At 60.7% G+C, this 57,263-nt stretch carries 52 protein-coding genes and 1 pseudogene (1 of these 53 running past the window's edge); 38 read left to right on the top strand and 15 right to left on the bottom strand.

Features of this window, described 5'->3' with window-relative positions:
- A protein-coding gene (gene aspA, locus CAF74_RS23695) for an aspartate ammonia-lyase (RefSeq protein WP_039765095.1) crosses the window boundary here: on the bottom strand, positions 1–1,330 show its 5' portion. 95 nt of this gene lie to the left of the window's left edge; only the first 1,330 of its 1,425 coding nucleotides appear in the window; its start codon is at positions 1,328–1,330; the stop codon falls past the left edge of the window.
- A gap of 180 nt (positions 1,331–1,510) precedes the next feature.
- Here aspA and CAF74_RS23690 point away from each other — a divergent pair, with 180 nt between their 5' ends.
- A complete protein-coding gene (locus CAF74_RS23690; RefSeq protein WP_085747952.1) occupies positions 1,511–2,422 on the top strand; it encodes a LysR substrate-binding domain-containing protein in 912 nt (303 codons plus the stop codon).
- Positions 2,423–2,479: 57 nt separating this feature from the next.
- On the opposite strand, the gene CAF74_RS23685 is transcribed toward CAF74_RS23690, so the two are convergent.
- The gene (locus CAF74_RS23685) at positions 2,480–3,067 is read right to left on the bottom strand and encodes a hypothetical protein (protein WP_085747951.1); all 588 of its coding nucleotides are present in this window, start codon (positions 3,065–3,067) and stop codon (positions 2,480–2,482) included.
- Between the two features lie 34 nt (positions 3,068–3,101).
- Positions 3,102–3,707, bottom strand: coding sequence for a reprolysin-like metallopeptidase (locus CAF74_RS23680; RefSeq protein ID WP_085747950.1), 606 nt, complete (start codon positions 3,705–3,707; stop codon positions 3,102–3,104).
- A gap of 493 nt (positions 3,708–4,200) precedes the next feature.
- Here CAF74_RS23680 and purE point away from each other — a divergent pair, with 493 nt between their 5' ends.
- The 4 genes from purE to CAF74_RS23660 all read left to right on the top strand — a co-directional run bounded on the left by purE (position 4,201) and on the right by CAF74_RS23660 (position 6,784).
- Positions 4,201–4,692, top strand: coding sequence for a 5-(carboxyamino)imidazole ribonucleotide mutase (gene purE, locus CAF74_RS23675; RefSeq protein ID WP_007954291.1), 492 nt, complete (start codon positions 4,201–4,203; stop codon positions 4,690–4,692).
- Positions 4,693–4,702: 10 nt separating this feature from the next.
- Positions 4,703–5,785, top strand: a complete 1,083-nt coding sequence (locus tag CAF74_RS23670) for a 5-(carboxyamino)imidazole ribonucleotide synthase (RefSeq protein WP_085747949.1) — start codon at positions 4,703–4,705, stop codon at positions 5,783–5,785.
- 113 nt (positions 5,786–5,898) lie between these two features.
- The gene (locus CAF74_RS23665) at positions 5,899–6,144 is read left to right on the top strand and encodes a GlsB/YeaQ/YmgE family stress response membrane protein (protein ID WP_003229635.1); all 246 of its coding nucleotides are present in this window, start codon (positions 5,899–5,901) and stop codon (positions 6,142–6,144) included.
- 103 nt (positions 6,145–6,247) lie between these two features.
- Positions 6,248–6,784 carry a DUF3299 domain-containing protein gene (locus CAF74_RS23660; protein WP_064379774.1) on the top strand — a complete coding sequence of 179 codons (537 nt, stop codon included), beginning with the start codon at positions 6,248–6,250 and terminating at the stop codon, positions 6,782–6,784.
- 48 nt (positions 6,785–6,832) lie between these two features.
- On the opposite strand, the gene CAF74_RS23655 is transcribed toward CAF74_RS23660, so the two are convergent.
- Positions 6,833–7,732 (bottom strand): D-hexose-6-phosphate mutarotase, encoded by a 900-nt coding sequence (locus CAF74_RS23655; protein WP_085747948.1) that lies wholly within the window; start codon positions 7,730–7,732, stop codon positions 6,833–6,835.
- A 57-nt stretch (positions 7,733–7,789) separates the two neighbouring features.
- Positions 7,790–8,194, bottom strand: coding sequence for an acyl-CoA thioesterase (locus CAF74_RS23650; protein WP_003229628.1), 405 nt, complete (start codon positions 8,192–8,194; stop codon positions 7,790–7,792).
- A 378-nt stretch (positions 8,195–8,572) separates the two neighbouring features.
- Between CAF74_RS23650 and CAF74_RS23645 the strand changes: the two genes are divergently transcribed.
- From CAF74_RS23645 to CAF74_RS23610, 8 genes are all read left to right on the top strand, one after another.
- The gene (locus CAF74_RS23645) at positions 8,573–9,871 is read left to right on the top strand and encodes an MFS transporter (protein ID WP_085747947.1); all 1,299 of its coding nucleotides are present in this window, start codon (positions 8,573–8,575) and stop codon (positions 9,869–9,871) included.
- Between the two features lie 238 nt (positions 9,872–10,109).
- Positions 10,110–11,111, top strand: a complete 1,002-nt coding sequence (locus CAF74_RS23640) for a phosphate ABC transporter substrate-binding protein PstS (protein ID WP_085747946.1) — start codon at positions 10,110–10,112, stop codon at positions 11,109–11,111.
- A 425-nt stretch (positions 11,112–11,536) separates the two neighbouring features.
- On the top strand, positions 11,537–13,570 hold the full coding sequence (locus tag CAF74_RS23635; protein WP_176240509.1) for an ABC transporter permease subunit: 2,034 nt from the start codon (positions 11,537–11,539) through the stop codon (positions 13,568–13,570).
- A 16-nt stretch (positions 13,571–13,586) separates the two neighbouring features.
- Complete coding sequence (gene pstA, locus CAF74_RS23630; protein ID WP_085747944.1) at positions 13,587–15,257, top strand: phosphate ABC transporter permease PstA; 1,671 nt, start codon at positions 13,587–13,589, stop codon at positions 15,255–15,257.
- A 100-nt stretch (positions 15,258–15,357) separates the two neighbouring features.
- Positions 15,358–16,191 (top strand): phosphate ABC transporter ATP-binding protein PstB, encoded by an 834-nt coding sequence (pstB, locus tag CAF74_RS23625; protein WP_007954333.1) that lies wholly within the window; start codon positions 15,358–15,360, stop codon positions 16,189–16,191.
- A 124-nt stretch (positions 16,192–16,315) separates the two neighbouring features.
- A complete protein-coding gene (gene phoU / locus CAF74_RS23620; protein ID WP_007954334.1) occupies positions 16,316–17,077 on the top strand; it encodes a phosphate signaling complex protein PhoU in 762 nt (253 codons plus the stop codon).
- A 177-nt stretch (positions 17,078–17,254) separates the two neighbouring features.
- Positions 17,255–18,211 (top strand): response regulator, encoded by a 957-nt coding sequence (locus tag CAF74_RS23615; RefSeq protein ID WP_064379783.1) that lies wholly within the window; start codon positions 17,255–17,257, stop codon positions 18,209–18,211.
- Between the two features lie 184 nt (positions 18,212–18,395).
- A complete protein-coding gene (locus CAF74_RS23610; protein WP_085747943.1) occupies positions 18,396–19,292 on the top strand; it encodes a M23 family metallopeptidase in 897 nt (298 codons plus the stop codon).
- A gap of 6 nt (positions 19,293–19,298) precedes the next feature.
- Here CAF74_RS23610 and CAF74_RS23605 read toward each other — a convergent pair whose 3' ends face one another.
- The 3 genes from CAF74_RS23605 to phoB all read right to left on the bottom strand — a co-directional run bounded on the left by CAF74_RS23605 (position 19,299) and on the right by phoB (position 22,801).
- A complete protein-coding gene (locus CAF74_RS23605; RefSeq protein ID WP_007954342.1) occupies positions 19,299–20,639 on the bottom strand; it encodes a hemolysin family protein in 1,341 nt (446 codons plus the stop codon).
- Positions 20,640–20,750: 111 nt separating this feature from the next.
- The gene (phoR, locus tag CAF74_RS23600) at positions 20,751–22,037 is read right to left on the bottom strand and encodes a phosphate regulon sensor histidine kinase PhoR (protein ID WP_218887987.1); all 1,287 of its coding nucleotides are present in this window, start codon (positions 22,035–22,037) and stop codon (positions 20,751–20,753) included.
- Positions 22,038–22,111: 74 nt separating this feature from the next.
- A complete protein-coding gene (gene phoB / locus CAF74_RS23595) occupies positions 22,112–22,801 on the bottom strand; it encodes a phosphate regulon transcriptional regulator PhoB (protein ID WP_003229608.1) in 690 nt (229 codons plus the stop codon).
- 151 nt (positions 22,802–22,952) lie between these two features.
- Here phoB and CAF74_RS23590 point away from each other — a divergent pair, with 151 nt between their 5' ends.
- Positions 22,953–23,336 carry a hypothetical protein gene (locus CAF74_RS23590; protein WP_007954346.1) on the top strand — a complete coding sequence of 128 codons (384 nt, stop codon included), beginning with the start codon at positions 22,953–22,955 and terminating at the stop codon, positions 23,334–23,336.
- A 63-nt stretch (positions 23,337–23,399) separates the two neighbouring features.
- Here the strand turns inward: CAF74_RS23590 and ubiA are convergent, their stop codons facing one another.
- Together ubiA and CAF74_RS23580 are read right to left on the bottom strand one after the other, a co-directional pair.
- Entirely contained in the window at positions 23,400–24,290 is an 891-nt protein-coding gene (gene ubiA / locus CAF74_RS23585) for a 4-hydroxybenzoate octaprenyltransferase (protein WP_085747942.1), read from the bottom strand.
- A complete protein-coding gene (locus tag CAF74_RS23580) occupies positions 24,290–24,841 on the bottom strand; it encodes a chorismate lyase (protein ID WP_085747941.1) in 552 nt (183 codons plus the stop codon). The genes ubiA and CAF74_RS23580 overlap by 1 nt, the downstream gene beginning before the upstream one ends.
- A gap of 199 nt (positions 24,842–25,040) precedes the next feature.
- On the opposite strand from CAF74_RS23580, the gene CAF74_RS23575 reads away from it, so the two are divergent.
- From CAF74_RS23575 to CAF74_RS23565, 3 genes are all read left to right on the top strand, one after another.
- Positions 25,041–25,208: a rubredoxin gene (locus CAF74_RS23575; protein ID WP_007954349.1), complete on the top strand. Its 168-nt coding sequence runs from the start codon at positions 25,041–25,043 to the stop codon at positions 25,206–25,208.
- 21 nt (positions 25,209–25,229) lie between these two features.
- The gene (locus tag CAF74_RS23570; RefSeq protein WP_085747940.1) at positions 25,230–26,378 is read left to right on the top strand and encodes an NAD(P)/FAD-dependent oxidoreductase; all 1,149 of its coding nucleotides are present in this window, start codon (positions 25,230–25,232) and stop codon (positions 26,376–26,378) included.
- A 190-nt stretch (positions 26,379–26,568) separates the two neighbouring features.
- Complete coding sequence (locus CAF74_RS23565) at positions 26,569–26,844, top strand: HU family DNA-binding protein (protein WP_003213368.1); 276 nt, start codon at positions 26,569–26,571, stop codon at positions 26,842–26,844.
- Between the two features lie 99 nt (positions 26,845–26,943).
- Here CAF74_RS23565 and CAF74_RS23560 read toward each other — a convergent pair whose 3' ends face one another.
- The 5 genes from CAF74_RS23560 to tssI form a co-directional block, all read right to left on the bottom strand.
- Positions 26,944–27,888 (bottom strand): phosphatidate cytidylyltransferase, encoded by a 945-nt coding sequence (locus CAF74_RS23560; RefSeq protein ID WP_085747939.1) that lies wholly within the window; start codon positions 27,886–27,888, stop codon positions 26,944–26,946.
- Complete coding sequence (locus CAF74_RS23555) at positions 27,885–28,484, bottom strand: 1-acyl-sn-glycerol-3-phosphate acyltransferase (protein ID WP_085747938.1); 600 nt, start codon at positions 28,482–28,484, stop codon at positions 27,885–27,887. The genes CAF74_RS23560 and CAF74_RS23555 overlap by 4 nt, the downstream gene beginning before the upstream one ends.
- Entirely contained in the window at positions 28,471–29,103 is a 633-nt protein-coding gene (locus tag CAF74_RS23550; protein WP_085747937.1) for a CDP-alcohol phosphatidyltransferase family protein, read from the bottom strand. The genes CAF74_RS23555 and CAF74_RS23550 overlap by 14 nt, the downstream gene beginning before the upstream one ends.
- Positions 29,104–29,185: 82 nt before the next feature.
- Positions 29,186–29,875, bottom strand: a complete 690-nt coding sequence (locus CAF74_RS23545; protein WP_085747936.1) for a DUF2931 family protein — start codon at positions 29,873–29,875, stop codon at positions 29,186–29,188.
- A complete protein-coding gene (gene tssI, locus CAF74_RS23540; RefSeq protein WP_085747935.1) occupies positions 29,868–33,209 on the bottom strand; it encodes a type VI secretion system tip protein TssI/VgrG in 3,342 nt (1,113 codons plus the stop codon). The genes CAF74_RS23545 and tssI overlap by 8 nt, the downstream gene beginning before the upstream one ends.
- Positions 33,210–33,924: 715 nt before the next feature.
- Here tssI and tssA point away from each other — a divergent pair.
- From tssA to CAF74_RS23435, 21 genes and pseudogenes are all read left to right on the top strand, one after another.
- Positions 33,925–35,487: a type VI secretion system protein TssA gene (gene tssA / locus CAF74_RS23535; protein WP_039765132.1), complete on the top strand. Its 1,563-nt coding sequence runs from the start codon at positions 33,925–33,927 to the stop codon at positions 35,485–35,487.
- Between the two features lie 32 nt (positions 35,488–35,519).
- The gene (gene tssB, locus CAF74_RS23530; protein ID WP_003229587.1) at positions 35,520–36,023 is read left to right on the top strand and encodes a type VI secretion system contractile sheath small subunit; all 504 of its coding nucleotides are present in this window, start codon (positions 35,520–35,522) and stop codon (positions 36,021–36,023) included.
- Between the two features lie 28 nt (positions 36,024–36,051).
- A complete protein-coding gene (tssC, locus tag CAF74_RS23525; protein WP_011336600.1) occupies positions 36,052–37,527 on the top strand; it encodes a type VI secretion system contractile sheath large subunit in 1,476 nt (491 codons plus the stop codon).
- 9 nt (positions 37,528–37,536) lie between these two features.
- Complete coding sequence (tssE, locus tag CAF74_RS23520) at positions 37,537–37,944, top strand: type VI secretion system baseplate subunit TssE (protein ID WP_065258216.1); 408 nt, start codon at positions 37,537–37,539, stop codon at positions 37,942–37,944.
- An 11-nt stretch (positions 37,945–37,955) separates the two neighbouring features.
- Complete coding sequence (locus CAF74_RS23515) at positions 37,956–38,480, top strand: PAAR domain-containing protein (protein WP_085747934.1); 525 nt, start codon at positions 37,956–37,958, stop codon at positions 38,478–38,480.
- Positions 38,481–38,491: 11 nt separating this feature from the next.
- The gene (locus CAF74_RS23510) at positions 38,492–39,478 is read left to right on the top strand and encodes a DUF6402 family protein (RefSeq protein ID WP_085747933.1); all 987 of its coding nucleotides are present in this window, start codon (positions 38,492–38,494) and stop codon (positions 39,476–39,478) included.
- Complete coding sequence (locus CAF74_RS29110; RefSeq protein WP_129972432.1) at positions 39,475–39,861, top strand: hypothetical protein; 387 nt, start codon at positions 39,475–39,477, stop codon at positions 39,859–39,861. Before CAF74_RS23510 ends, CAF74_RS29110 begins: the two co-directional genes overlap by 4 nt.
- A 264-nt stretch (positions 39,862–40,125) precedes the next feature.
- The gene (locus tag CAF74_RS23500) at positions 40,126–40,548 is read left to right on the top strand and encodes a hypothetical protein (RefSeq protein WP_085747931.1); all 423 of its coding nucleotides are present in this window, start codon (positions 40,126–40,128) and stop codon (positions 40,546–40,548) included.
- A gap of 69 nt (positions 40,549–40,617) precedes the next feature.
- Positions 40,618–42,405, top strand: a complete 1,788-nt coding sequence (tssF, locus tag CAF74_RS23495; RefSeq protein ID WP_011336593.1) for a type VI secretion system baseplate subunit TssF — start codon at positions 40,618–40,620, stop codon at positions 42,403–42,405.
- The gene (gene tssG / locus CAF74_RS23490) at positions 42,369–43,376 is read left to right on the top strand and encodes a type VI secretion system baseplate subunit TssG (protein ID WP_039765146.1); all 1,008 of its coding nucleotides are present in this window, start codon (positions 42,369–42,371) and stop codon (positions 43,374–43,376) included. Before tssF ends, tssG begins: the two co-directional genes overlap by 37 nt.
- Before the next feature lie 11 nt (positions 43,377–43,387).
- Positions 43,388–46,045, top strand: coding sequence for a type VI secretion system ATPase TssH (gene tssH, locus CAF74_RS23485; RefSeq protein WP_085747930.1), 2,658 nt, complete (start codon positions 43,388–43,390; stop codon positions 46,043–46,045).
- Positions 46,046–46,055: 10 nt separating this feature from the next.
- The gene (locus CAF74_RS23480) at positions 46,056–47,582 is read left to right on the top strand and encodes a sigma-54-dependent Fis family transcriptional regulator (protein ID WP_085747929.1); all 1,527 of its coding nucleotides are present in this window, start codon (positions 46,056–46,058) and stop codon (positions 47,580–47,582) included.
- A 93-nt stretch (positions 47,583–47,675) separates the two neighbouring features.
- Positions 47,676–47,816 carry a hypothetical protein gene (locus CAF74_RS23475; protein WP_003229566.1) on the top strand — a complete coding sequence of 47 codons (141 nt, stop codon included), beginning with the start codon at positions 47,676–47,678 and terminating at the stop codon, positions 47,814–47,816.
- Between the two features lie 18 nt (positions 47,817–47,834).
- Positions 47,835–49,028, top strand: a complete 1,194-nt coding sequence (tagH, locus tag CAF74_RS23470) for a type VI secretion system-associated FHA domain protein TagH (protein ID WP_085747928.1) — start codon at positions 47,835–47,837, stop codon at positions 49,026–49,028.
- Between the two features lie 5 nt (positions 49,029–49,033).
- Positions 49,034–49,534, top strand: a complete 501-nt coding sequence (gene tssJ / locus CAF74_RS23465; RefSeq protein ID WP_011336587.1) for a type VI secretion system lipoprotein TssJ — start codon at positions 49,034–49,036, stop codon at positions 49,532–49,534.
- 2 nt (positions 49,535–49,536) lie between these two features.
- Positions 49,537–50,868 carry a type VI secretion system baseplate subunit TssK gene (gene tssK, locus CAF74_RS23460; protein ID WP_039765155.1) on the top strand — a complete coding sequence of 444 codons (1,332 nt, stop codon included), beginning with the start codon at positions 49,537–49,539 and terminating at the stop codon, positions 50,866–50,868.
- 5 nt (positions 50,869–50,873) lie between these two features.
- On the top strand, positions 50,874–51,749 hold the full coding sequence (gene icmH / locus CAF74_RS23455; RefSeq protein ID WP_064600459.1) for a type IVB secretion system protein IcmH/DotU: 876 nt from the start codon (positions 50,874–50,876) through the stop codon (positions 51,747–51,749).
- Positions 51,750–51,762: 13 nt separating this feature from the next.
- Positions 51,763–55,302 (top strand): type VI secretion system membrane subunit TssM, encoded by a 3,540-nt coding sequence (gene tssM / locus CAF74_RS23450; protein WP_085747927.1) that lies wholly within the window; start codon positions 51,763–51,765, stop codon positions 55,300–55,302.
- Positions 55,302–56,030 (top strand): PP2C family serine/threonine-protein phosphatase, encoded by a 729-nt coding sequence (locus CAF74_RS23445; protein ID WP_085747926.1) that lies wholly within the window; start codon positions 55,302–55,304, stop codon positions 56,028–56,030. The genes tssM and CAF74_RS23445 overlap by 1 nt, the downstream gene beginning before the upstream one ends.
- Positions 56,027–57,028 (top strand): serine/threonine-protein kinase, encoded by a 1,002-nt coding sequence (locus CAF74_RS23440; RefSeq protein WP_085747925.1) that lies wholly within the window; start codon positions 56,027–56,029, stop codon positions 57,026–57,028. Before CAF74_RS23445 ends, CAF74_RS23440 begins: the two co-directional genes overlap by 4 nt.
- A 28-nt stretch (positions 57,029–57,056) precedes the next feature.
- Positions 57,057–57,263, top strand: a pseudogene (locus tag CAF74_RS23435) (type VI secretion system tip protein VgrG); the annotation flags it as partial.

Genomic DNA, 57,263 nt, shown 5'->3' with positions numbered 1-57,263 from the left:
CCAGTTCCAGCACGCCGCGGCCGCTTTCAAGGGCGATACGGGCGATGCGGGTGGCGTTTTTGTAGCCGATGTACGGGTTCAGTGCGGTGACCAGACCGATCGAGTGTTCGACCAGTTCACGGCAGCGCGCTTCGTTGGCGGTGATGCCGACGATGCAGTGCTCGCGCAGCATGTCCATGGCGCGTTGCAGCAGGCGGATCGAGTCGAGGATCTTGAAGGCGATCAGCGGCTCCATCACGTTCAGTTGCAGTTGGCCGCCTTCGGCTGCCATGGTCAGCGCCAGATCGTTACCGATGACCTGGAATGCCACCTGATTCACGGCTTCCGGGATCACCGGGTTGACCTTGCCTGGCATGATCGAGCTGCCTGGCTGACGCGCCGGCAGGTTGATTTCGTTGATGCCGGTACGCGGTCCGCTGGACAGCAGGCGCAGGTCGTTGCAGATCTTCGACAGCTTGACCGCGGTGCGCTTGAGCATGCCGGAGAACAGCACGAAGGCGCCCATGTCGGAGGTGGCTTCGATCAGGTCGGCGGCTGGAACCAGCGGTTGACCGCTGATCAGCGCCAGACGCTGTACGGCCAGGGCCTGGTAGCGCGGGTCGGCGTTGATGCCGGTGCCGATCGCGGTGCCGCCCAGGTTCACTTCGGTCAGCAGTTCCGGGGCCAGCGTCTTCAGACGGGCCAAGTCTTCGCCCATGGTGGTGGCGAAAGCACGGAATTCCTGACCCAGGGTCATCGGTACGGCGTCTTGCAGCTGGGTACGACCCATCTTCAGGACGTGGTTGAATTCTTCACCCTTGGCCGCGAACGCCTGAATCAGGCTGTCGAGGCTGGCCAGCAGCGCGTCGTGACCCAGCAGCAGACCCAGACGGATCGCGGTCGGGTAGGCGTCGTTGGTCGACTGCGCCATGTTCACGTCGTCGTTCGGGTGCAGGTACTGGTACTCGCCTTTCTGGTGACCCATCGCTTCAAGAGCAATGTTGGCGATCACTTCGTTGGCGTTCATGTTGGTGGAGGTACCGGCGCCACCTTGAATCATGTCGACCACGAACTCTTCGTGGAAATCGCCGCGGATCAGACGGGCACAGGCTTCGCTGATGGCAGCGTGCTTGGCTTCGCTCAGGTGACCCAGCTCGCGGTTGGCGTCAGCGGCAGCCTGTTTGACCATCGCCAGACCGACAACCAACTTCGGGTAGTGCGAAATCGGAACGCCCGAGAGGCGGAAGTTATTCACCGCTCGCAGGGTCTGGATGCCGTAATACGCTTGAGCAGGGACTTCGAGGGTGCCAAGCAGGTCGTTTTCTGTGCGGAATGATGCAGCGGAGGACATGATAGAAATCATCTCGATATGGACCCGGTCTGTGCCGGAACGCTGCGAATGCTAGGCTTGTGGGAATTTTTGGGCCAATGCTGTTAAACACTGCCCTATGCACATTCGGCATAATGCCCGTGTGACGCCGCGTGCGCGGCAGACGTGTGACCTGTTTTGGTGCGTGTCCGGGAGGACGTGATGAATCTGGAAAGCAAATGGCTCGAGGACTTCAGTGCTCTGGCTGCCACCCGCAGCTTCTCGCAGGCGGCCGAACGGCGCTTCGTGACCCAGCCGGCTTTCAGTCGGCGGATCCGCAGCCTGGAAGCGGCGCTGGGCCTGACGCTGGTCAACCGCTCGCGCACGCCAATCGAGCTGACGGCGGCGGGGCAACTGTTCCTGGTGACCGCGCGCACCGTGGTCGAACAGCTCGGTGAAGTGCTGCGCCATCTTCATCATCTGGAAGGCGGGCAGGGCGAAGTGATCCAGGTCGCGGCGGCGCACTCGCTGGCGCTGGGTTTCTTTCCGCGCTGGATCGCGCAATTGCGCAACGAAGGCCTGAACATCGCTACCCGGCTGGTGGCGACCAACGTTGGCGACGCGGTGCACGCGCTGCGTGAAGGTGGCTGCGATCTGATGCTGGCGTTCTACGACCCGGACGCGGCGATGCAGATGGACCCGGAGATCTTCCCGTCGCTGCACCTGGGCCAGACCGAAATGCTTCCGGTATGTGCGGCGGATGCCAATGGCAAGCCGCTGTTCGATCTGGAAGGCGAGGGCAGTGTGCCGTTACTGGCGTACAGCGCCGGGGCGTTTCTCGGACGCTCCGTGAACGGCTTGCTGCGTCAGCGTCAGCTGCGCTTCACCACGATCTATGAAACCGCCATGGCCGACAGCCTGAAAAGCATGGCGCTGGAAGGCCTCGGCATTGCCTGGGTACCGCAGCTGAGCGTGCGGGCCGAGCTGGCGCGGGGCGAACTGGTGGTCTGCGGCGGCGCGCAGTGGCATGTGCCGCTGGAGATTCGTCTGTACAGATGCGCGCTGGTGCGCAAGGCCAATGTGCGGTTGTTGTGGCGCAAGTTGGAGGGCGGCGCGGCGAGTGGCAATAGCTGAGTGATGGAAGCAGAGGCGAACTTTGTTTTCGCCTCTGCCGAGTCTCCAGGCGAACGGTCAGCCTTTGCTGGCCAAATGGTTTTGTATGTTTTCCCGGTTTTTCTGGCTGAAACTGTAACAAATGGATCTGAGTGGATGGGGTTGTGGGGTCATGTACGTTTCACACCACCAGCCGTTGTATTGAATTTCCGAATCTTCATGTCGGGCGCCCAGCAAGTGACCGACTTCATGACCCACAGTGATCCGGCTGCCGAGAGAAGAGATTGCAAAGTTTCCGGTATTGAGTGGAGGCCATAGCAGTGCAGCCCCCCCAGTCCTCTCATTCAGGTTTTCTTTAGTCAGCAGAACGACCTGATCCAGCGGGCCAGTCTCGAAGCCTTCGGCCTTGGCCAGCTCCAGGTATTGGCGGCCCAGTATTTCCCAACTTTTCAAGGTCCGTAGCGGGTCATCACCTTTGTAGTTGAACTGGCTGTAGGGGGCGCCCCTGCCAAAGACAACATTGAATTTTCGATCGATAAAGCTTTCCAGCTCTTTTACAAAAGGCTGGAAGTGCTCGGCGTAAATACTCGTGGTTGTCGTCGCCGGAATATCGTCGTGAACGACGGCGAAGATATTGATGTCTCGTTTCTTGTTAACAATGGTCATCTGTAATTCCTTTTTAAGTTCGGCATGCCTTGCCTCAGTCCCAGTCTTCCTCGGGACGCAGGGTCGATTGCACTGGGCCTGTTACAACTTTTGTGCTCAGGTACTTACGAATGTTTTCTCGATTTTTATCACTGAAACGGTCGGCGTTGCTTCGCAGTGGAGAGAACTCATCACTCGACATGACCGTTTCGCTCCACCATCCGTTGTAGAGAATTTCGGCGTCTTCATGTGTTGCACCGAACATGTGCCCTACTTCGTGAGCGGCCGTGCTGACTTTTTCTGTCGAGGCGATACCCACGTAACCCGGGAGTTCGGCAATTCCCCGTGTACGGCTGTTTATAGAGTTGCGCGTCAGTAACAGGAACTTGATCAAGCGCAGGTCAAGATTAGTGTTTCGATACTTGTCGACCTTGGTTTTCCAAGCGCTCAGTGAGGCACGTTCGTTCAAGTTTTGATACGGATGACTGCTCAGGCCCCTTGCTTCTGATGGTTCGATCAGTCGAATCAGCATTTTGCGGCCGGTAATGCTCTCGATCTCCGCTGCAAGCCAGGAGAAGTGCCTTTTGTATAGATCTTCCTTAGTGTAATCCGACAGGTCTTCGTGGATGAAAACTTGTAGTGCTATTGGTTCCTTTAGCATGTTTAAATCCTTTTAATGTTTGAGTTATTGCGGGTTTTAGCAATGCGCCCAGCTTGCGATGTATTGCAAGAGGTATAACGGTAGTGGGTATTTCTGGTTGATATTGATATTGCCGGTTGTGGTGATTGGTTGCGTCAGTAAGTTGTGGGTGATTGTTTATATACCATGCGCGATGAGTTATGACGCTCAGGAGTGTTTTGAATTTTATTACATGGATGCCGCAGTGAGTTAAGTGCGTTCCCGATATAACTTGATCGCTATGTATTTCGTTTGAACGGCAGAGGCGCTGTTCTTGATTTTCGAGTCAGTAAAATGAGTGGTTCGGTGCAGATGACAGATGGTCGCCACGGGGGCTGTTTATTGCTTTCTTTGCGGTATACTGCGCGGCCTTCGGCCGGTTCGTCCGGCCATTTTTCCTACAACAAGCCACGCATCCTGCGTGGCTTGTTGTTTTTGACGCGCCTGCGGGCGCCCAGAGAGAAGAGGCGCGACGATGAGTGCACTGGTTGGCGTGATCATGGGCTCCAAGTCCGATTGGTCCACCCTTAGCCACACCGCCGATATGCTGGAAAAGCTCGGCATCCCTTACGAGGTCAAGGTGGTTTCCGCCCACCGCACCCCGGATCTGCTGTTCCAGTACGCCGAAGAGGCTGAAGGCCGCGGCATCGAGGTGATCATCGCCGGTGCCGGTGGCGCAGCCCACCTGCCAGGCATGTGTGCGGCCAAGACCCACCTGCCGGTGCTGGGTGTTCCGGTCCAGTCGGCGATGCTCTCGGGCGTCGATTCGCTGCTGTCGATCGTGCAGATGCCGGCCGGTATTCCGGTTGCCACCCTGGCCATCGGCAAGGCCGGTGCGATCAACGCAGCCCTGCTGTCGGCGAGCATCCTGGGCGCCAAGCATCCACAATTCCACGCGGTACTGAAAACCTTCCGTGCCGAGCAGACAGACAGCGTCCTGGACAATCCAGACCCACGTATTGCCTGAGGTTGTTGAGATGAAGATCGGTGTAATCGGTGGCGGCCAGTTGGGTCGCATGTTGGCCCTGGCGGGCACCCCGCTGGGCATGAACTTCGCTTTCCTCGACCCTGCGCCGGACGCTTGCGCCGCCGCGTTGGGCGAACACCTGCGGGCCGATTACGGCGATCAGGATCACCTGCGCCAGTTGGCCGATGAAGTCGATCTGGTGACCTTCGAGTTCGAAAGCGTCCCGGCGGAAACCGTGGCGTTCCTTTCGCAATTCGTGCCGGTCTACCCGAGTGCCGAAGCCCTGCGCATCGCTCGCGACCGCTGGTTCGAAAAGAGCATGTTCAAGGACCTGGGGATTCCGACCCCGGCGTTCGCCGACATCCAGTCGCAAGCCGACCTGGACGCCGCCGTCGCTTCGATCGGCCTGCCTGCTGTGCTGAAAACCCGCACCCTGGGTTACGACGGCAAGGGTCAGAAAGTCCTGCGCAAGCCGGAAGACGTGGTCGGTACGTTCGCCGAGCTGGGCAGCGTGCCTTGCCTGCTGGAAGGCTTCGTGCCATTCACCGGCGAAGTGTCGCTGATCGCCGTGCGCGCCCGCGATGGCGAGACGAAGTTCTATCCACTGGTGCACAACACCCATGACAGCGGCATTCTCAAGCTGTCGGTTGCCAGTTCCGATCACCCGCTGCAGGCCCTGGCTGAAGACTACTCCAGCCGCGTCCTCAAGCAGCTGAACTACGTCGGCGTGATGGCGTTCGAGTTCTTTGAAGTCGACGGTGGCCTCAAGGCCAACGAAATTGCCCCGCGCGTGCACAACTCCGGGCACTGGACCACCGAAGGCGCCGAGTGCAGCCAGTTCGAAAACCACCTGCGGGCCGTTGCCGGTCTGCCGCTGGGTTCGACCGCCAAGGTCGGCGAGAGCGCGATGCTCAACTTCATCGGCGTTGTTCCGCCGGTCGAGAAGGTTATCGCCATCGACGATTGCCACCTGCATCACTACGGCAAGGCCTTCAAGGCCGGGCGCAAGGTCGGTCACGCCAACCTGCGCTGCAAGGACAAGGCGACCCTCGAGCAGCAAATCCTCAAGGTCGAAGCGCTGATCGCCGAGTAACGACAGTTTCATCCGGCAGCGGCGGAACCATTGCGGGGCCGCCGTTCTCTGATGGCAGGATGCGAAAGTCTGGCTAGGCTTCATCGCATATCTACCATTCAGAGGGAAATGCCATGGGAATTATCGGAACCATCTTTATCGGCCTCATCGTCGGCTTGCTGGCGCGGTTCCTGAAACCGGGCGATGACAGCATGGGCTGGATCATGACCATCCTGCTCGGTATCGGCGGTTCGCTGGCAGCCACTTACGGCGGCCAGGCCCTGGGCATCTATCAGGCGGGTCAGGGCGCCGGCTTCATCGGCGCGCTGGTTGGCGCGATCGTGCTGCTGGTGATCTACGGCCTGATCAAAAAGAACTGATTCAAAGCGACAAAGTCCTCTCCGCCAATCCGGCGGGGAGGGCTAAAATGCTCGGCGATTCAGCGTCCCCTCCCTTTTCGAGCATCCTTTACCGAGCACCTTCATGCGCCGTCTTCTGTTGACTCTCCTTTTGCTGGGCAGCGGTCTGGCCCACGCCGGCGAACTGCCGGAAACCGACTGGCTGGAACTGATGCCCAAGTCGGACCAGAAAGCCCTCGAGGCCATGCCTGAAATCGACCACAACTCCCCGGAAGCCACCGGCACCTTCACCCAGAAAGGCGGGATGAAGCAGGCCAAAGGTTTGCCGGCGGTGATGTATTCGACCAAGACCGTGGCGTCGATGAACGACAAGCACATCCGCATCGGCGGTTATCCGGTGCCGCTGGAATCCGACGCCAAGGGCCGCAGCACACTGTTCTTCCTCGTGCCGTACCCGGGCGCGTGCATCCACGTACCACCACCGCCACCGAATCAACTGGTGCTGGTGCGTTATCCAAAAGGCTTGAAGCTGGATGACATCTACACGCCGCTGTGGGTGACCGGCACGCTGAAGATCGAGAAGGTCAGCAATGACCTGGCCGATGCGGCGTACGCGCTGGAAGCGGACAAGGTGCGGGTGGTGCAGGAATCGGATCTGTAATTCAGAGCCGCAAAAAAAAACGCAGCCTCAGGGCTGCGTTTTTTGTTTTCAGAGCGGCTCGCTGCCAATACTGACACCCATTGTGTGACCGGCATCCGGCGCCAGAGTCATCACATCACTCATCACGTTCGCCGTCTCGATGCACAGCATGCGCTGCCAGCCGTCGTTATCCATGTCGCTGAGCGCGGCGGCGCGGTCGATCCACGGGTTCCAGATCACCGCCGTGCGTGAACCGGTAGCGGTCAGCACGATGCGCCGTTCCCAGGCCGGATCGACAATGCTCAGTTGCGGCGGAACGTCGAGGTAGATACGGTCGGTTTCCCCGGCAAAACGCAGGTCGCCTTGCTGGGTGTGGGTTTTCCAGTCATCCAGAGTCTCGATGTAATCGAGGCCATCCACACCTTCGACGCGAACGTTGCGCACATCGCTGACGGCGAAATAGCTGTGCAATGCCTGGCTGATGCTGACGCTGTCTGTACCACGGTTGTGGCTGGTCAGGCTGATGTGCAGTTGATCGTCGAGGCGCAGGGTCAGGGTCAGATCGACCTGATGCGGCCAGCCCGGAAAACCGCCTTCAGGGTAGGGCAGCTTGAACTCCACCTTCAGGCTTTCACCTTCGGTTTCAATACCGCCCAGCTCCCAATCCATCGTCCGGACAAACCCGTGGGCGGCGGCCGGTTCTTCGCTGACACGCATCACCTGCACGCTCTGCGGGTTGCGTTCGAACTTGCCGAACCACGGCCAGCACACCGGCACGCCGGCGCGGATGCTCTGGCCGGTCTTGAACATGGCCTTGTCGTTCAGCCAGATGATCGGCGGCTGGCCGTCCACCTGATAACTGAGGATGTGCGCGCCTTGCTGGGCCACCAGCACTTCGGCCTGACCGTGGCGGATGCGCCAGCAGTTCAGTTCATCCAGTTTCACGGCTTCAACGTTGGGCGTGTTCATGGGACAACTCTCGATCAGCAACTTGGACGACTATCGACCGTGAAACGGCCGCGAGGTTTAACGTGCGCGTGGCGGAACCGAACGGGTGCGGCCGCTGCCATCGATGGCAACGAACACGAACACCGCTTCGGTCACTTTACGCCACTCGCTGGACAGCGGATCGTCGCTCCATACCTCGACCATCATCTGGATCGAGCTGCGGCCGATTTCCAGGGTCTGGGTGTAAAAGGACAATTGCGCGCCGACAGCCACCGGCACCAGAAACGCCATGCGATCGATGGCGACGGTCGCAACACGGCCGCCGGCAACACGACTGGCCATGGCAGTGCCGGCCAGGTCCATCTGCGCCACCAGCCAGCCGCCGAAAATATCGCCGAAGCCGTTGGTTTCGCGGGGAAGCGCGGTGATTTGCAGGGCCAGGTCGCCTTGCGGGATCGGATCTTCTTGTTCGAGCTCTATCATGCCGGGGGTGCCTCTGACCCGTGACTCTTCGTTGGGTATTGCTGGTGGTAGCCGTCTTCGGGAAAAACGATTCAGCACCGAACATACTACGTTCGTCACGTTTTCCATCAGGCGCCTAAGGAGAAACTCTGCGAAACCGGCTAATCCCGAGCAAGGGTCGGGCCAACGACGTTTTCGCACAGCAACCCCTTACAAACCGGAGCAAGGTTGCGAGTATATCGGTCGGTAGACTCCGCGACGACCGTCCGGTTCTGATTTCGACCGGCAAATACGCGCCTCTATGTGCTTTTTCGAACAATTTGCTATGGTGCCGAACCTGCCCGAGCCACAGCCAGCGTTGTTGTGGCGGCAGATCCGACTATAAGAGAAGACCTTGCCATGACCACAGCGCCCTCGAGCCTCGCGCAGCCCGACCAACCCGCACGACCGTTGACCCGCAATGACTACAAGACTCTGTCGCTTTCGGCCCTGGGGGGCGCGCTGGAGTTCTACGATTTCATCATCTTCGTGTTCTTCGCCACCGTGGTCGGCAAATTGTTCTTCCCGGCCGACATGCCCGAGTGGCTGCGCCTGATGCAGACCTTCGGCATCTTCGCCGCCGGCTACCTCGCGCGGCCGCTGGGCGGGATCGTGATGGCGCACTTCGGCGATCTGCTGGGGCGCAAGAAGATGTTCACCCTGAGCATTTTCATGATGGCCGTGCCGACCCTGATCATGGGCCTGCTGCCGACCTACGCCCAGATCGGCCTGTGGGCGCCGATTCTGCTGCTGTTGATGCGCGTCATTCAGGGCGCGGCGATTGGCGGCGAAGTGCCGGGGGCGTGGGTCTTCGTTTCCGAACACGTACCCGGCAAGCACATCGGCTACGCCTGCGGCACCCTGACCAGCGGCCTGACGGCGGGCATCCTCCTCGGTTCGCTGGTCGCCACCGCGATCAACAGCATTTATACGCCAACGGAAGTTTCGGATTACGCCTGGCGAATCCCGTTCCTGCTGGGTGGCGTTTTCGGTCTGTTCTCGGTCTACCTGCGCCGCTGGCTGCACGAAACTCCGGTGTTCGCCGAACTGCAACAGCGCAAGGCGCTGGCCGAAGAGGTGCCGTTGCGCGCCGTGCTGCGTGACCATCGCGGTGCAATCGCGGTGTCGATGCTGCTGACCTGGCTGCTGTCCGCCGGTATCGTTGTGGTGATCCTGATGACGCCGACCGTGTTGCAAACGGTCTATCACTTCTCGCCGACCACCGCGCTGCAATCCAACAGCCTGGCGATCGTGTTCCTGAGCTTCGGCTGCATCATTTCCGGCGCGCTGGCCGATCGCTTCGGTGCCGGTCGGGTGTTCGTGTTCGGCTGCCTGGGTTTGCTGGCCAGTTCCTGGACCTTCTATCACAGCCTCGCCGATCATCCGAACTGGCTGTTCCCGCTGTATGCGCTGACCGGTTTTCTGGTCGGCACCATCGGCGCGGTGCCTTATGTCATGGTGAAAGCGTTCCCGCCGGTGGTGCGCTTCAGCGGTCTGTCCTTCTCTTATAACGTCGCTTACGCGATCTTCGGTGGCCTGACGCCGATGGTGGTCAGCCTGCTGCTGAAAGAAAGCGCGATGGGGCCTGCCTACTATGTGGCGGTGCTGTGCGGGATGGGGATCCTGGTCGGCGCGTGGTTGTGGAGCAAAGGTCGCTAAGCCACCTCACACTGATCGTTCCCACGCTCCCGCGTGGGAATGCATCCTGTGACGCTCCGCGTCACGTCTTGAAGCGGACGCGGAGCGTCCATGGCGGCGTTCCCACGCAGAGCGTGGGAACGATCTGTCACGACATGCTGGCCTTTCATCCAATTGTCATATTTCAGCCATAGAGTGTTCACACGGCCTGCTGATACTTGGCCCCGACTTAACACACCCTATCTGCTAGGAGTAAGGCATGAAACTGAAGCGTTTGATGGCGGCAATGACTTTTGTCGCTGCTGGCGTTGCGACTGCCAACGCGGTTGCCGCTGTTGACCCTGCTATCCCGAGCTACACCAAGACCACTGGTGTGTCGGGCAACCTGTCCAGCGTCGGTTCCGATACCCTGGCCAACCTCATGACCCTCTGGGCTGAGAACTACAAAAAAGAATACCCGAACGTAAACATCCAGATTCAGGCCGCTGGCTCCGCCACCGCGCCACCTGCGCTGACTGAAGGCACCTCCAACCTGGGCCCGATGAGCCGCAAGATGAAGGACACCGAACTGGCTGCCTTCGAACAGAAATACGGCTACAAGCCAACCGCTATCCCGGTTGCCGTGGACGCCCTGGCTGTTTTCGTTCACAAGGACAACCCGATCCAGCACCTGACCATGGAACAGGTTGACGCGATCTTCTCGTCCACCCGTCTGTGCGGCGCCAAGACCGACGTGAAAACCTGGGGTGACCTGGGCGTGACCGGCGACCTGGCCAACAAGCCGGTTCAACTGTTCGGTCGCAACTCGGTATCCGGCACCTACGGCTACTTCAAGGAAGAAGCCCTGTGCAAAGGCGACTACAAGCCTAACGTCAACGAACAACCAGGTTCGGCTTCGGTCGTGCAGTCGATCAGCTCCTCGCTGAACGGCATCGGTTACTCGGGCATCGGCTACAAGACCGCCAGCGTGAAAACCGTTGCTCTGTCGAAGAAAGGCAGCACTGACTTCGTCGAAGACACCGAAGAAAACGCCCTGAACGGCAAGTACCCGCTGTCGCGTTTCCTGTACGTGTACGTCAACAAGGCCCCGAACAAGCCTCTGGCCCCGCTGGAAGCCGAGTTCGTGAAACTGGTTCTGTCGAAACAGGGCCAGGAAGTGGTCGTGAAAGACGGCTACATCCCGCTGCCAGCCAAGGTTGCTGCAAAAGCACTGGCTGACCTGGGTCTGCAGGAAGGCGGCGCTGAAGTCGCAAAAAAGTAACAAACTGAGTCAGGGGGTGAACCCCGCCTGACTCCCGTGGGGGGCCCGGCCCGCAAGCGGCCTGGCTCCCACACTCCCCGAATTCTTCTATCCACCGCCAGTGCCCTGCTGGCGGCGGATTTGGTGCGTCACTGCATTGTCATCTTTCTGTCATACAGGATCGCTAGGGTGTGCGCATGAATGATCTGGCCAATTCCAAAATGACTACGAACCCTCCCAAGCGCATTGACTTCAATACGCCTGAGTTGCAACGCAAGCGCCGCATTCGCGCGCTCAAGGATCGCTTCACCCGCTGGTACGTCCTCGTCGGCGGTCTGGCGGTGCTGGCAGCCATCACCCTGATCTTCTTCTTCCTCGCCTACGTGGTCGCGCCGCTGTTCAAAGGTGCTGACCTGACTGCGAAAGATGCAATCACCCCGGCCTGGATGCAGGACGCCGGCAAGCCGCTGATGATTTCGCTCGAAGAGCAGAATCAGGTGGCCATGCGCGTTTCCGACAAGGGCCAGGCGCTGTTCTTCGACATCGACAGTGGCGCTGAATTGAAGCGCGTCGATCTGCCCCTGCCGGCAGGCGCCAGTGTGACCTCCATCGGCGAAGACCAGCCGGGCCATCCGCTGGTGGCCGTGGGCCTGTCCAACGGCCAGGCGCTGGTGTTCCGTCACACCTATAAAGTCAGCTACCCGGATGGCAAGAAGACCATCACTCCGGCCATCGAGTACCCGTACGGCGAGACACCGATCGCGTTGAACGAAAGCGGCGGTGCGCTGGAGCACGTCAGCCTCAACGCCAGCGACTCGACCCTGATGCTGGTCGGTTCCACCGGTTCGCAACTCAATGTGCTGTCGCTGACCAGCGAAGAAAACATGATGACCGGCGAAGTCACCAACGAGCAGAAGCGTATCGATCTGCCGCAGATGACTGAACCTGTGAAAAACATCTTCGTCGACCCGCGCCAGCAGTGGCTGTACGTGGTCAACGGGCGTGCGCAGGCCGACGTGTTCAGCCTGCGCGACAAGAGCCTCAACGGTCGCTACAAACTGCTGGAAAACGCTGACGCTGAAGTCACTGCGACCACGCAACTGGTCGGTGGTATCTCGCTGATCGTCGGTGACTCCAAGGGTGGCCTGGCCCAGTGGTTCATGGCCCGCGACACCGATGGCGAGCTGCGCCTGAAGCAGATCCGCACCTTCCAGATGGGCACCACGCCGATCGTTGAAATTTCTGCCGAAGAACGTCGCAAGGGCTTCCTGGCCCTGGATGCCAGCGGCAAGCTCGGCGTGTTCCACAGCACCGCGCACCGCACCTTGCTGGTCGATCAAGTCGTCGAAGGTCAGGGCCTGTTCGGTCTGTCGCCGCGCGCCAACCGTGTGATCGTCGAAGCCGGCGGCAAGCTGCAACCGTTGCTGCTCGACAACCCGCACCCGGAAGTCTCGTGGAGCGCGCTGTGGAGCAAGGTCTGGTACGAGAACTACGACGAGCCTAAATACGTCTGGCAATCGACTGCGGCCAACACCGATTTCGAACCGAAACTGAGCCTGTCGCCACTGACCTTCGGCACCCTGAAAGCCGCGTTCTACGCGATGCTGCTGGCTGCTCCGCTGGCCGTCGCCGCGGCGATCTACACCGCGTACTTCATGGCCCCGGGCATGCGCCGCAAGGTCAAACCGGTGATCGAGTTGATGGAAGCGATGCCGACGGTGATCCTCGGCTTCTTCGCCGGCCTGTTCCTCGCACCGTATGTGGAAGGGCATCTGCCGGGCATCTTCAGCCTGCTGATGCTGCTGCCGATTGGCATCCTGATCGCTGGTTTCACCTTCAGCCGCCTGCCTGAATCGATCCGCCTGAAAGTCCCGGACGGTTGGGAAAGTGCGCTGCTGATTCCGGTGATCCTGTTCGTGGGCTGGCTGTCGCTGTACATGAGCCCGTTTATGGAGAACTGGTTCTTCGGCGGTGACATGCGCATGTGGATCTCCCACGACCTGGGCATCACCTACGACCAGCGCAACGCTCTGGTGGTCGGTCTGGCCATGGGCTTTGCGGTGATCCCGAACATCTACTCGATCGCCGAAGACGCCGTGTTCAGCGTGCCGCGCGGCCTGACCCTGGGCTCGTTGGCCCTCGGTGCCACGCCGTGGCAGACCATGACGCGCGTGGTCATCCTGACCGCCAGCCCGGGCATCTTCTCGGCGCTGATGATCGGCATGGGCCGAGCGGTCGGCGAAACCATGATCGTGCTGATGGCCACCGGCAACACCCCGGTCATGGAAATGAACCTGTTCGAAGGCCTGCGCACCCTGGCCGCCAACGTCGCGGTGGAAATGCCGGAGTCGGAAGTCGGCGGCAGCCACTACCGCGTGCTGTTCCTTTCGGCGCTGGTGCTGCTGTTGTTCACCTTCGTCATGAACACCCTCGCGGAACTGATTCGTCAGCGTCTGCGCAAGAAATACTCGTCGCTTTAAGCAAAGGTAGAAGTCTGTGAAACAGAACTCCCTGAAAGGATGGTTCAAGAGCGGCGCCCCCGGCGTCTGGATCAGCGGCGGCGCGGTGTCCATCGCGGTCATCATGACCATTGGCCTGCTGGCGGTGATCGCCGTGCGCGGTCTGGGTCACTTCTGGCCGGCGGATCTGATCCACGCCAGCTATGACGTACCGGGCCAGGGCCAGCATCTGGTCGTGGGCGAGGTGGTGCAGAAAGAAGAAGTGCCGCGCGCCCGTCTGAAGAGCGCCGGCCTGCCGGTGCCGGACGAAGGTCCGGAATTCATGACTCGCGAGCTGATCAAGGTCGGCAACCGTGACCTGAACGGCAACGACTTCACCTGGATCGTCGGCGAGTGGCTGACCAACCAGACCACGCCGGTGGAACTGATGGCGCTGGAGCGTCGTGAGTGGGGCAACTTCTACGGCTACCTGGTCAACGTCAAACAGGACGGCAAGGTGATCGCCGAAGGCGAAGCCGCCTGGCCTGAACTGCAAGCGCGGATCGATCGCGTGAACAAACTTGCCGCCCAGCTCAAGACTCTGGAAAAAGTCGATATCGGTGCGATCAACGCCGGCCTCGAGCGCATCCGTCTGCACGGTCGCAAGCTGGAGCTGGAAGGCAAACTCGACGCCACCGCGCAAGCGGACATGGAGTCCGAGCGCGCCGAGCTGAACGCCCGCTATCAGGACATCGAAGCCCGTCTGGCCGATCTGCACGCGCAGTTCAACCGTGACGCCTTGACCGCTCGTGATGCGAACGGCAAGGAAATCGAAATCGGCCTGGGCAAAGTGGTTCACGCCTACCAGCCGAACGCGATGGGTACGTTCACCAAGATCGGTTTCTACTTCAGCAAGGTCTGGGAATTCCTATCCGACGACCCGCGTGAAGCGAACACCGAAGGCGGGATTTTCCCGGCGATCTTCGGCACCGTGATGATGACCCTGATCATGGCGATGATCGTGACCCCGTTCGGCGTGCTGGCGGCGGTGTACCTGCGTGAATACGCCAAGCAGAACACCCTGACCCGGGTGATCCGGATCGCGGTGAACAACCTGGCGGGTGTTCCGGCCATTGTTTACGGCGTATTTGGTCTGGGCTTCTTCGTCTACGTGCTGGGTGGTTCGCTCGACCGTCTGTTCTTCCCGGAAGCGCTGCCGGCACCGACCTTCGGTACGCCGGGTCTGCTCTGGGCTTCGTTGACTCTGGCGCTGCTGGCGGTGCCGGTGGTGATCGTGGCCACCGAAGAAGGTCTGGCGCGGATTCCTCGCACCGTGCGTGAGGGCTCGCTGGCTCTGGGCGCGACCAAGGCTGAAACCCTGTGGAAGATCGTTCTGCCGATGGCCAGCCCGGCCATGATGACCGGCATGATCCTCGCCGTGGCTCGCGCCGCCGGTGAAGTGGCGCCGCTGATGCTGGTGGGTGTGGTGAAACTGGCGCCGTCGCTGCCGGTGGACGGCAACTACCCGTACCTGCACCTGGATCAGAAGATCATGCACCTGGGCTTCCACATCTACGACGTCGGCTTCCAGAGCCCGAACGTCGAGGCCGCGCGGCCGCTGGTGTACGCCACGGCGCTGCTGCTGGTGCTGGTGATCGCCACCCTGAACCTGTCGGCGGTGTACATCCGTAACCACCTGCGCGAGAAGTACAAAGCTCTAGACAGCTAAAGCCATTAGCCACAAGCGGCAAGCTACAAGCTACAAGCCGCTTTTGCTCAAACTTGCAGCTTGCAGCTAGAAGCTTGCAGCTACGAACGGAGTGAGACCCATGCAGCACGAAACACATACCCACGGCATCAACATGTCTGCCCTGGGCCGCGACAAGCAGAGCCTGAACCTCGAGCAGGAAACCGTGGCCATCGAAGTGCCGGGCCTGAGCCTTTACTACGGCGAGAAACAGGCGCTGTTCGATGTCAGCATGAACATTCCGAAACAGCGTGTGACCGCCTTCATCGGCCCGTCCGGCTGCGGCAAGTCCACGCTGCTGCGCACCTTCAACCGCATGAACGACCTGGTGGACGGCTGCCGCGTCGAAGGCGCGATCAACCTGTATGGCAACAATATCTACCGCAAGGGCGAAGACGTGGCCGAGCTGCGTCGCCGGGTCGGCATGGTGTTCCAGAAGCCTAACCCGTTCCCGAAGACCATCTACGAGAACGTGGTCTACGGCCTGCGCATCCAGGGCATCAACAAGAAACGCATCCTCGACGAAGCCGTCGAGTGGGCACTGAAAGGCGCGGCACTTTGGGACGAAGTCAAAGACCGTCTGCATGACTCGGCCCTCGGACTGTCCGGCGGTCAGCAACAGCGTCTGGTGATCGCCCGGACCATCGCCGTGGAACCGGAAGTGCTGCTGCTCGACGAACCGTGCTCGGCCCTCGACCCGATCTCGACCCTGAAAGTCGAAGAGCTGATCTACGAACTCAAATCCAAGTTCACCATCGTCATCGTGACCCACAACATGCAGCAGGCGGCGCGGGTGTCCGACTACACGGCGTTCATGTACATGGGCAAACTGGTGGAATTCGGCGACACCGATACCCTGTTCACCAATCCGGCCAAGAAGCAGACCGAAGACTACATCACAGGGCGATACGGCTAGCCGTACAGCTGCAAGCGGCAAGCTTCAAGCGGCAAGTTAGAAGCGATGCGGCAGGGAACACCACATAACAGCTTGCAGCTCGTAGCTTGCAGCTCTTGGTTAAACGCTTTTTCGGAGCGAACGCATGATTTCCAAAGAAGGCCTCACTCATCACATTTCCGCGCAGTTCAACGCCGAACTGGAAGAAGTGCGCAGCCACCTGCTGGCCATGGGCGGGCTGGTCGAGAAGCAGGTCAACGACGCGGTCACCGCGCTGATCGAGGCCGACTCGGGCTTGGCCCAGCAAGTGCGCGAGATCGACGACCAGATCAACCAGATGGAACGCAACATCGACGAAGAATGCCTGCGCATTCTGGCCCGTCGTCAGCCGGCGGCCTCCGACCTGCGTCTGATCATCAGCATCTCCAAGTCGGTGATCGACCTTGAGCGCATCGGTGACGAAGCGACCAAGATCGCCCGTCGTGCGATCCAGTTGTGCGAAGAAGGCGAAGCGCCGCGCGGTTACGTCGAAGTGCGTCACATCGGCGACCAGGTGCGCAACATGGTGCGTGATGCGCTGGACGCGTTTGCCCGCTTCGACGCCGATCTGGCGTTGTCGGTGGCGCAGTACGACAAGATCATCGACCGCGAATACAAGACCGCCCTGCGCGAGCTGGCGACCTACATGATGGAAGACCCGCGCTCTATCTCGCGGGTCTTGAGCATTATCTGGGTGCTGCGTTCGCTGGAGCGGATCGGCGACCACGCGCGCAACATCTCGGAGCTTGTGATTTACCTGGTGCGCGGCACCGATGTGCGCCACATGGGCCTCAAGCGCATGAAGGAAGAAGTTGAAGGGACAAGTGGCGAAACCGCTAATGTTCCGGGCGATGCTGACGATAAGTAAGATTGCCTGAGAAAAGCGCCCGGCCCTTTGGCCGGGCGTTTTTGTTTCTGCTTTTCATGGGCAGAACCGAATTAAAAAGCAGCACCCGCGAACGAAAAGTCCCGGCGTGACTGAAGAGTTTTGGCAATGTGCCATCAGCCAGCGTTATGCTTGCCGGGATTTTAATAGGGGTGTTGGATGAGCAAGATCAGTGTGTTGGTCGTGGACGATGCATCGTTCATTCGTGACCTGGTGAAAAAGTGCCTGCGTAATTACTTCCCGGGGATCCGCACCGAGGACGCCATCAACGGCAAGAAGGCCCAGGCCATGCTGGCCAAGGAAGCGTTCGACCTGGTGCTGTGCGACTGGGAAATGCCGGAAATGTCCGGCCTCGAACTGCTGACCTGGTGCCGTGAGCAGGACAACCTCAAGACCATGCCATTCATCATGGTCACCAGCCGGGGCGACAAGGAAAACGTCGTGCAGGCGATCCAGGCCGGTGTTACCGGTTACGTCAGCAAGCCGTTCACCAACGAGCAACTGCTGACCAAGGTCAAGCAGGCCCTGAACAAGGTCGGCAAGCTCGACACTCTGATGAACAGCGCCCCGACCAAGATGAACTCGGCGTTCGGCAACGACTCTCTGAGCGCGTTGACCGGCGGCAAGGCTGCCGTGGTTGGTTCCGCACCGACGGCTGCGGCAGTGAATCCGTTTGCCAAGCCTGCCGCTGCGGCCCCGGCACCTGCCGCCGCGCCACAGCGTGGCCTGCTCAACAGCCCGCCTGTGAAAGCCCCGGCAGCCTCCAGCGCTCCGGCCGGCGGTCGCGGTCAGGGTCAACTGCGCCTGCCAAGCGGCACCCAGCAATGCGTGATCAAGGCCCTGAGCATCAAGGAAGCGCTGCTGGTGGTGAAACGCACCGACACCCTGCCGCAGATCCTCGATAGCGCCGTGCTCGATCTGGAGCAGGGCGACAACGCCGAAATCGCCCGCCTCAACGGCTACCTGCACGCCGTCGTCGCCCACGAGCCGAAACCCGACAGCGACTGGCTGCAACTGACCTTCCGCTTCGTCGACCAGGACGCGCAGAAGCTCGACTACATCTCCCGCCTGATTGCTCGTGGTACGGCGCAGAAGCACTTCGTTCCGGGCGCATAATCTTCGTCGCCTGACATTGATCGTTCCCACGCTCCGCGTGGGAATGCCTCAAGGGACGCTCCGCGTCCCCCCACGCAAAGCGTGGGGACGATCATTCACGCCATTTTGAAACATCTGTCGACTAGCCTGGTCTGCTTCACCTGCTAGGCTCATTCCCAGGCCTTACTCGACAGAATTTTTGCCCATGCCCCTGCGCCTGCTGTTTTTCTGTGGTCTGTTCATGGCCTCCACCTCGACTGTGGCCATGACGATCTACAAATCCACCGATGCCAACGGAGTGGTTTCGTACAGCGACCGTCCGAGCAAAGGCTCCCAGGTGTTCGTGTTTCAGGACCGGATGGTCGAGCGCCTTGAGCGCCAGGTCTATCTCGACATCAAGAAGCAGAAGGGCGCGGACGTGGTGTTCGTGCGCAACGACCTGTACGCGCCAGTCGAGGTTGCACTGGCGTTTACCGGGATGAGCAACGTGCGTGGCGCACCGGCGCAAACGATCCGCCGGGTACTGCCGGCGCGCAGCAATACGCGGCTGGCGTTGCTGACGGCGGTGTCCGGTGGCAAGCCGCTGGTGTACACGCCGATGTTCCAGTATTCCCTCGGTGACCCTGCTGGCGCGGCTCAGGGCTATCGCTATCCGTTTCCGTGGCGAGGCGGTCCGTTCCGTCTCAGCCAGGGCGCCAATGGCGATTACAGCCACTTCGGGCCGAAGAACAAATACGCGATGGACATCGCCATGCCGGTCGGTACGCCGATCATTGCGGCGCGCGCCGGAGTGGTGGTGAAGACCGAAAATTCCCAGAACGGGCGCGGCACCGATCCGTCCGGTAACTTCGTGCGGATCCTGCACGACGACGGCACGATGGGCGTGTACCTGCATCTCAAGCAAGGGTCGGTGAGTGTGCGCGAGGGGCAGCGGGTGACGGTGGGCAGTCCGCTGGCGCTGTCCGGCAACACCGGCAACAGCAGCGGCCCGCACCTGCACTTTGTGGTGCAGCGCAATACCGGAATGGGGCTGGTGTCGATTCCGTATCAGTTCAACCAGCCGCTGGGGGCGTTGCCCAACTTTGCGTTGGGCAAGCAGTAAACCCCGTCAGTCGAGCATCAGCACCTTGGCCAGAATGATCTTCGGACCTTTCATTTTCTTGATGATGATCCGCAGGCCTTCGACTTCCAGCACTTCTTCCTCTTCCGGCACCCGTTTCAGGGTTTCGTAGATCAGCCCGGCGAGGGTTTCGGCTTCGATGTGATCGAGGTCGATCCCCAGCAGGCGCTCGACCTTGAACAACGGCGTATCGCCGCGTACCAACAGTTTGCCCGGCTGGTAGGCGAGGATGCCGCGCTCGGCTTTGCGGTGTTCGTCCTGGATATCGCCGACCAGCACTTCAAGCACGTCTTCCATGGTCAGGTAGCCGATGATGTTGCCGTCGGCCTCTTCGACCACGGCGAAGTGCGAGCCGCCCTTGCGGAACTGCTCCAGCAGCTGCGACAGCGGCATGTGCCGCGACACGCGCTCCAGCGGGCGGGTCAGTTCGGCGAGGTTGAACGACTCGGGAATGTGATCCAGCGCCGCCAGTTCCAGCAGCAGATCCTTGATGTGCAGCAGGCCGACGAATTCCTTGCGCTCGCTGTCGTACACCGGATAACGGCTGAACTTGTGGCGACGGAACATCGCCAGGATCTCTTTCAGCGGGGCGTTGAACTCGAGGGTGATCAGGTCTTCCCGGGAGTTGGCCCAGTCGACCACTTCCAGCTCGCCCATTTCCACCGCCGAGGCCAGCACGCGCATGCCCTGGTCACTCGGGTCCTGACCACGGCTGGAGTGCAGGATCAGTTTCAGTTCTTCACGGCTGTAATGGTGCTCGTGATGCGGGCCGGGTTCGCCTTGTCCTGCGATGCGCAGGATGGTGTTGGCGCTGGCGTTGAGCAGGTAGATCGCCGGGTACATGGCCCAGTAGAACAGGTACAGCGGCACCGCCGTCCACAGCGACAGCAGCTCGGGTTTGCGGATCGCCCAGGATTTGGGTGCGAGCTCGCCGACCACGATGTGCAGGTAGGAGATGATGAAGAACGCGGTGAAGAACGAGATGCCTTTGACGACTTCGGCCGATTGCACGCCGACCGCGCTCAGCAGCGGCTCGAGAATATGCGCGAACGCCGGCTCGCCGACCCAGCCCAGGCCCAGGGAGGCGAGGGTGATACCGAGCTGGCACGCCGAGAGGTACGCATCGAGCTGACTGTGCACCGTGCGCAGGATGTGTCCGCGCCAGCCGTGCTGTTCAGCGATCGCTTCGACCCGGGTCGAGCGCAGTTTGACCATGGCGAACTCCGCCGCAACGAAGAAGCCGTTGAGCAAAACCAGGATCAGAGCGAAAAGAATCATGCCGAAATCGGCGAATATGGTTGCGAGGGACAAGCCAGGGGAAGGGTCCATGATGGAGTTTTGCGGGTTCCGTGTGATTCGAAAGAAAGAAAAATCCGCACCTGAAAGGCAGGCGCAAGTCAGCCAATGTAGCGGCTGACCTGGCGATTGCCTAGTCCGGCATTACTCAGCGGCGCTGATGACCCGTGCCTGAGCGACCTGCGCCGGGGCGAAATGGCAGGTGAAGGTGCTGCCATGACCGGGCACGCTGCTGATCTCCATCCGTGCGCGATGGCGCAGCAGTACGTGTTTGACGATGGCCAGACCCAGGCCCGTGCCGCCGGTGTTGGAGTTGCGGCTGGAGTCGACGCGGTAGAAACGTTCGGTCAGGCGCGGCAGGTGTTTGCTGTCGATGCCGATCCCGGAATCCTGCACGCTGAGGTGCGCGCCTTGATCGTCGCCCCACCAGCGGATGCGGATGTTGCCCTCGGCAGGGGTGTATTTGACGGCGTTGAACACCAGGTTGGAAAACGCACTGCGCAGTTCCGCCTCGCTGCCCTTGAGCAGAATGCTGGTGTCGGCTTCCAGGGTGATGCGCTGATTCTTTGAGCCGGACAACTGCTGCGCGTCGCTCTTGATCGACTGCAACAGTGTGTCGATGTGCACCGGCTGGTTGTCCGACGGGTAATCGGTGGCTTCCAGCTTGGCCAGCAACAGCAAGTCGTTGAGCAGGGTCTGCATGCGTCCGCCCTGTTGCTGCATCTGCTGCAGGGCACGGCTCCAGCGCGGGTTCACTTCCTCGACGTTGTCGAGCAGGGTTTCCAGGTAGCCGCAGATCACCGTCAGCGGGGTGCGCAGCTCATGGGAGACGTTGGCAATGAAGTCTTTGCGCATCTGTTCCAGCTGATGGATGCGCGTGACGTCGCGCACCAGCATCAGGTGTTCGTTGTTGCCGTAGCGCGTGAGGTACAGCTGGATGCGCACGCGATCGTTGGTCGGCGAGGGGATTTCCAGCGGTTCGGCGTAGCTTTCCTGCTCAAAGTACTCCTTGAAGCGCGGATGGCGGACGAGGTTGGTCACCGGTTGGCCGCTGTCTTGCGGGGTCTTGAGGCCGAGAAGGGTTTCGGCTGCGCGGTTCCACCATTCCAGGTTGCCGTCGCTGTCGAGCATGATCACCGCGTCTTTCAGCGCGGCGGTGGACTCCTGAACGCGGTCGATCACCGCTTGCAGGCGTCCGCGTACCCGTTGGTCGCGGCGTTGCAGGTGGTAGATGCTGTCGAACACCTCGCCCCACAGGCCATAGCCGTCGGGCGGTGCTTCATCGGGTTGGTGCAGGCGCAGCCATTCGTGCAGACGCAGCAGTTGCTTGAGCGTCCAGGCCAGGTACAGGCCCAGTCCCGCCGCCAGACTCCAGCCGTAGTAGCCGGTGATCAGGCCGATCACCAGGCAGCCGGTGACCAGCAACAGCATGTGGCGAATCAGGGTGCCATGCCAGTTTTGGTTCACGGAAAATGCGGTCCTTGTCTACGGGGCTGGCGCTCGGCTCAGGCTTTGGTGGAGAACCGGTAGCCGGTGCCGCGCACGGTTTGTACCAGATTTTCGTAGGCGTCGCCGAGGGCCTTGCGCAGGCGCCGGATGTGCACGTCGACGGTGCGCTCTTCAACATAGACGTTGCCGCCCCAGACCTGGTCCAGCAACTGGCCACGGGTGTAGGCGCGTTCCTGGTGGGTCATGAAAAATTGCAGCAGACGGTATTCGGTCGGGCCCATCTCTGCCGGACGGCCATCGATGGTCACGCGGTGGCTGATCGGGTCAAGGAGCAGGCCGCCGACTTCGATCGGCGCTTCGCCATCAGTCGGGCCGGCGCGACGCAGCACGGCCTTGAGGCGCGCCACCAGCTCGCGTGGGGAAAACGGTTTGGTGATGTAGTCGTCGGCGCCGACTTCCAGACCCTGGATCTTGTTGTCCTCTTCGCCTTTGGCGGTGAGCATGATGATCGGGATGTCCCCGGTCAGCTCGTCACGCTTGAGGCGGCGGGCCAGCTCGATGCCGGAGGTGCCGGGCAGCATCCAGTCGAGCAGGATCAGGTCCGGTTTGCGGTCGACGATGATGGCGTGGGCCTGCTGCGAGTTCTCTGCCTCGAGGCAGTCATAGCCGGCCATTTCCAACGCAACGGCGATCATTTCGCGAATGGGCGCTTCGTCGTCGACGATCAGAATGCTCCTGCCAACCATGCCTTAATCCTCTTGTCATTTAACTGTCTTGCGCCGCATTAGATAACGGAATTATTGCAGTCGTGTGACAGTATTTTAGTCCGGCGGCGATTGTGCGAATCCTGAACTAAGCTCTAAGTCCGAATCCTGACAACCACAAGAGAAGGTTTCCATGACTCAAATGACTGCTTCCTTTAAGGCTTTGCTGATGGCTGCCGCCCTGACTCTGCCTGGACTGGCGATGGCGGCCGAGCCGGCCATGATGAAAGACGGAATGATGGTCGACCACAAGGGCATGACGCTTTACACGTTCGACAAGGACAGTGGCGGCAAGTCGATGTGCAACGGCGATTGCGCCAAGAACTGGCCGCCGTTGATGGCGCCGGCAGACGCCAAGGCTGAAGGTAAATGGACGGTCATCAAACGTGATGACGGTATGATGCAGTACGCCTACGACGGCAAACCGCTGTACACCTTCGTGAAAGATGCCAAGCCGGGCGATATGACCGGCGACAAGATGAAGGACGTGTGGCACGTGGTTCACGAGCACAAGTAAGTCACCGGCAGTGAAGCAGGATCGCGGCCCGCAGGCATAGCCTCGGGCCGCGATTCCTTGAGATCAGCGCAACGCGTAATCCAGCACGATCCCGACAAAAATCGCCAGCCCGGCCCAGTGGTTGTGCAAAAACGCCTTGAAGCAGCGCATCCGGTCCCGGTCGCGGGTGTACCAGAATTCCCAGGCATAGCACCCGGCCGCCACCAGCAGGCCGAGGTGGAACCAGATCCCCAGCTCGAATTTCGACCCCGCCAGCAGCAGACAGCCCAGCGACAGTACCTGCAAGGTCAGGATGATCACCCGGTCGGCATCGCCGAACAGGATCGCCGTGGATTTCACGCCGATCTTCAGGTCATCGTCGCGGTCGGTCATCGCGTAATAAGTGTCGTAACCCACAGTCCACAACAGGTTGGCGATCCACAGCAGCCAGGCCGTTGCCGGCAACTCACCGGTTTCGGCGGTGAACGCCATCGGCATCCCCCAAGAGAACGCCGCGCCCAATACCACTTGCGGATAGTAGGTGTAGCGCTTCATGAACGGATAGGTGAACGCCAGCGCCAGACCGCCGAGCGACAGCCAGATCGTCGCCGCGTTGGTGCACAGCACCAGCAGGAAACTCACGCCCATCAGCAGCGCGAAAAACACCAGCGCCTCTTTCGAGCTGATCTTGCCGGCAGCAATAGGTCGCTGCGCAGTGCGTTTGACGTGGCCGTCGACCTTGCGGTCGGCCCAGTCGTTGATCACGCAGCCGCCGGCACGGGTCAGCACCACGCCGAGGACGAAAATCACGATATTGGCCAGCGATGGCGAGCCTTTACCGGCAATCCACAGGGCCCAGAGCGTTGGCCACAGCAGCAGGTAAATGCCGATCGGCTTGTCCATCCGGGTCAGCTGGATGAAGTCCCAGGCGCGCGGGTTCAAGCGATTCAGGGATTTGAGCAGGCTTTGGTACATCAGCAGTTCTCCGGACGGGCGCGGACGGCTTCCCACATCGTAGGCAGGAAAATCTCCGCCACCAGTACGCTCAATGCGCCACGGTCGAAACGCGAACGCCGTCCCCACAGGCCGGCAGCCCGGGAACCTTCGGGCAACCAGTGTTCCGGGTAATGGCAGACTTCGATGGCGCGGCGCTGGAAGGCGTGATCGCAGAACAGCAGTTCGCCCAGCGAGCGGCTGCCCAGTTCATCCATGTGCAAGCCGTCGCCCTGCAAGGCACTGCGCGACGCCACGCTGCGGGCGAACACCCAGGCCTGGCCATGCCCGCGCAGATACACCTCGCGCACCCAGCCCTCGCTGCCTTCGGCCAGATCCAGCGCGGCGCATTCGTCGTCGCGCAGGGTCTGCCAGCCTTCGAACAGCGGCGTCACGCTGAAGCCGTCATCGGACAGGCGCGTCAGCCGGCGGGTCAGGGAGCCTTCGTCGAACAGCCAGTCGAGCGTGGATGTGTCGGGGAGGGGTGTCAGTTCGCTTTGCGGGCGCCACAGCGGAGCGTTTGTGTGTTGCACAATGAGTCATTATTGGCAGCAAATGAGGCGGCGAGCTTACCATGCTGCACCGCGAGTTTGATTGATCCGGGTCGCCGCTGCGCCGAACAGGCTTGCATCTGCCCGGCACGATCAGTACAAAACGCCCTGAGCCGGACGGCAGCGCTGCACCATCGACCGTCCGCGCCGGCTAAAGCCTGAACCCTGAGGAAGTACCTGAATGAAAAAGTGGCAATGTGTGGTCTGCGGCCTGATTTACAACGAAGCCGACGGCTGGCCGGATGACGGCATTGCGCCGGGCACCCTGTGGCAGGACGTGCCGGAAGACTGGCTGTGCCCGGACTGCGGCGTCGGCAAGATGGACTTCGAAATGATCGAAATCAACTGAGAAAACACTGAGGAGTAGGGCATGAGCGCACCTGTCGTAATCGTTGGCACCGGGCTGGCGGGTTACAACCTGGCCCGCGAGTTTCGCAAACTCGATGGCGAAACCCCGTTGCTGCTGATTACCGCCGATGACGGTCGCTCCTACTCCAAGCCGATGCTGTCCACCGGCTTCGGCAAGAACAAGGACGCCGACGGCCTGAGCATGGCCGAGCCGGGCGCCATGGCCGAGCAGTTGAAGGCCGAAATCCGCACCCACACCCGCATCAGCGGCATCGATGCGGGCCACAAGCGGTTGTGGATCGGCGAGGAAGCAGTCAGCTATCGCGACCTGATCCTCGCCTGGGGCGCCGAAACCGTACGCGTGCCGATCGAAGGCGATGGCGGGGATCTGGTGTTCCCGATCAACGATCTCGAAGACTATGCCCGCTTTCGCGCCGCAGCCGCCGGCAAGCGCCGGGTGTTGCTGCTCGGCGCCGGGCTGATCGGCTGCGAGTTCGCCAATGACCTGATTCTGGGCGGCTACGAGGTGCAACTGGTTGCACCGTGCGAACAGGTGATGCCGACCCTGCTGCATCCCGCGGCGGCGGCTGCGGTGCAGGCCGGGCTGGAAAGCCTCGGCGCACGTTTTCATCTCGGCCCGGTGCTGACCCGCCTGCAAAAAGTCGCGGATGGGCTGGAAGCGCACCTGTCCGACGGTCAGGTTGTCCCGTGCGATGTGGTGGTCTCGGCCATCGGCCTGCGCCCGCGGATCGATCTGGCGGCGGCCGCCGGCATCCAGACCAATCGCGGCGTGGTGGTCGACCGTCATCTGCAAACCTCTCACGCCAACATTTACGCCCTGGGCGACTGCGCCGAGGTCGACGGGCTGAATCTTCTGTACGTCATGCCCCTCATGAGTTGTGCGCGAGCGCTGGCACAGACCCTGGCCGGCAACCCGACCGTGGTGAACTACGGACCGATGCCGATCACCGTGAAAACTCCGGTCTGCCCGTTGGTGGTTTCCCCGCCGCCACGGGGCCGCGAGGGTGTCTGGACGGTCGAAGGGCAGGGCGCCGACGTCAAGGTGCTGTGCCACGACGCAGAAGGGCAACTGCTCGGTTACGCCCTGACCGGCGCGGCGGTGATGGAAAAACTCGCGCTGAACAAACAGCTTCCGGCCTTGCTGGCGTAAATACCGGTCGTTCTGTCGGAATCACCCCGCTTTTGCCCCCACAAAGGTCGCGGGGAGACTGGCGCCGCCCTTAACCGCGTGCCATCCTCACTCCCGTCTGCCGCAGAGTAGAGCCTGCGGCGCCTTGGGCGCTGTTCCAACGAGAACAGCACGGACATAACAACAAAAAACCGTCAAAGGGGCTTCACTAATGCGTAAACCAGAACTCGCCGCTGCAATCGCTGAAAAAGCGGATCTGACCAAAGAGCAGGCCAACCGCGTTCTCAACGCCGTTCTCGAAGAAATCACCGGCGCCCTGCACCGCAAGGACAGCGTCACGCTGGTGGGCTTCGGCACCTTCCTGCAACGCCACCGCGGTGCCCGTACCGGCAAAAACCCGCAGACCGGTGAACCGGTGAAGATCAAGGCCAGCAACACCGTTGCGTTCAAGCCAGGCAAATCGTTGAAAGACAGCGTCAATCCATAATCGCGGCGAACGCCCGGTCAGCCGGGCGCGCTGCATGAAAAATGGGCATACCGATTGCGGTCGGATGCCCATTTTTTGTGCCCGATGATTTCGTCCGGATCAGGCCGAGAAGAAGTACCGGGTGAGGTGAAAGAAGATCGGCGCGGCGAAACAGATCGAGTCCATCCGGTCGAGCATCCCGCCGTGGCCCTTGATCATCGTGCCCCAGTCCTTGGCGCTCAGGCTGCGTTTGATCGCCGACATGACCAGCCCGCCAAGGAAACCCATCACCACGATGACCAGCGACATCAGCAGCGACTGCCAGAAGCTGAACGGTGTCATCCAGAACATGCAGCCGCCGATCAGCGTGGCAGATAGTCCGCCGCCGACCAGCCCTTCGACGGTTTTCGACGGGCTCACCAGCGGTGCGACCTTGCGTTTGCCGAACAGCTTGCCGAACACGTACTGCAGCACATCGCTCATCTGCACCACGAATACCAGGTAGAACAGCAGCAGGGCGTTCTGACCCTGGAAACCCTTCAGGTCCAGCAACAGCAGCGCCGGCGCATGGCTGATGCAGTAGATGCAGATCATCACGCCCCACTGAATCTTCGCCGTGCGCTCCAGAAAGCCTTCGGTGTCCTGGCTCAACACGGCAATCGCCGGCAGCAGCAGGAATGCATACACCGGCACCAGCAGGGTGAACATCGAATACCAATGGGTGCCGATCAGCAGATATTGCAGCGGGATCAGGATGAAAAACGCCGAAAACAGCGCGTTATGGTCACCGCGTGCGGTCGGCGTGAGTGTTATGAACTCGCGCAGCGCAAACAGCGAAATGAAGCCGAACAGCACCACCGTCGCGTTGGGGCCGAGCAGCCAGGACACAAAGAAAATAATGACCATCCCCCACCAGGCATTCACGCGCTGGATGAGGTTTTCGATGGTCGCGATCGAGCTTTCGCTCTTCGCCCGCCGTGCCAGTACGCCGCCAATCAGCGAAGCCACCGCCAGCAACCCGGCGATTGCCGCGAAGAACCACAGGAACTTGGTTTCCAGACTCATTTCGACAACCTCACGATGGCGTCACGCGCCCGTTCCAGAAACGCCTGTTTCTCCTCGCCGGCGATTCGTTGCAGCGGGTCGCCGATGCGGATCGTACAGATGATCGGCAGCGGCACATGTTTGCCCTTGGGCATCGAGCGATGCAGGTTTTCCAGGTAGATCGGCACCAGATCGACGTCCGGAAAGGTTTCGGCAAGGCGGAAGATCCCGGACTTGAACTCCCCCGGCAGCGGCTGAGTGGAGCGCGTCCCTTCAGGAAAAATGATGATCGAATGACCGGCCCGCACCACATCGAAGATCGGCTCGAGCACGTTGGTACCCGGCGCAGGATTGCGCTCGATCAACACCGCATTCAGGCCTTTCTGCGAGATGTATGACAGAAAGCGGTTCTTGCCCCAGTAGTCGGCGGCCGCCACCGGTTTCACGTTCAACCGGGCTTCCGGCGGCAGTGCGGCGATGATCGCCAGGGTGTCCATGTGGCTGGTGTGGTTGGCGTAGTAGATGCGCTGGCGCGTGAGGTCCGGCGGGCTTTCCCAGCGGGCGGTCACGCCGATCAAGAAGCGCAGCACCGAAATCAGCGCATTACTGATCCACATGGGCCTTCCCCTTCAGTTGTCTGGCGATGGCCAGGGTGCGCGTCACGCAGGTCGCGACGGAGCCAAGGGCGATGATCACCAGCGCGATCAGCAAAGCGTAGTGGGTCGCGTAGTAAAGGGTTTCGAACACGTTCAACAGCAGCGCCACGGTCATCACCGCCATCCGGTGCTGCTTTGCCATCGGCCCCATGAAGCTCTGCGTGAGCCCTAGAGCGCCGCCGAACACACGAACATACGCTGTCAGCGCAGCGGCCAATGCTGCGAACCAGCCAAGATCGGACTGGCCGATGGCAAAACCCAAGCCGACGATCAGCAGGCTGTCCGCCACCCGATCCGGAAACTCGTTGTACAGGCTGCCAATGGCCGACTGCTTGCCGCCTTTGATCGCCACCATCCCGTCGAACAGATTGCACAGCAGCCGCAGTTGAATGCCGACGATACACAGGATCGAACCGGCCACGCCGTTATCGATGTACAGCGTCACCGCGCCGAACAGCGCGAAGAGCATGCTGATGACGGAGATCTGGTTGGGGGAAATGTCCCGCTTGACCAGTTCATCCGTGAAGCGTCTCGCCCAGCCCGCCGAGCGGGTCTTGATGGGCCGTCTGTTTTCATCCATTTGCCAATGTCCGTATCAGTGAGGAATTGCAGTGAGTTGTATTGTGGTCGCTGGCGGTAGACGGTGCCCGACAATCGAGTGGTCACCAGGAGTCGTAGGGGATGCCGTATTTTTCGATGTAGGCCTTGGATTCTTCATAGAGCTGCCTGTGTCTTCCGTTGGTCTTGCCACCGTAGGGACCTTTGGGATCGATCTTGCCCTGGACCCGCATGACTTCGGTCGACAAAAGACACTGGCCGCCCAGCCAGACCTTGGCGATGCCGCCTGGCGCGAGGCCGATGACCATCATATTTCGGTAATCCGTGATCCACTTGCCGTCTGCCCGACAGAAAACCCTCTCGCCCTTGAGCATGATCTGGCGAACTGAGTCCGGAATTTTTATGAAGGCTTTGTAAGTCTGTGGTTCGGCCATGGAATACCAGCGGACGAAGACCAGATAGGGCAGCGCGGCCCCCGTGACACGTCGACCTTTGCCTACCGGATGTTCCGGCCATCCTGGTGCCTGCCCACGGAAAGTGGCGGGTACGCCTTTACTGTACGGTCGCGGATAGGCAAATGCTGGAACTCCACCGGCTGTGTCCAGAAATACGCGTTTGTTGACGTCCACGACGTCGGCATTTTCGATCCAGGCCTCCATGTAGTCGGGTGTGAAAAACCTGAGCATCCAGCCGTCATAAGGCAGCAATCTTGTACCACCGGAAGTGCAGCCGCCCAGCAACACAATGAATATCAATGCAAAGCCAATTTTGAGCATGTACGAGTTCTCACGCATTAGGGTGCACCACACGAACAGACTGATCGGCGGGGCGGTTGATAAACAGGATGCTCAGCCCGGTTTCGTTGAGTCCCTTCGCAGCATTCCAGTTGGATGACAGATGAATGTAGCGTTGAGCGAGTAGCGCATGCTCGTTCAGGCTCAAATCGAGACTGCGGGATTCACCCAGCGCAAACATCATCAATTTTCGGGCGATACCCTTGAGCTCTCCCGGTAGCGCGTAACTCTGAGATTCTTGGTTAATCGTTTCGAACTCTACCCCGTGCCGGTTCGCCAGCTCCCGCATGATTCGCAGGTAAATCAGGGACAGGTCATTGCGCACAACTCGTTCGCTGTAGACCGCTGCGTAGACATTTTTTGATTTGCGCCGATCGCCCTTGACGTTGCTGGCCGTTTCCACCGCCCAGGTTTTGACTTGAAGCGTCAGCCCATAGAAATGCAGTTGGTCCTGAAGCCTGCCGAGTTCTTGCTCGGCCAACCGATAAGCGTTGGTCGACGACGAAGGGGTATTAAAGTCCACGTCGCGACTGCAGCGCGGCTTGCTCAGCAGTACCCGTTCGACAAGATTCGGTAAGTACCCGCCGCCCAAGTCGGAGTGGACGCCCGGCAACACAATGTCGGCGTTTCCGGCGCTGTTGAGCGAAAAGTTGTGGCGGCGTTCGTCCCGGGCAACCAGGTGCACAACTTTCTTTGCAATGTCCGGCGCCAGATACAGATTGACGCCGGGGTTGTTGGCGTCATGGACGCTGAAATCGCCGTCAGCCATGCTGCCTATGGCGGCAGCGGTGTCGAAGATGCCGATGAAGTTAATGCTGACATCGATGTTGGCCCGCCAGGAGAAGCTCTCAAGGAACAGTGACGAGTCCGCGGGAAGTAATTGCGCCAGCGGGCTTTGCTCGCCTTTCATCACTTCATTGGCGAAGTGTCTCGCAGCAGCGGCGCCGCGGCTGAAGCCGAAGATGTCGAACTGAACGGATTCCACCTTCAGGGTCGGGTTCGCCGACTCAAAAAGGCGAATCCCAGGAATGATGCTGGTCGGGCTTTGCTTGACTCTCGCCAGTACACCTTGTGCACCCGTGCCAGTCATTTGCGAAAAAACCGAGTCGTCCTTATCGGCACTCGTACCTATGCCCTCAAGATAGACCGGTATGTACGCGATGGTTTCCTCTTTCGCCAGTTGCCGCCCTTGGTCATCGCGATATAACTCATACAGCCTCGCCACATTGCTCGCATCATTCCCATAACTGTTATCCGGCACATTGCCCTGTCCGTCATACCCATGCATCTGGCAGAACTGTCGAATGTCCTCGGCTTCCTCCTCAAGATTCACATCCCGCGCATAGCAGCCCTTCACCTGTTCGCTGTTGAACAGATTGTTCCCCGTCCCATCGAAAAACACGCCGATCCGCAAGGTGATGCCAGCAGGTAACTCGTCTTCCAGTTCGACCTCTTCCTCCTCTTCTTCGAGTTCTCCTTCCTCCGCTGCTTGAGTGGAAGCAGTTGCTGGTCCTGCGGCCAAGGTACCCGCCATTGCGGCTTCTGGATGATCAGCGGCTCCGCTGGCGGACGTCTTTCCTCCCGCCACCATCTCGGTACTGCTGAAGATCCCGCCGCTGTCGATCACGATGTGGTGACCGCCCGCCTTCAGCGTGATGCTGGCGCCGGCATCCAGCACCACGCTGGCGCCGGCCTTGATCTGCACCTGCTGGCCCGCCTCGACGGTAATGATTTTCCCGGCCGTCGTCTGGCTGCTGCCCTGGATGCTTTCCCATCGATCGCGCCCGACCGCCAGCCGGCTGTCATGGAGAACCTGCCGCTCCATGTCGCGCTGGGCACGCAGGTAGACCAGTTCCAGTCCGGCGCGGTCTTCAATCGTCAATTCGCTGTAGCCGCCGGTGTCAGGCGAGCTGCGACTGCGCAGCACGGTTCGGGTCTTATGCTCGGGAAGCTTGTAGGGTGCAGGGGTGACCTTGTTGATCACGCAGCCGGTAATCAGCGGCTTGTCGGGATCACCTTCCACGAAAGTCACCACCACTTCCATTCCGATGCGGGGGAGGGTGATGGCACCGAAACCGTTGCCGGCCCAACTCGACGACACCCGCACCCAGCAACTGCTGCGCTCACTGTTTAATTCGGCTCGGTCCCAGTGGAATTCGACTTTTACGCGACCGAACTCATCGCAGTAGATCTCTTCGCCTTTGGGGCCGGTCACCCGGGCGGTCTGGCTGACCAGCGGTGGCCTGCGTGCGTGAAGCGGCGGACGGAAAACTACCTCGGCCGGAATGGCGTGGAAGGTGTTGCGATAGCCTTGGGCAAAACCGTCCGCCGATTGAGTTTCGCTGCTAACCGACTCTTCGAGCACTTGCGGCTGCCGCCCGGTGTGGCTGATCCCGAGCAGCAGCCACAGACTGTTGTATTTCTGGCGAGGGTGTTCGGTCAGTTCAAGCAGATGGCCGCAGCGCAAGGTAGGTTGGTTGCTTTGACCCTCTGCCATTTCATAGTCTGCGCGATGGCGCTCCAGGGCCTGACGGGCCAGTTGCTTGCCACGCTTTTCGTTGTCCAGCGGCAACGGGTATTGGTAGTCCTCAAGCGTCGGGGTGAATTCGGCGCTGAAGCGGCTTTCGATTAAAAGCGTCGGTCGCCTCAGGTCATAGTCGCGTCGCGTGACCCGGCTTGTCCGGGTGGCGGCGCGCAAGGAAAACCTGCTGACTACTGGATATTCCGGGACCATCCCGCTATCCCGGCGATAGGGTGTGGCGCGCAATGTCGGGAGGAACACCGCGTCATCGGTGAACACCAGCAAATGGCCTTGCGCGGAGTGCTGGTGATGCCAGGCGATTCCGTCCTCGGCACACACGCGCTGAATGAACTCGAAATCGCTTTCGTCGTATTGGGTGCAGTAATCCCGTGCTGCTAGGGGCTGGACATGGAAGGTGAACGCATCGGCGAGGATGCCGTGTCGCTTGAGTGTTTGCGTGATGATCTGCGGGACAGTCTGCCCCTGGTAAATCCTTTGATCGTGACTGAACTGCAAATAGTGGAGGCTCGGCACCAGTATCAGGCGATAGTGGGTCAGGCGTTTTCCCGACTCACCCGCCAACACATCGTCGATGCGTCCATGAATGCCTTCACCGTTCAGGCCGAACTGCAGGAAGGCAGGCTGACTGAGCAGGCCTTCCATATCGAAGTCGGGGTCTTCACTGACCAGTTCGACGTGGATGGCATAAAGGGTGCTGATGGTCTCGGTGCCTTCGAAGGCCAGCACCTTGAAGTCGTTGCGAACAGCAGGAATCTGCAGCGTAAAGCGCGCAGAACTGACAGCTCCAGACATACGCTTGTCCTTAAGCAGAGAGGGGAAGACGGCGTGATGTCGAAACCCTCCCTGGTCAGCGCACGCGAACATTGGCCGGCACGCTAACAAGGCGTTAAACAGATTTATGTAAGAAGGATCCCTTGTTTAAGTCGGAGCTTTCCGGGTTTTAAAACAACGTGGAAATTGTGGGAAATGGCTGTGAGAAACTGACGGCGAATGATTGGAATCCTGCGCAATAGTCTTATGCAGGCAAGGATCCAGGACTATTAAACATATAAATGCCATCAAATTGATGGCACTTTCAATGTTGTCTGTTGTCGTCAGTCATTTGTTAATAAATGGCGGCGTATTTTCGGAAGCGTCCTACTTCAAATTTTTTCGGGGTTTGTCATGCTTTCGCCGCTTACTTGTGGAACGAGCGTGCAGATGTTCTCGATGCCGCGCGCCGGCCGCTCTGGCCCAATGCTTTCGGAAGAGATAGGCTTAAAAGTGAAATATAAAGGGACATCAGGGAATCCCCTGTCACATATAGGGCGATCTCCTACAGCGCCCAATGAACAGTTCGTCTTGTTGTTTAATCGGATGCTTGCTAGTGGCCATCATAGTGATTACGATGCGCGCACTTGAAAGAGCAAACACTCAATTGGATGAGTCTTCCGACTGCTCTTCGATACTGTCCCGCGCCGCTGCAACTCCAATAGGCGCACGACCGTAATCCTAATAAAGGCCATGGATGTCCTACTCAAGCAAACTTTCCGCCCATTACCTCGAACTCGCTAAAGTCTCTGTTTCCAAAGAGAATTTTGCGGGCGAAGACGTTCGTTTCTCGAGCGAATTCGAGGCCCTGGAAAGCGAGCTGGCCAAAGCCTCGTCGATGCACGAAAGCGGGCAGATCGACTGGCTGAAAATTCGCGAAAACAGCGAAAACCTCCTGCGTACCCAATCCAAGGATTTGCGTGTCGGCGCCTGGCTGACCTGGTCGCTGTACCAGCGTGAATCCTTCCCCGGCCTGCTGGCCGGCCTCGGTTTTCTGCACCATTTGTCGGAAAACCACTGGGCCGAGATTCACCCGCTCAAACCCCGCACCCGGGCCGCCGCCATCGGCTGGCTGGTGCCGCGTCTTGAGCAGGTGATCACCGAGAACATCGCGATCAAGGAACAGCTGCCGATGTTCCGGCAGTTGTCCGAGCATCTGTCCGGTCTCGACGCCGCCTGCACCGAGCACCTGGGCGATGATGCGCCGCTGCTGCTGCCGCTTTCTCGCCGCCTGAAAACCATGATCCAGCGTGCCGCTGACAATCAGCCGGCACCCGGCGTGGTGGGTGCGGCGGTGGCGCAGGTCAAGCAGGCCGCCAGCCAGTTACTGGCTCCCGGTGCGCCGATTGACAACGAAAAAGAAGCCCACAAAGCCCTGCGCGCCCAGCAGGAAAGCGCCCGCCCGCTGTGCGCCTGGTGGCTCAAGCAGAAAGCCACCGACCTGCGTGCGCTGCGCCTCAACCGCACCTTGCTGTGGATGACCATCGACGCGGTGCCCGAGCGTAACGCCGAGCAGATCACCGTGCTGCGCGGGTTACCGGTCGACAAGCTCAAGCAGTATCAGGACCGCTTCGATCAGGGCAAATACGCCGACCTGCTGGTGGAACTGGAGGCGAGCCTGGCGAAGGCGCCGTTCTGGTTCGATGGCCAGAGGATGGTCTGGGAATGTCTCCAGAACCTCAACGCCGAGCTGGCCATGCGCGAAGTGGAAATCCACTTCGCGCTTTTGATTCAGCGCCTGCCCGGCATCATCGAGCTGCGTTTCCATGACGGCGCGCCGTTCGCCGATCCGTCCACTCGGGCGTGGATCGCCGGCAACGTCATGCCGCACCTGCAAAGCGCCAGCGCGCCGCGCAAGGTCGAAACCGAAAACGCCGAAACCCAGCCGGCCTGGGAAAAGGCCCTCGAAGAAGTCCAGCCGATCCTGCGCAAGGAAGGCCTCAAGCCCGCAGTGCAGATCCTCAAGCAGGGGCTGCAATCGGCGCACGGCGGGCGTGAACGCTTCTTCTGGCAGTTCGCCCTCGCGCGGCTGTGCTTCCTGGCCAAGAAATACGAACTCGCCAAGAACCAGCTCGAAACCCTCGATCAGACATTACAGGACTCAGGCCTGCACGCCTGGGAGCCCGATCTTGCATTGGAAGTGCTGCACCTGCTGCACAGTTGCTGCGAGTTGTTACCGCAGAACCATGCCGTACGTGAACGCAAGGAAGAGATTTATCGCAGGCTGTGCCACCTCGACCTCGAAGTGGTACTCGAATAGGCCCCAGGGCCACAACCGCAAGGAGAAAAGCCATGGCCAAAGAAGGCTCGGTAGCCCCCAAGGAACGCATCAACGTCACCTTCAAACCCGCCACCGGCGGTGCTCAGGAAGAGATTGAACTGCCGCTGAAGCTGCTGGCAATCGGTGACTACACCCACCGCAAGGACGATCGCAAGATCGAGGATCGCAAGCCGATCAGCATCGACAAGATGACCTTCGACGAAGTGCTGGCCAAGCAAGAGCTGGGTCTGACGCTGAGCGTGCCGAACCGTCTGCAGGAAGATGGCGAGGCCGACGAGCTGGCTGTGCAACTGCGCGTCAACTCCATGAAGGACTTCAACCCGGCCAGCCTGGTCGAGCAAGTGCCTGAGCTGAAAAAACTGATGGAACTGCGCGACGCGCTGGTGGCCCTCAAAGGCCCGCTGGGTAACGCACCTGCGTTCCGTAAAGCCATCGAAGGCGTGCTCGCCGACGATGAATCCCGCGGTCGCGTACTCGGTGAGCTGGGCCTGAACGCCGCAGCTCCGGACGCTTGAGACTCCAGCAGCCAAGGAAGCCAACACAATGAGCACTAGCGCAGCACAACAGAACGCCGCAGAAAACGGCGAGTACAGCATTCTCGACAGCATCATCGCCGAAACCCGCCTGACGCCGGACGACGAAGCCTACGACATCGCCAAACGCGGTGTGTCGGCGTTCATCGAAGAGCTGCTCAAGCCGCAGAACAACGGTGAGCCGGTCAAGAAAGCCATGGTTGACCGCATGATCGCCGAGATCGATGCCAAGCTCAGCCGTCAGATGGACGAAATCCTGCACCACCCGGACTTCCAGGCCCTGGAATCGTCGTGGCGTGGCCTGCAACTGCTGGTCGACCGCACCAACTTCCGCGAAAACATCAAGATCGAAATCCTCAACGTCTCCAAAGAAGACCTGCTGGACGATTTCGAAGACTCGCCGGAAGTCATGCAGTCCGGCCTGTACAAGCACATCTACACCGCTGAATACGGCCAGTTCGGTGGTCAGCCGGTTGGCGCGATCATTGCCAACTACTACATGTCCCCAAGCTCGCCGGACGTGAAGCTGATGCAGTACGTGTCCAGCGTAGCCTGCATGTCCCACGCACCGTTCATCGCCGCCGCCGGCCCGAAATTCTTCGGTCTGGAAAGCTTCACCGGTCTGCCGGACCTGAAGGATCTGAAAGATCACTTCGAAGGCCCGCAATTCGCCAAATGGCAGAGCTTCCGTACCTCGGAAGACTCCCGCTACGTTGGTCTGACCGTGCCGCGTTTCCTGCTGCGTAACCCGTACGACCCGGAAGAGAACCCAGTCAAATCGTTCGTGTACAAGGAAAACGTTGCCAACAGCCACGAGCACTACCTGTGGGGCAACACCGCTTACGCGTTCGGCACCAAGCTGACCGACAGCTTCGCCAAGTTCCGCTGGTGCCCGAACATCATCGGCCCACAGAGCGGCGGCGCGGTTGAAGACCTGCCTCTGCACCACTTCGAAAGCATGGGCGAAATCGAAACCAAGATTCCTACCGAAGTTCTGGTTTCCGACCGTCGTGAATACGAACTGGCCGAGGAAGGCTTCATCTCCCTGACCATGCGCAAAGGCTCCGACAACGCGGCGTTCTTCTCCGCCAGCTCGGTGCAGAAGCCGAAGTTCTTCGGCATCAGCGCAGAAGGCAAGGCTGCAGAGCTGAACTACAAGCTCGGCACCCAACTGCCGTACATGATGATCGTCAACCGCCTGGCTCACTACCTGAAAGTGCTGCAGCGCGAGCAACTCGGTTCGTGGAAAGAGCGTACCGACCTCGAGCTGGAACTGAACAAGTGGATCCGCCAGTACGTGGCCGACCAGGAAAACCCGAGCGCCGAAGTCCGTGGCCGTCGTCCGCTGCGCGCTGCGCAAGTGATCGTCAGCGACGTTGAAGGCGAGCCGGGCTGGTACCGCGTCAGCCTGAACGTGCGTCCGCACTTCAAGTACATGGGTGCCGATTTCACCCTGTCGCTGGTTGGCAAGCTGGACAAAGAGTAAGAGCGACTCATGGACGGATACGGCAGCCTTTTCGAGCGCCTCAACGGCGACGCGGAACTACGCAAGGGCAAAAGCCTCGAGGCTTCGGCCATGGCGTCGGTGGCTGCCCATCTGGCCAAAATGCTCAGCACCCGGGCCGGCAGCGTGCAAACGCTGTCCGACTACGGGTTGCCCGATCTCAATGACATGCGCCTGAGCCTGCACGACTCCCTGAGTCAGGCCCGCCTGGCCATCGAAAGCTTCATCGAAGCCTACGAACCGCGCCTGAGCAACGTGCGTGTCATTTCCCTGCCGCGTGACCACGATCAGCTTCGCCTGGCCTTCAGCATCGAAGGCCTGCTGGAAGTCGAGGGTTTCAAGCGTCAGGTCAGTTTCGCCGCGCGCCTGGATGGCAGCGGTCAAGTGAAGGTCAACTAAGGAGAACCCCGATGTCTGGCAAACCTGCAGCACGCGTATCCGACCCCACCGCTTGCCCGCTCCCCGGCCACGGCACCAACCCGATTGCCGCCGGTTCCGGCGACGTGTTCTTCGACGGCCTCCCGGCCGCCCGCGAAGGCGATGCCTCCGCGTGTGGTGGTGCGATGGTCGGCGATCTGGCGACGACGGTTCTGATCAACGGCAAACCGGCCGCCACGGTCGGTTCGGTTGGATCTCATGGCAATAAAGTCACGGCTGGATCCGGGACGGTGATTATCGGCAATTCGCATTCGCCGGCGCCGTTTGTGCCGCCGTTGCCGGTGGAGATTCAGTGGCCGTTTAGTCAGAACTTTGTGGTTCGTAATCCTAGAACCGGCGCACCGGTTGCTGACCGGCCGTACACCTTGCGTACAGCCTCCGGTAAAGAGGTCAGGGGCGTTACTGATGCACAAGGTCGAACGAGGCCTATTGCTTCCCACCTCGCTGAAAGTGTCACGCTTATCGTCGAAGAACAGACTTCGCTCGTGATTGCTTAAGGGACTATCACATGCCGGCACCCACTCCTGTAACAGCTCAACTCACCCCTTCCTCTGACAAGAAGCCAGCGGAAGCGGCCGTCGATCATTTCCAGATCACAGATATTCCAGGTGTGATGAGAAAAATGGGCTGGAAGGAAAGCGCTCGAATCATGCAGCGTTGGTTCGACGGTGCGCCTTTCGTGATGTCCTCAAGTGAGAAGCGGGGACGTCTTGCCGTTGACAAGATCACCCAAGAAAAACTGTTTGATGATTTGGATTTTGAATGGCTTACCTCCTCCTCGCCCCACACAGGTGAAACCATCAAAGAGCTTATTGCGAAGGCCGCAAGCCCCAGTCAATACAATGAGCTTATTGGCCGTCAAAAGGGACTGACGCAATTAGCACCGGGGCTTTTGCAATTTATGACTTGCATGAGAACGCTTGGAGTTCTTGATGAGGCTAACCAGGACCTTGCTAGGGGTGCTCATGACTACAGTGCCCTGAGTGCAAGAATGCTGGAGTCTGCTACGCAATATAATTTTCGATCTATCGGGATTACCACTTCGGAAAAGAAGAATAACCCATTGGATGATGTGTACGGCACATTGGGTGGATTTGTTATTAAATTTGCAGTCACAAAATTCAGCACTACACCCAAGACGAAAAAAATGGCTGCTACATTAACGATTGAAGAAATTGGTTGTTATGTACGTGATACATATGAGTTTCTGAATGAAGATGGCAGCGACCAACTGCTTGGGTATTGGAATCACGACGGCGTTGTCAGGCCGAGCATTTTTGCATATTTAACTTCGCCAGAAACATATGAATCTGAGGGGAAGGTTTACTTCAAAGTGACCAACGATAGTTACAATAATTACCGCAGCAAGCTTGGCAAGGGTGGTGATTTGTTTGTGTACTCTACGGTCAAGAAAATTCCTGTATCCATTCATCATCGTTTTACCTCTGCAGATTTTGCAGAGTTTTCGCAACGATCAGCTAAGGCAATGCCATGAAAGCGTCCCTTAGAAAGTGCTTTTTACTTTTTTCGTTGTGCGTGCTTGTGCCAGTTTTGGTTCTTTTGGGCTTGAAGGTGCTTAGCTCAAAGGCCGCGGAGCCTCTTTTCATTGACTGGAATGACTCAGGAAGCTGCTATATCGCAACGTATTCACCGAATTACAATTTTTTGGGTGTAGTGGCTGGTCGTGCGTTTAAGTACTTTAGCAGCCCGTATTTTTATCGCGTTTATACAAAAAATAACGATCTACTAAAAACATCAGAATGGTATCTCTGGCGGGATGAGGGGAGTCCCGGCATTGCACCCGAGTTTCGCGGAGAGATGATTGTTTATCCAGGCTCTGAAGGCTGGGAAAGTTGGATAGTTTCAGAGTGTCGTTGATGCCTGATTTAAAGGCGGCCTCGCTACCTGAGAAAGTTGGAGAGCGTTATTCATGCACGCAATGAGTTTGCAGGGGTATCTGGCCAGTGTTGCTGACAGTGATCTGTTTGGCTGCCTGGCCTTGTTGAGCTTTGTATTGCTCCTGACTGCCTCACATCGGGCGGCTCGAAATTCACGCCTTCACCGCGCACTAACGCTCTCGGTTTTGGCTGCTGTTGTAGCTATCCATGGCCTTGGATCGTGGTACGGAAATCTGAGACCAGCATGAGCAACTACTACCGTATCGCCATGTGCCTGTTTGTCCATGCCTTCGGATGTGTGGCCTACGTGTTTTTGAATAATGCAGTAGTACATGCCTACAAGCATCTGAACGGCGGGTTCACCACGCGTGGGGTCACCATCGGTATTGCCAGCTACGCGATGTTTTACATTTTTCTCGGTGTCAATTTTATTGCTGCGCTGATTCCAAGCCTCGTTGCCAAACTGGTGATTCTGAGCCTTATGGTGGGCTTCATCCTGCTTTGGATGCTCCCCGACAACCCATTGAGAGCCTTGTTTTATGGCGTGGCTCAAGGTTGCGTCACCTTGCTGGCAATCCTCGCTTCTCAAGTCATCGAGTTGCGCTGGGTATCAAGAAACATCGCTGGACGCATCCAGCCGAACCAGCCTGAGAGTGCCATCCAATGATCAGGTCAGGCATCGAGCGTAATCCACAGGACAGTTATTCCATGAGTTCCACTACCAGGCAGGTAACCCGTGTCCTTTAACCACTACTACCAAAGCGAACTCACCGCACTGCGCCAACTGGGCCGCCGTTTCGCCGAGCGTAGTCCAGCGCTGGCGCCGTTCCTGGGGCAGGCCGGGCGGGATCCGGATGTGGAGCGGTTGCTGGAAGGCTTTGCGTTTCTGACCGGGCGGCTGCGCCAGAAGCTCGATGACGAGTTGCCGGAGCTCAGCCATTCCCTGATGCAGTTGTTGTGGCCGAACTACATGCGGCCGCTGCCGGCGTTCAGCATTCTGCAGTTCGACCCGCTCAAGCGTTCCGGGCCGGCGCTGAAGGTCGAGCGTGACACGCCGATCGAAAGCGTGCCGATCGAAGACGTGCGTTGCCGCTTCCGCACCTGCTACCCGACCGAAGTCATGGCGCTGGATCTGGCCGCGCTGAACTACTCGGTGAAGGGCGATGGTTCGCTGCTCAGCCTGCGCCTGGAGATGAGTGCCGATGGCCACCTCGGCGAGCTGGAGCTGAGCAAGCTGCGCCTGCACTTTGCCGGCGAGCGCTACATCAGCCAGATGCTCTACCTGAGCCTGCTGCGCAACCTCGACGGCATCGAACTGATCCCGCTCGACGGCGCCGGCAAGCCGATCGATGGCGTGAGCGGCAAGCCGATGGCGTTCAAGATCCCGGGTGACCGGGTCAAACCAGTGGGCTTTGCCGAAGAAGAAGCGTTGATCCCGTATCCGCTGAACACCTTCCGCGGCTATCGCTATCTGCAGGAATACTTTGCCTTCCAGGACAAGTTCCTGTTCGTCGATGTCCACGGTCTGGACATTCTCAAGGCACTGCCGGAAGACACCCTCAAGCAGATGCGTGGCCTGGAATTGCGCTTCGACATCCGCAAGAGCGGCATCATGCGCATGCGTCCGACCCTGGATAACGTGAAGCTGTTCTGCACGCCGATCGTCAACCTGTTCAAGCACGACGCACTGCCGATCCGCCTCGACGGCAAACAGGATGAATACCTGCTGCTGCCGGCTGAATACGATCTGGAAAACTGCGGCGTGTTCTCGGTGGAAACCGTGACCGGCTGGAAGCCCGGCGGCCTCGGCTATCAGGAATACGTGCCGTTCGAATCCTTCGAGCACGATCCGAGTTTCGACGTGCCCAACAGCCGTCCGCATTACAGCATCCGCCAGCGCTCGTCGCTGCTGCACGACGGCCTCGACACCTACCTGAGCTTCGGCATCCGCCACACCGAAGCCCATGAAACCCTGTCGATCGAGCTGGTCTGCACCAACCAGAACCTGCCGCGCAAACTCAAGCTCGGGCAGATCTGCATGGCCTGCGAAGAGACCCCGGAGTTCCTGAGTTTCCGCAACATCACCCCGGCCACTTCGAGTTTTGCGCCGCCGCTGAACCGTGACTTCCTGTGGAAGCTGATCAGCAACATGTCGCTTAACTATCTGTCGCTGGCCGACGTCAATGCACTGAAGGTGATTCTCGAAACCTACGACCTGCCGCGCTACTACGACCAGCACGCGGAGAAGGTCAGCAAACGCCTGCTCGGCGGTCTCAAGCACATCAAGCATCACCACGTGGACCGCTTGCACCGTGGTTTGCCGGTGCGCGGTCTGCGCACCGAACTGACCATCGACCCGGAAGGGTATATCGGCGAAGGCGACCTGTTCGTCTTCGCCTCGGTTCTCAACGAGTTTTTCGCGCTTTACGCCAGTCTCAATTCATTCCATGAGCTGCGGGTAAAAAGCACACAGGGAGAGGTGTACCAATGGACACCACGTATGGGCCTGCAGCCCCTGCTTTAAGCGGGCTGACGAAGGTAATACGCGAGTACTCGCTGTTTCAGGCCGTGCTGCTGGTGATCGACCGGCTGCGCGATGCGCACCCGTACCTGAGCGAAGACGATCTGTACGACCAGCTGGAATTCCAGGCCAACCCGAGCCTCGGATTTCCGCGCAGCGACGTCGATCGCGTGGAGTTTTTTGAAGAGCACGGGCAGATGCGCGCGCGCCTGCGGTTCAACCTGATCGGTCTGGTCGGTTCCGGCTCGCCGCTGCCGGCGTTCTATGGCGAGCAAGCCTTGGGCGACAGCGAAGACGGCAACCCGACGCGCAACTTCCTCGACCTGTTCCACCATCGCCTGCAACGGCTGATGCTGCCGATCTGGCGCAAATACCGTTACCGCGCGAGCTTCCAGAGCGGCGCGGTCGACCCGTTTTCCTCGCAGCTGTTCGCCCTGATCGGCCTCGGCGGCGACGAGATTCGCAAGGCCAAGGAACTGAACTGGAAACGCCTGCTGCCGTACCTCGGCCTGCTCAGCTTGCGGGCGCACTCGGCGGCGTTGATCGAAGCGGTGCTGCGTTACTACTTCAAGCACGAAGACCTGGTCATCGAGCAGTGCATCGAGCGCCGCGTGGAAATCCTCGAAGAACAGCGCAACCGCCTCGGCTTCGCCAACAGCGTACTGGGTGAAGACCTGGTGCTGGGCGAACGCGTGCGCGATCGCAGCGGCAAATTCCGCATTCACATCACCGAACTCGACTGGGAACGCTTCCACGAATTCCTGCCCATCGGTTTCGGTTACCAGCCGCTTTGCGCGCTGGTGCGGTTCACCTTGCGTGACCCGCTCGATTACGACATTCGCCTGGTGCTGCGCCCGGAAGAAATCCGCGAACTGCGCATTGGCGAGAAGAACGACTGTCGCCTGGGGTGGACCAGTTGGCTGGGCTGCGAGAAAGCAGACGGCGTGGTGACCCTGGGCAGCAAAATTCATTAAGGACGTGAGCCATGATCAACGTAGACCTGCAACAACTCATCCAGGCGCTGGACGCCGAAACCCGTCGCGATCTGGAGCGTTCGGCCGAGCGCTGCGTGGCCCGTGGCGGCAGCAAGATTCTGGTCGAAGACTTGCTGCTCGGCCTGCTGGAGCGCCCGAACGGTCTGCTCTCCCGCGCGCTGCAGGATGCCGATGTTGATGCCGGCGAGCTGAGCGCCGCCCTGCAATCGCGGGTCGAGCACAGCGCTTCGCGCAACCCGGTGTTCGCCCCGGAACTGGTGCAGTGGCTGCAGGACGCGCTGCTGGTGGCCAACCTTGAACTGGGCCAGACCTCGGTCGAAGACGCGGCGCTGATCCTCGCGCTGCTGCGCAACCCGATGCGCTACGCCGGCAGCCGCTACCAGCCGTTGCTGGCCAAACTGAACATCGATCGCCTGAAGGAATTTGCCCTGTCGCAACAGCCTCAGGCAGCGGCCAACGGTAAGCCGGCCGCCCCGGGCGAATCGCTGCTGGAGCGCTTCACCCACAACCTGACCCAACAGGCCCGCGACGGCAAACTCGACCCGGTGCTGTGCCGCGATGGCGCGATCCGCCAGATGGTCGACATCCTCGCCCGTCGCCGCAAGAACAACCCGATCGTGGTCGGTGAAGCCGGTGTCGGTAAAACCGCCATCGTCGAAGGCCTGGCCTCGCGCATCGCTGCCGGTGAAGTGCCGCAGGTGCTCAAGGGCGTCGAGCTGCTGTCGCTGGACATGGGCCTGTTGCAGGCCGGCGCCAGCGTCAAAGGTGAATTCGAACGTCGTCTGAAAGGCGTGATCGACGAGGTCAAAGCCTCGCCGAAGCCGATCATCCTGTTCATCGACGAAGCCCACACCCTGATCGGCGCGGGCGGCAATGCCGGCGGTTCCGACGCGGCCAACCTGCTGAAACCGGCACTGGCGCGCGGCGAACTGCGCACCATCGCCGCGACCACCTGGGCCGAGTACAAGAAATACTTCGAGAAAGACCCGGCGCTGGCCCGTCGTTTCCAGCCGGTTCAGCTGCACGAACCGACCGTGAGCGAAGCGGTGACCATCCTGCGTGGCCTGGCGCAGGTCTACGAAAAGAGCCACGGCATCTACCTGCGCGATGACGCGGTGGTTTCTGCAGCGGAACTGTCCGCCCGTTACCTCGCCGGACGCCAACTGCCGGACAAGGCTGTCGACGTGCTCGACACCGCCTGCGCCCGTGTTCGCATCAGCCTCGCTGCCGCCCCGGAAAGCCTGGAGCGCCTGCGTGGCGAACTGGCTGAAGGTGGCCGTCAGCGTCAGGCCCTGCGCCGCGATGCCGAAGCCGGTCTGCTGATCGACCACGAAGCGCTGGAGGCACTGGAAGCGCGTCTGGACGAAGCCGAAGCCGAAATGGTCGCACTGGAAACCCAGTGGACCGAGCAGAAACAACTGGCCGAGCGCCTGCTGGAACTGCGTCAGCAACTGGCCAAGGCCCGCGAAGCCGCTGCGGTCGAGCCGACAGTGACTGTTGAAGAAGACGCCGAAGGCACGGTGATCGAAACCGTTGCTGCCGAGGTTGAAGAAGGCCAAAGCGTCGAAGCGCTGGAAGCGCAACTCAACGAAACCCACAGCGCCCTGACCGCCGCTCAGGTCAAGGAGCGTCTGGTCAGCTTCGAAGTCTGCCCGCGTCTGGTAGCCGAAGTGATCAGCGCCTGGACCGGCGTGCCGCTGGCGCAACTGGCCCGCGAGCACAACGCCAAGGTCGCCAGCTTCGCCACCGACCTGCGCACCCGCATTCGGGGTCAGGAACAAGCCGTGCACGCCCTGGATCGCTCGATGCGCGCCACCGCTGCCGGCCTGAACAAGCCTGACGCACCGGTCGGCGTGTTCCTGCTGGTCGGCCCGAGCGGCGTCGGCAAGACCGAAACCGCACTGGCACTCGCCGACCTGCTGTACGGCGGCGACCGTTTCATCACCACCATCAACATGTCCGAGTTCCAGGAGAAACACACCGTTTCCCGCCTGATCGGTGCACCGCCAGGCTACGTCGGTTACGGCGAGGGCGGCATGCTCACCGAAGCCGTGCGCCAGAAGCCGTACTCGGTGGTGCTGCTCGATGAAGTCGAGAAGGCCGATCCGGACGTGCTCAATCTGTTCTACCAAATCTTCGACAAAGGCGTGGCCAACGACGGCGAAGGGCGCGAGATCGACTTCCGCAATACGTTGATCCTGATGACCTCGAACCTGGGCAGCGACAAGATCAGCGACCTCTGCGAAGACGGTGCGCGTCCGACCGCCGAAGTGCTGGAAGAAACCATTCGCCCGGTGCTCAGCAAACACTTCAAGCCAGCGCTGCTGGCGCGGATGAAAGTGGTGCCGTACTACCCGGTTGGCGGCCCGGTGCTGCGCGAGCTGATCGAGATCAAGCTCGGTCGTCTGGGCGAGCGTCTGAACCGTCGCCAGCTGGATTTCACCTGGTGCCAGAACCTCGTCGATCACCTGTCCGAGCGCTGCACCCAAAGCGAAAGCGGTGCGCGCCTGATCGACCATTTGCTCGACCAGCACGTGCTGCCGCTGGTGGCCGACCGTTTGCTCGACGCCATGGCCACCGGTGAAAGCCTGAAGCGCGTGCATGCGACGCTCGACGGCGAAGCCAGCGTGACCTGCGAGTTCGCCTGAGGTGAGTGTGATGTTCACTCAAGTGCCGCAGCCACTGCTCTATGCCGAAGCCTTGCTGGCGCAGTTCGCCAGCCTGTCGCGCGCGGCGGACGGTGCTGCGCTGCTGGGTGACTTCGTGCGCGGTCTGGCGGGGCTGAGCGGTTGCGAACTGACGCAGCTGTACTTGCTGGACGCCACGCACACGTCGCTGGGGATGAACGCCGAATGCCTCGACGGCGTGCTGCAACCGCGCAGCGCGGCGAGCCTGCCAGCGGATTACAACGGCGAGCAATTGTTGCAGTTCGCCCTGTGCCAGAACCGCGTGGTGAGCTTCGATGACCTGGGCGGCAGCCTGCACGAAACCAGCTTTCTGCCGGCATCGTCCACGCCGTGGCAGTCGCTGTTGTGCGTGCCGCTGGTCAATCAGCAGAAGGCTGTCGAAGGCCTGTTGCTGTGCGCCAGCCGTCGACATATCAACCTGCAAGGCTTCGCCGATTCTCTCGGCCAGCTCGGCTCGTTCGTGCTGGGTCAGCTGCATCTGCTGCAACGTCTGCGCCAGCCAGTGGATGCGGCCGCGCCGGTCGTGCGCAGCCTGCCGAGTGCCAGTGGCTATGGCCTGATCGGCAAGAGCGCGGCGATGCGTCAGACCTATTCGCTGATCAGCAAAGTCCTGCACAGCCCGTACACCGTGCTGTTGCGTGGCGAGACCGGCACCGGCAAGGAAGTGGTCGCGCGGGCGATCCACGATTGCGGCCCGCGCCGGTCCCAGGCGTTCATCGTGCAGAACTGCGCGGCGTTCCCGGAAAACTTGCTGGAGAGCGAGCTGTTCGGCTATCGCAAAGGCGCGTTCACCGGGGCTGATCGCGACCGCGCCGGGCTGTTCGATGCGGCTAATGGCGGCACCCTGTTGCTCGATGAAATCGGTGACATGCCGCTGTCGCTGCAAGCCAAATTGCTGCGCGTGTTGCAGGAAGGCGAGATCCGTCCGTTGGGCTCCAACGACACCCACAAGATCGACGTGCGCATCATCGCCGCGACGCACCGCGATCTGTCGGTGCTGGTCAGCGAAGGCAAATTCCGCGAAGACCTGTACTACCGTCTCGCGCAATTTCCGATCGAGTTGCCGGCCCTGCGTCAGCGCGAAGGCGACATCCTCGACCTGGCCAAACACTTCGCCGACAAGGCCTGCACCTTCCTGCAACGTGATCCGGTGCGCTGGTCGGACGCGGCGCTTGAACACCTGTCCGGCTACACCTTTCCCGGCAACGTGCGTGAACTCAAAGGCCTGGTCGAACGCGCAGTGTTGTTGTGCGAGGGCGGCGAGTTGCTGGCGGAGCATTTCTCGCTGCGCCTGGAATCGGCGCCGGTGCCGGAAGACCACTGCGGCCTCAATCTGCGCGAACGACTGGAAGCGGTCGAACGCAATCTGCTGCTCGATTGCCTGCGCAAGAACGACGGCAACCAGACGCTCGCCGCCCGTGAACTGGGCTTGCCGCGACGCACGCTGCTGTACCGGCTCGGCCGCTTGAACATCAATCTGGGAGATTTCGATGGGTAGGCAAAAGTCCGTCGGATTCACCTCGAACACCTATTTTAGCGCCGCCCGTGAGGGTCGGCGCTTTGTGCTTTGTCTACACCTGGAGACCCTCTGATGTCTGTTCGTCACTGGCACGCTGTCCTGCTGACCCTCGTCGTTCTATGCGGCCTCGGCGGTTGCAGCGGCAATTACAAATTCAACGATAACGATTACCGCCCGTTGGGTGATCCGCAGGCGGTCAATCGCGGCAAGTGACCGCAAGGAGCATCAAACATGGAATTGGTTTTCGAAATGCTGAACACCAAGCAGTTCGTGCCCACCGAGCTGTGCCAGCGGACCTTCAAACAGGCCGGTGGCGTGATCGGGCGGGGCGAGGACTGCGACTGGATCATCCCTGACCGCAAGCGTCACTTGTCCAATCACCACGCGATTGTCAGCTATCGCGAGGGCACGTTTTTCCTGACCGACACCAGCAGCAACGGTGTTCAGGACGGCGACAGCGGCGCACGCCTGCACAAGGGCGAACCGGTGCGCATCGAGCACGGCAGCACCTACGTGCTGGGCGACTTCGAGATTCGTGCGCGACTGGTGCGCGACCCGGCGACGTTCGACGGTGAAGTCGGCCAGCCACGCGCCGCCGGCACCATCATCCCGGACGACGCGTTCCTCGACCTCGACCCGCTGAAGTCGCTGGAGCAGCAAGAGCGCGTGTACTCGGAATTCGAGGAGATGCTCGCGCCGGTTACCGATCCTGAAGACTCCCGTCAGCGCGCCGACTACGCGCGCATCGACATGGAAAGCCTGATGGTGCCGGAGCTGATCGTCGAGCCCAAGCCTGAGCCTGCGCCGGCACCGAAAGCGGTCGAGCGTCAGAGCGAAACCTTCTGGGATAAATTCGGCGCGGCCCTCGGTGTCGATCTGAAAGGCCTGAGCCATGACGAGCGCGAAGCACTGGCGGTCAATGCCGCACGTCTGCTGCGCCAGAGCATCGGCGGTCTGCAACAGAGCCTGCGCACCCGTTCCGAGCTGAAGAACGAGCTGCGTCTGGCCCAGACCACCGTGCAAGGCACCAACAAGAATCCGCTGAAATTCGCCGTCGATCCGAGCGAAGCGCTGGACATCCTGTTGCAACCGCACAAGCCGGGCCATTTGCCGGCCGAGCAGGCGATCTCCCGGGCGTTCCGCGATTTGCAGGCGCATCAGGTGGCGCTGCTGACCGCCAGCCGCGCGGCGGTGCGCGGCACTCTGGAGCACTTCTCGCCGGAGCAGTTGACCCTGCGTTTCGAGCGTGACAACAAGCCGTTGCTCGCCACCGCCGGCGGCCGCTGGAGAGCGTTCAACCGCTACCACCATGCGCTGCGTCAGGACGACGACTGGAGCGAGCGCCTGCTGGCCCGCGACTTCGCCCAGGCCTACGAAGAACAGATCCGCCTGATCTCCACCCTCCACACCGACCACCAAGGATGATGCGCATGTCTCGCCGCTCGACCGCTTTTTTCAAGACGCTGACCGCGCTCACCCTGTTGGTGCTGCTCGCCGGTTGCTCGTCGCTGTCGCCGTATTCGAAAGTGACCAAGATCAACCTGAAGCTGACCGGCAGCGATCAGTTGAACCCGGACCTCAACGGTCGTCCGTCGCCGATCGTGGTGCGCCTGTTCGAACTCAAGCACCCGGTGACGTTCGAGAACGCCGATTTCTTCAGCCTCTACGAGCGCGCCAAGGAATCCCTCAACCCGGATCTGGTGGCCAGCGAAGAACTCGAACTGCGCCCGGGTGAAACCGTGGAGCTGAAACTCAGCGTGGAGGAGGGCAGCCGCTTCATCGGCATCCTCGCCGCATACCGCGACCTGCCGGAAACCAAATGGCGCCACACGTTCCCGATCACGCCGCTGGAAGTCACCGAAGCCGATCTGACCCTGGATCAGGCCGGTATCCGCAAGACCAACGAAGTGCTCGCCAAGGCGGATGACTGATCATGAATACCCATAAAGTCATCTGGCAGGAAGGCATGCTGCTGCGTCCGCAGCACTTCCAGCACAACGACCGCTACTACGATCACCAGATGAAGACCCGCACCCGGTTGCTGGGCGGCTACACCTGGGGGTTCCTGAATCTGGAGATCGACCTGCAGTTCCTCAACATGGGCAAACTGGTAATCAGTGAAGCCTCGGGGATCCTGCCGGACGGCAGCCTGTTCGAACTCGGCGGCAACACCGAACCGCTGGCGCTGGACGTGCCGCCGAACACCGGCAACACGCCGATCTACCTGGCGCTGCCATTGGTCACCGGTAACCACATCGAGGCCCGTCGCCCGGAGCAGTCCGACGTTCTTGCGCGGTACACCGCGTATGACGCCGAAGTCGCCGACTCCAACGCCGGCGATGATTCCGCCAGCCAGGTCAGCTGCGGCCGTCCGGATTTCAAGCTGTTGCTCGGCGAGCAGCAGAGCGACCAGGCCTACGTGAAGCTGAAAATCTGCGACGTGCTCGACACCACACCGGACGGCGTGATCAGCCTCGATCCGGATTTCGTGCCGACCTACATTCAGGCCCACGCCTCCAGCTACCTGCTGTCGTGCCTGAAAGAAGTGATCAGCATGCTCGGTCACCGGGGCGACACCATTGCCGAGCGCATTCGTTCGAACGGCAAGGTCGGCGGCGCGGAAATCGGCGACTTCATGATGCTGCAACTGATCAACCGCACCGAACTGCTGCTGCGCCACTACCTCGGCCTGGAGCAGGTTCACCCGGAAGAGTTGTACCGCACGCTGCTGACGATGCTCGGCGATCTGGCGACCTTCTCCAGCGACAGCAAACGCCCGCGTCTGGACAGCCGTTACTCCCACGCCGACCAGGGCGCGAGCTTCCGCAAACTGATGGAGTCGATCCGTCAGGTACTGTCGATGGTGCTGGAACAGCACGCCATCGAACTGATCCTGCAAGCGCGTCAGTACGGGATCATCGTGTCGCCGCTGCACGACCACAAACTGCTGGGCTCGGCGTCGTTCGTGCTGGCAGCCAGTGCCAACTGCGACTCCGAAGAACTGCGCAATCGCTTGCCTGCGCACCTCAAGGTCGGCCCGGTGGAGCGCATCCGCCAACTGGTCAACCTGCACCTGCCGGGGATCAAGGTCAAACCGTTGCCGGTGGCCCCGCGGCAGATCGCGTTCCACTCCAACAAAACCTATTTCATCCTCGAACTCAGTTCCGAAGACCTGGCACAACTCGAGCGCTCCGGCGGCTTCGCGTTCCATGTGTCCGGCGAATTCGCCGAGCTTGAACTGAAATTCTGGGCCATCAGGAACTGACCGACATGATCAAGGACATGGAACACAACCAGGACGACAAAACCGTCCTGCTCGACCGTCAGGGCCATGGCCCTGCGGCGAGTCCGCTGACCGACTTCGCCGCGCCACCGCGCTTCGAACAACTGGAAGAACGGATGATCTACGCCGCGCGCCTGCGCCCGGCGGAAGCCTTCAACATCAGCCTCAATTCGCTGGTGGCCGCGTCGTCCGAACTGCTGTCGGAAGTGGTGCGCCTCAAACACAGCGAAACCCGCGAAGACCTCTACGCGCTCAACGAGCGCCTGACCGCCGGGCTCAAGCTGTTCGAAGTGCGCGCCCTGCACAACGGCGCCGAAAGCAGCCAGGTGATGGCCGCCCGTTATGTGCTCTGCACCGTGGTCGACGAAGCCGTCGTGACCACGCCGTGGGGCAACGAAAGCGAGTGGTCGCAGATGAGCCTGCTCAGCAGCTTCCACAACGAAACCTTCGGTGGCGAGAAGTTCTTCCAGCTGCTCGATCGGCTGTCGAAAAACCCGGTCAAGCACCTGCCGATGCTGGAGCTGATGTACCTGTGCCTGTCCCTCGGTTTCGAGGGCAAGTACCGCGTGCAGGCGCGCGGCATGCTGGAACTCGAAGGCATCCGCGACGCCCTGTACCGCCAGATCCGTCAGTTGCGTGGCGACGTGCCGCGCGAATTGTCGCCGCAGTGGGAAGGCCTCAACGATCAGCGCCGCAATCTGGTGCGCATCGTGCCGGCGTGGATGGTGGTGCTGTTCACCTTCGTCTGTCTGGTGATGATGTATTCGGGCTTCGCCTGGGTCTTGGGCGAGCAGCGCGACACCGTTCTGCAACCTTATCAGCCGCTTGATCCGGCCGCGGCCTCGCCGCAGTCGCAGCCGTAAACAGGGACGTGTGATGAAAAAGTTTTTCAAGAAAGTCGGCGCCTTCCTGCGCCAGACCTGGGTCTGGACCCTGCTGCTGGTGCTGTTCGTGGCGCTGCTGGTGTGGTTCGTCGGCCCGCTGTTGGCAGTGGATGACTACAAGTTCTGGGAAAGCGCGACTTCGCGCCTGCTGACCATCAGCGTGCTGTTCCTGATCTGGGGCCTGACCATGGTCTTCGTCAGCTGGCGCGCCGGTATCCGCAAGAAAGCCGTCGAAGAAACCGAAGATGGCCAGGACCGTATCCGCCGCGAAGAGTTGATCGACGAAGAGCAGAAAGAGTTGAAGGAGCGTTTCAAGGACGCCCTGAAAACCCTGAAGACTTCGAGCCTGTACCGCGGCCGCAGCGAGCGCTGGCGCAATGACTTGCCGTGGTACTTGCTGATCGGCCCGCAGGCCAGCGGCAAGACCAGCCTGCTCGACTTCTCCGGGCTGGAATTCCCGATCAACAAGATCGACCGCAAGCTGACCCGCGACACCCACGGCACCCGTCATTGCGACTGGTACTTCGCCGATCACGGTGTACTGATCGACACCGCCGGCCGCTACCTGACCCAGCCGGATGCGGAAGTCGACGGCAGCGCCTGGACCACCTTGCTGGAACTGTTGCGCAAGCGTCGTCGCGGTCGTCCGCTGAACGGCGTGCTGGTGACCATTCCGGTGGAAACCCTGACCGGTGGCAGCGAACAGGACATCGAAACCCTGGCCCGCCAGGTGCGTGCGCGTCTGCAAGACGTCTATCAGAAGCTGCACGTCGATGTGCCGGTGTATCTGGTGCTGAGCAAGGCCGACAAGCTGCTGGGCTTCGACGAGTTCTTCGATCAACTGACCCGCGAAGAAAGCGATCAGGTGCTGGGCACCAGTTTCCGCAAGGATCAGGTCGGCACCGACGTGACGGTGCTGCGCAACGAGTTCGAAGAGCTGCTGCGTCGCCTCAACAGCCAGGTGATCATGCGCATGCACTCCGAGCGCGACACCCAGCGCCGTGGCCGCATCCTCGACTTCCCGCACCAGATGGGCCAGATCGGCGAGCGTCTGTGCCTGCTGGTCGACATGGCGTTCACCGGCAACCGCTACCAGCGTGCGACGCAACTGCGTGGTTTCTACCTGACCAGCGCACCGCACCTGACTCAGGAAATGGATTCGACCACGGCCGGCATCGGCGCGAGTCTGGGCATGAGCGCCGGCGTGCTGCCGACATTGCGCAGCGGTCGTTCGCGTTTCATCCATCACTTGCTCAGCCGGGTGATTTTCCCCGAGGCCGATCTGGCCGGTCTGGACAAGCGCGAGCGCAGCCGCATCCACTGGGGCCAGCGTGCGTTGTACGTCGGCGCACTGGGTGCGCTGGTCCTGTTCGGCATGCTCTGGGCCGGTGGTTTCTCGGCCAACTACGAGCGTCTGGAAAACCTGCGCAATCTGGCGCAGAACTGGACGCAGCAACGCACGGCACTGTCGCCGCGCGATGACGCCATGGGCACGCTGAAAACCCTCGACACCAGCTACGCTGCCACCCAGGTGTTTCCGAAAAAAGGCGACGCGGCGTACCACGAACGGATGGGTCTGTATCAGGGCCAGGACGTCAATCCGGTGGTCAAGGAGGCTTACGAGCACGAGCTCGAAAAGCAACTGCTGCCGCGCGTTGCAACGATGCTTGAAGGCCAGATCCGCGCCAACATGAAGGACCGCGAAAAGCTGATCAACAGCCTGCGCGCGTACCTGATGTTGAACATGAAGGATCGTCGTGACGCGGCATGGCTCAAGGACTGGATCGCGGCGGACTGGTCGCAGCGCTACACCGGCAACACCGCGGTGCAGAACGGTCTGAACACGCACCTCGAGCGTCTGTTGCAGCAGCCGTTTATCTATCCGCTCAACGAGCAACTGGTGGCCCAGGCGCGTCAGATCCTGCGCAGCGAGTCGCTGGCGACCGTGGTTTACCGCATGCTCCGCGAGCAGGCGCGCAACCTGCCGGATTACCGTTTCAGCCAGCACCTCGGGCCGCAGGGCTCGCTGTTCATTGGCACTGAATACGTGATTCCGGGCTTCTACACCCAGACAGGCTATCAGCAGTATTTCTCGGTCCAAGGCGCATCGCTGGTGACCGACATCCTGCGCGACAACTGGGTGCTGGGCGAAGGCGCGGGCATCAGCGACATGGACTTGCGTCGCCTGATGGTCGAGCTGGAGCAACTGTACTTCCGCGACTATGCCAACTACTGGAGCGAGGCCGTTGGCCAGGTGGCGCTGCCGCCGATCAGCGATGCCGGTGAAGGCGCAGAGCAACTGGCGGGCCTGACCTCGGCCAACTCGCCGGTGCTGGCGCTGCTGACCGAAGTGCGTGAGAACACCCGCTTTCCGGCAGCTCCTGAACCGGTGGATGAAGCAGGTGACGCTGCCGATGCGCTGGCGGGGCAGAAGGGCAAACTGGGCAAGGTCGGCAAACTCGCTTCGGCGTTGACGGACAAGGCTGCGGCCATGAACGTGGCGAAGAACCTGCCGGACACCGCCAAGAAGTCCCTGCAACGTCGCTTCGAACCGCTGCACAAGTTGCTCGACGACAACAACGGTCCGGCCGCTGACCTGACCCCGGCCTTCACCGCGCTCAACGACCTGCAACTGCAACTGGCGGGCCTCGCCCGTTCCAGCACGCCGGAGCAGGCCGCGTTCGAGCTGGCCAAGACCCGCATGAGCGGCCAGCGTGATGCGCTGACCAACCTGCGCAATGCGTCCGGTCGTCTGCCGCGTCCTCTGAGCGTGTGGTTCAACGTGCTGGCCGAAGACTCGTGGCGCCTGGTGCTCAACGATGCCTACCAGTACCTGAACGGCCGTTATCAGAACGAGCTGTACAGCGTGTATGGCAAGACCATCAACAAGCGTTACCCGTTCAGCGCCTCGAGCACCAGCGACGTGGCGATCAGCGATTTCCGCGAGTTCTTCCGCGCTCAAGGCACCATCGACCGCTTCTTCGACAGCTACATGCGTCCGTTCGTCAGCGGTGATCCGGGCAACTACCGGATGCGCAGCATCGACGGTCGCAGCCTGCCGGTGTCGAAGGTCTTCCTCGACCAGATGGCGGCGGCCCTGAACATTCGCCAGAGCTTCTTCTCGATCAACCCGGCCGAGCCGACCGTGCAGTTCAAGCTGGAGCCGTACACCCTCGATCCGGCGGTCAGCCGTTCCGAGTTCAAGTTCGGCGACAAGACCATGGAGTACCGCCACGGTCCGATCCTGCCCATGAGCTTCAAGTGGCCGACCGATGCTGAAGACGGTCGCACTAGTCTGGTGATGGACAAGATGGCCGGGCGCCCGATCGGCATCGAGAAGAACTCCGGCCCGTGGTCGCTGTTCCGTCTGTTCGACCTGATGCAGACGGAGTACCTGACCGGTCGCGACGTGCTGGTGCTGAAAGCCGACGTAGGTGGCCTGCGCGCCAACTACCTGCTGACCAGCCAGCGCACGCCGAACCCGTTCGACATGGGCGTGCTGCGTACCTTCCGTATGCCGGTGCAGCTCTGATGCTGGTGGCCAGTCCCTGGCGCAGCGCGGCGCGAACCGACCCGGGCAAGGTGCGGTCGCGCAACGAAGATGCCTTCCTCGACACCCCGCAGCATGGGCTGTGGGTAGTCGCGGACGGCATGGGCGGTCATCAGGGCGGCGACATCGCCAGCCAGTTGATCGTCGCCAGCCTGGCTGAACTGCCGCAGCACGAAGACTTCGACGAACGCCTCAAAGCCATCCGCCAGTGCCTGCACTGGCTGAACCGGCGCCTGGGGCAGGAGTTGACCGTCACCCCCGGGCGCCACGACAGCATCATGGGCAGCACCGTCGTGGCGCTGCTGGTGGAAGGCAATCGCGCGGCCTGCATCTGGGCCGGCGACAGCCGTTGCTACATGTGGCGCGGGCAGCGGTTGTATCAGCTGTCGAAGGATCATTCGCTGCAGCAGCAACTGATCGACGAGCAGCAGATGAGCGTCGAACAGGCAGCGGCGCACCCGGCAGCCCAGGCCTTGACCCGGGCGGTCGGCGCGGCGGAACAACTGACGCTGGATGTGCTGGAGCTCGAGGTCTATCCCGGCGATGTGTTCCTGCTGTGCAGCGATGGTTTGTATCAAGGCCTGAGCAGCGATGCCCTCGGCAACGCCCTCAGCCTGGCGGCGCCACATGTGGCGCTGGAACGTCTGTTCGACGGCGCCCTGCGGGGCGCCGCCCGCGACAACCTGACGGCCGTGGTGATCCGCCAATGACTGAAATCGAATCCTCAGTCGACGACTTGCTGATGAGCGAAGAGCAGGCCAACAACCTGACTTACTTCGCCTTCGCCAAGCAGCACAACGCCGAACCCGCGCTGGCGCCGACCAAGGCCAGCGTCGGCGCACTGCCGGATGTTCTGGCAGGCCGCTACCGCCTCGAGCGTCTGCTCGGGGCCGGTGGCATGGGTGCGGTTTACCGGGCCCGGGATCTGCTGCACGAACAGTTCGGCGATCCCGATCCTTACATTGCGCTGAAAATCCTCAGCGAAGAATTTGCCGAGTCGCCGGACGCCAGTGCCTTGCTTTACAGCGAGTTCGCCCTGACCCGACGCCTGCGCCACGACAACGTGCTGCGACCGCACACGTTCGAAGTCGACACCGATTGCCAGCGGGCCTTCATCACCATGGAACTCATGCGTGGCCTGACCCTGGACAAACTGCTCTGCGAGCGGCCGCTGGGCCTGCCGTGGAAAGAACTGCGCGACATCGCGCTGCCGCTGCTCGACGCGCTGGCCTACGCCCACCGTCGCGGGGTGCTGCACGGTGACATGAAACCGAGCAACGTCATGCTCAGCGAAGACGGCGTGCGCCTGTTTGACTTCGGTCTCGGGCAGGCCGAGGAGGGCATCCTGCCCGGCCTGCCGCACCTGAGCCGCGAGCGCTTCAACGCCTGGACTCCGGGCTACGCCGCCCCCGAACTGCTTGAGGGCCAACCGCTGTCGGCCAGCGCGGACGTGTACGGCGTGGCCTGCGTGATCTATGAACTGGCGGGCGGCAAACACCCGTTCCGCCGCTTGCCCTCGACCCAGGCCCGTGACGAACACCTGGATCGCGAACTGCAAGCCCCGGCAAATCTGCCGACACACTGCTGGCCCGCGCTGCGCACCGCGCTGGCCTTTGACGCGGCGGAGCGCAACATTTCTGCCGAACAATTGCGTGACGCCTTGGGCGCCACTTCGTCCTGGCTGCAGCGTTTGCGGCTGAGGGCGTAACGGATGACATTCGAACAGGGAGCACTTTATGTTCAACCCAGCTAACGAAACGCACTTCAGCCTGACTGTTGAAGATTACGTAGGCGACCTGCAAGTCCTGTCGTTCACCGGCACCGAAGGCATCAGCCAGCCGTTCCGTTTCGACCTGGAACTGGTCAGCGAAAACCCGGATCTGGACCTGGAAAAACTCCTGCACAAACAGGCCTTCCTCGCCCTCGATCCGCAGGGCTCGGGC

Source organism: Pseudomonas sp. R45(2017), assembly GCF_002112305.1.
GTDB lineage: Bacteria > Pseudomonadota > Gammaproteobacteria > Pseudomonadales > Pseudomonadaceae > Aquipseudomonas > Aquipseudomonas paraglycinae.
Note: the sequence above shows the minus strand (reverse complement) of the source record. Positions and strands in the feature narration are given on the sequence as shown.

Bases quoted from the DNA above. Each gene is read 5' to 3' on its own strand.
- CAF74_RS23565 (WP_003213368.1), top strand. From the start codon at position 26,569: ATGCGTAAACCAGAACTCGCCGCTGCAATCGCTGAAAAAGCGGATCTG.
- icmH (WP_064600459.1), top strand. From the start codon at position 50,874: ATGATCAAGGACATGGAACACAACCAGGACGACAAAACCGTCCTGCTC.
- CAF74_RS23445 (WP_085747926.1), top strand. From the start codon at position 55,302: ATGCTGGTGGCCAGTCCCTGGCGCAGCGCGGCGCGAACCGACCCGGGC.
- tssK (WP_039765155.1), top strand. From the start codon at position 49,537: ATGAATACCCATAAAGTCATCTGGCAGGAAGGCATGCTGCTGCGTCCG.
- phoB (WP_003229608.1), bottom strand. From the start codon at position 22,801: ATGGTTGGCAGGAGCATTCTGATCGTCGACGACGAAGCGCCCATTCGC.
- CAF74_RS23480 (WP_085747929.1), top strand. From the start codon at position 46,056: ATGTTCACTCAAGTGCCGCAGCCACTGCTCTATGCCGAAGCCTTGCTG.
- CAF74_RS23655 (WP_085747948.1), bottom strand. From the start codon at position 7,732: ATGAACACGCCCAACGTTGAAGCCGTGAAACTGGATGAACTGAACTGC.
- tssE (WP_065258216.1), top strand. From the start codon at position 37,537: ATGGACGGATACGGCAGCCTTTTCGAGCGCCTCAACGGCGACGCGGAA.
- CAF74_RS23605 (WP_007954342.1), bottom strand. From the start codon at position 20,639: ATGGACCCTTCCCCTGGCTTGTCCCTCGCAACCATATTCGCCGATTTC.
- CAF74_RS23510 (WP_085747933.1), top strand. From the start codon at position 38,492: ATGCCGGCACCCACTCCTGTAACAGCTCAACTCACCCCTTCCTCTGAC.
- CAF74_RS23635 (WP_176240509.1), top strand. From the start codon at position 11,537: ATGCAGGACGCCGGCAAGCCGCTGATGATTTCGCTCGAAGAGCAGAAT.
- CAF74_RS23645 (WP_085747947.1), top strand. From the start codon at position 8,573: ATGACCACAGCGCCCTCGAGCCTCGCGCAGCCCGACCAACCCGCACGA.
- pstB (WP_007954333.1), top strand. From the start codon at position 15,358: ATGCAGCACGAAACACATACCCACGGCATCAACATGTCTGCCCTGGGC.
- tssA (WP_039765132.1), top strand. From the start codon at position 33,925: ATGTCCTACTCAAGCAAACTTTCCGCCCATTACCTCGAACTCGCTAAA.
- CAF74_RS23500 (WP_085747931.1), top strand. From the start codon at position 40,126: ATGAGCAACTACTACCGTATCGCCATGTGCCTGTTTGTCCATGCCTTC.
- tssH (WP_085747930.1), top strand. From the start codon at position 43,388: ATGATCAACGTAGACCTGCAACAACTCATCCAGGCGCTGGACGCCGAA.
- CAF74_RS23615 (WP_064379783.1), top strand. From the start codon at position 17,255: ATGAGCAAGATCAGTGTGTTGGTCGTGGACGATGCATCGTTCATTCGT.
- CAF74_RS23685 (WP_085747951.1), bottom strand. From the start codon at position 3,067: ATGACCATTGTTAACAAGAAACGAGACATCAATATCTTCGCCGTCGTT.
- CAF74_RS23475 (WP_003229566.1), top strand. From the start codon at position 47,676: ATGTCTGTTCGTCACTGGCACGCTGTCCTGCTGACCCTCGTCGTTCTA.
- phoU (WP_007954334.1), top strand. From the start codon at position 16,316: ATGATTTCCAAAGAAGGCCTCACTCATCACATTTCCGCGCAGTTCAAC.
- tssJ (WP_011336587.1), top strand. From the start codon at position 49,034: ATGTCTCGCCGCTCGACCGCTTTTTTCAAGACGCTGACCGCGCTCACC.
- CAF74_RS23555 (WP_085747938.1), bottom strand. From the start codon at position 28,484: ATGTGGATCAGTAATGCGCTGATTTCGGTGCTGCGCTTCTTGATCGGC.
- tagH (WP_085747928.1), top strand. From the start codon at position 47,835: ATGGAATTGGTTTTCGAAATGCTGAACACCAAGCAGTTCGTGCCCACC.
- CAF74_RS23650 (WP_003229628.1), bottom strand. From the start codon at position 8,194: ATGATAGAGCTCGAACAAGAAGATCCGATCCCGCAAGGCGACCTGGCC.
- CAF74_RS23660 (WP_064379774.1), top strand. From the start codon at position 6,248: ATGCGCCGTCTTCTGTTGACTCTCCTTTTGCTGGGCAGCGGTCTGGCC.
- tssC (WP_011336600.1), top strand. From the start codon at position 36,052: ATGAGCACTAGCGCAGCACAACAGAACGCCGCAGAAAACGGCGAGTAC.
- CAF74_RS23665 (WP_003229635.1), top strand. From the start codon at position 5,899: ATGGGAATTATCGGAACCATCTTTATCGGCCTCATCGTCGGCTTGCTG.
- CAF74_RS23545 (WP_085747936.1), bottom strand. From the start codon at position 29,875: ATGCGTGAGAACTCGTACATGCTCAAAATTGGCTTTGCATTGATATTC.
- CAF74_RS23590 (WP_007954346.1), top strand. From the start codon at position 22,953: ATGACTCAAATGACTGCTTCCTTTAAGGCTTTGCTGATGGCTGCCGCC.
- phoR (WP_218887987.1), bottom strand. From the start codon at position 22,037: ATGCTGTTGCTGGTCACCGGCTGCCTGGTGATCGGCCTGATCACCGGC.
- tssB (WP_003229587.1), top strand. From the start codon at position 35,520: ATGGCCAAAGAAGGCTCGGTAGCCCCCAAGGAACGCATCAACGTCACC.
- ubiA (WP_085747942.1), bottom strand. From the start codon at position 24,290: ATGTACCAAAGCCTGCTCAAATCCCTGAATCGCTTGAACCCGCGCGCC.
- tssI (WP_085747935.1), bottom strand. From the start codon at position 33,209: ATGTCTGGAGCTGTCAGTTCTGCGCGCTTTACGCTGCAGATTCCTGCT.
- tssG (WP_039765146.1), top strand. From the start codon at position 42,369: ATGGACACCACGTATGGGCCTGCAGCCCCTGCTTTAAGCGGGCTGACG.
- CAF74_RS23610 (WP_085747943.1), top strand. From the start codon at position 18,396: ATGCCCCTGCGCCTGCTGTTTTTCTGTGGTCTGTTCATGGCCTCCACC.
- CAF74_RS23440 (WP_085747925.1), top strand. From the start codon at position 56,027: ATGACTGAAATCGAATCCTCAGTCGACGACTTGCTGATGAGCGAAGAG.
- CAF74_RS23670 (WP_085747949.1), top strand. From the start codon at position 4,703: ATGAAGATCGGTGTAATCGGTGGCGGCCAGTTGGGTCGCATGTTGGCC.
- CAF74_RS23515 (WP_085747934.1), top strand. From the start codon at position 37,956: ATGTCTGGCAAACCTGCAGCACGCGTATCCGACCCCACCGCTTGCCCG.
- tssM (WP_085747927.1), top strand. From the start codon at position 51,763: ATGAAAAAGTTTTTCAAGAAAGTCGGCGCCTTCCTGCGCCAGACCTGG.
- CAF74_RS23570 (WP_085747940.1), top strand. From the start codon at position 25,230: ATGAGCGCACCTGTCGTAATCGTTGGCACCGGGCTGGCGGGTTACAAC.
- purE (WP_007954291.1), top strand. From the start codon at position 4,201: ATGAGTGCACTGGTTGGCGTGATCATGGGCTCCAAGTCCGATTGGTCC.
- CAF74_RS29110 (WP_129972432.1), top strand. From the start codon at position 39,475: ATGAAAGCGTCCCTTAGAAAGTGCTTTTTACTTTTTTCGTTGTGCGTG.
- CAF74_RS23550 (WP_085747937.1), bottom strand. From the start codon at position 29,103: ATGGATGAAAACAGACGGCCCATCAAGACCCGCTCGGCGGGCTGGGCG.
- CAF74_RS23575 (WP_007954349.1), top strand. From the start codon at position 25,041: ATGAAAAAGTGGCAATGTGTGGTCTGCGGCCTGATTTACAACGAAGCC.
- CAF74_RS23680 (WP_085747950.1), bottom strand. From the start codon at position 3,707: ATGCTAAAGGAACCAATAGCACTACAAGTTTTCATCCACGAAGACCTG.
- CAF74_RS23690 (WP_085747952.1), top strand. From the start codon at position 1,511: ATGAATCTGGAAAGCAAATGGCTCGAGGACTTCAGTGCTCTGGCTGCC.
- CAF74_RS23560 (WP_085747939.1), bottom strand. From the start codon at position 27,888: ATGAGTCTGGAAACCAAGTTCCTGTGGTTCTTCGCGGCAATCGCCGGG.
- CAF74_RS23640 (WP_085747946.1), top strand. From the start codon at position 10,110: ATGAAACTGAAGCGTTTGATGGCGGCAATGACTTTTGTCGCTGCTGGC.